Below are 53,195 nucleotides of genomic sequence, written 5' to 3'. Positions count from 1 at the left end.
CGCAATACTGTTCGGCTGTTCCCTGTTTTCGGCAGGCATGGCGCTGGCGCAGACCACGCCCGCCGCACCGCCTGCGCCGCCCCACATGGGCCGCCACGCCGCCACGCCCGAGGATCTCCGCGCGATCGAGCAAGTCGTCGCCGACTTCCAGGCGGCCCTGATCGCCAAGGATGTCAGGCTGCTGTCGTCGTTGATGCTGCACACGAATATCCTGTTCGCCTCGCCGGCCGACGATGCTTTCATCAAGAACATGCGCGACACGACGGACGTCCACTTCGACGGCGTCGGGGCGGGTGGCTACGCCGCTTTCGCCAACTTCATCAAGCGCGAACCGCAGCGCACGGAAGAAAAATTCTACAACGTCAAGATCATCCAGGACCGCCATGTGGCGTGGGTCAACTTCGACTACGAATTCCTCGTCGGCGGCAAATTGTCGAACTATGGCGCGGAAGCGTGGCAGATGGTCAAGCGCGACGGCGACTGGAAAATCCTCAGCGTCGTCTGGTCCATGCATCCCGCCGCCGAGGCAGGAAAATAGCCGCCCGCCATGCCGCGTCAGTCGCGCGGCAGCGCGCGGATTTCCACCGTGCCCCCTGCGTTCAGTACGGGGTTTCCGATCAACAATTTTTTTGCATCGTCTATACTTTCAGCTTGCACACGTAGATAGCCTGACAAGTGTGGCGTGACCGCTCTGGCCTGGCCTGAGCGGTGCACGCAGATGCCGGGCCCGATGGAGCTGCCACCGCAGAAGCGGCCACTGGCCCTGAGCATGGCGAAGTAGTCTTCCCAGGCGGACGTGGCGACGTCCATCGGTGTTTCCGTGTCGTCATGCATGAAGATGATGTAGTCATTCATCCTTTTTCTCCTGTGCCGCGTGATAAAAAGAGAGCTGAATTGAGTATCCTGAGCAATCGCGAGCGCATGGTTTTACCCTCACCGCGTCAGTCCGTAGAGACAAGCTGTCCGGCCATGTCATTTTTGGAGCGCACATCGTGCCGATAAAGTATGTTGATTTTTATGAGGTGAATTACACGGCAGAGCGCTTGCGGGGCTGCAAGTTATGGGGCGCGTACGTCGCCATCTATGCCCCTTCGCCCAACCCCATGCACCGGGTGAACCTGGTGAAAAAGCGCCGGGTGTCGGCCGACCATCAGTTTACAACGGAAGCCGATGCCATGGCGGAAGCGGGCGAGGCGGCCGTCAAACTGGTCGAGCGGCGCCAGCGCCGCTATGTCTTCCACCCCTGATGCCACTGCGCGGTATCCTGCAGCGCGCGCCAGGGCAGGATGTGCACGCGGCCCGAATGCACGGCTTCCAGTTCCACGTGCGTGGCCGGTTCATCCAGCGTGGCCGGGGCGCACAGCTTGATGACGAGAAAATGTTTTTCCTTGTTGACGGGCGTGACGGCGGTCCATTTGCTGTTGAGTAACTTGTTCGGACGCAAGTTATTGCGATTGACAAGGTGCATGGCGGTCTCCGGATTGGCGTGATGGCGATGTTGCCATTATCATGCAACTTCCTGCCACGCACGAGGACCGCCATGAAACGCCAGCTGCACTTGCTCGTCATTGACCCGCAAAACGATTTTTGCGACTTGCCTGCCACCTGGCTGCCGCCCGATGCGGCGCCTGCACTGGCCGTGCCCGGCGCCCACGCCGACATGCTGCGCGTGGCGCAGCTGATCCGCGAAGGGGGCGGCGGCTTGACGCAGATCAGCGTAACGCTTGACGCCCACCACCGCTACGACATCGCCCACCCCGCCTTCTGGCGCACGGGCGATGGCGGCGCCGTGCCGCCGTTTACGCAGATCAGCGCCCAGCAAGTGCGCGACCGCCTGTTCTTGCCCGCCGCCAGCGGCGCCTTGCCGCGCGCGCTGGCTTACCTCGATGCCTTGCAGCAGGCGGGACGCTACCAGCTGATGGTGTGGCCCGTGCACTGCGAGATCGGCAGCTGGGGCCAGAATATCCACGCGGCCGTGCGCGCCGCCTACAACGCCTGGGAAGTGGCCAACTTGCAAGTGGTGGCCAAGCTGAGCAAGGGTTCCAATCCGTGGACCGAGCATTACTCGGCCGTCATGGCGGAAGTGCCCGATGCGCAGGATGCAGCCACCCAGCTCAACCGTGCATTCCTCGACACCTTGCTGCCGGCGCAGCAACTCTACATCTGCGGCGAAGCGGGCAGCCATTGTGTCAAAGCCAGCACCGAGCACATCGCCGATTACCTGGAAGCGCAGCAAGGTAAGGGGGCCCTGTCGCGCCTGGTCTTGCTGACGGACTGCATGAGCCCCGTCACGGGCTTTGCCGCGCAGCAGCGCGACTTCCTTGCCGCCATGCATGAGCGCGGCGCGCGGCTGGCCACATCCACCGAGGTCGTGCCTGAATTGCTGGCCAACGCAGGCGATTGATGCTTTCCTGCAAGCGAACCCTGCTGAAATGCTTGCGGTGGCGTACTATTCTGGCTTCAGGAAGTTGGAGAAAACACACATGACCCCGATAGTGCGCAGTTTGCTGGAAACCGATCTGTATAAATTTACAATGTGGCAAGCCTTGCTGCACGGTCATCCGAATACCCATACCGAATACGAATTTGTCTGCCGCAACGCCACTGCCTTTCCCCTGGCCGAACTGAAGGGCGAGCTGGAAGAACAGCTCGACCACCTGTGTTCGATGTCGTTTGCCGACGACGAGCTGGCCTATTTGCGCACCTTGCGTTTCATGAAGAGCGATTTCGTCGATTTTTTGACGGTGTTCCGCTTCCAGAGAAAATTCATCGACGTCAGCACGGACGGCGACACCCTGATCGTGCATGCGGCCGGGCCGCAGGTGCACGTGATGGGTTTCGAGATTTTCGTGCTGTACATTATCAACGAACTGTATTTCCGCCGCTTCGACCTCGATGCGGCCATGCGCGAAGGGCGCCACCGCCTGGGCTTGAAAGTGGCGGCCGTCAAGGAATTCGGCAAGCTGCCGAGGCGCAAGCATCCGTTTGAATTTTCCGATTTCGGCGTGCGCCGGCGTTTTTCCGGTGCCTGGCATGACGAGGTGGTGCAACGGCTGGCGCGCGAAGTGCCCGAATACTTCAAGGGCACGTCGAATGTCTACCTGGCGAAAAAGCTGGGCATCGTGCCGATCGGCACCATGGCGCATGAATACATGCAGTCGTTCCAGTCCTTCGGCGTGCGCCTGCGCGACTTTCAAAAGGCGGCCTTGGAAGACTGGGTGCAGGAATACCGCGGCGACCTGGGCATCGCCCTGACGGACGTGGTCGGCATGGATGCCTTTTTGGCCGACTTCGACCTGTATTTCGCCAAGCTGTTCGACGGCTTGCGCCACGATTCGGGCGACCCCGTCGAGTGGGGCGAGAAGGCGTTGGCCCACTATGCGGCCCTGCGCATCGACGCCAACACCAAGCGCCTCGTGTTTTCCGACGGCCTGGACCTGGACAAGGCGTTTGCCCTGTACCAGCACTTCGCCGACCGCATCATGACGGGCTTTGGCATCGGTACCAATCTCACCAACGACGTCGGTTTGATGCCGCTCAACATCGTCATGAAACTGGTGCGCTGCAATGGCCAGTCCGTGGCGAAATTGTCGGATTCCCCGGGCAAGACCCTGTGCAAGGATGAAACCTTCCTCGCGTATCTGCGGCAGGTGTTCCATCATCCTGCCGTCTAAGCTGCGCCCAGGCGCCTATGCGTGGCGTAGGTCGGATTAGCGGGGCCGCCGAGGCGCGGCAAAGCCGCGCGTAATCGAACAATTGCGCGGACAACTGCGCGGACAACTTCGCGGCCAAGTCCGCCGGCAAACTCGCCGACAAGCTGGGCGGGCAGACGGCGTGCCGTGTGCAACCCCCGGCTTAAAACCCCGTCACCACCGTGTTCATGTGCTCGACCTGGGGCGGGGCGGCAAAGAATTCGCCCACCAGGCCGCGCCAGGCCTGGAAGTCGTCGCTGCCGCGGAAATGCACGGTATGGTCTTCCAGGGTCGTCCAGCCGACCACCAGGCGGTAGGCGTCGCCGTTTTCGATCGAGCGCTCCAGGCGCATCGATTCGCAGCCGCGCGCGCGCTGAAACAGGGGGACGGCTTTCGCTACAGCCGCTTCGAAGGCTTCATGCGTGGCCGATTTGATCTGGATGTGGGCAATTTCAAAAATCATGGCAATTTCCGCTGTGGAATGAAGGAACGGTGATCTTGCCATAATTTCGCCGTGCAGGGGAGGGCGTCAGCCCGCCAGCGCCGGTGTGCCTGCATCGGCGCGCCGGCTGCCCGCGTGGCTGGCCGTGCGCTGTTCGATGTCGCAACCATTGCATGCCTGCACGATGGCGTGCGCCCGTTCCTGCTCCTGCGGATCGCTGACGGCGACAATGAGGCGCACCATGCCGCGAAACGCCGTCTTGCCGTAGTTACGCCGGTACATATGGTTGTCGCCGCCGAACAGGGCGTTGATCGCGCGTTCCAGCCGGCTGGTCATGGTGTCGCGGTTACCGACCGTAAAATTGCCCTGCACGGGGCCGGCCTCGTCGTCGCCCGCGTCCAGTTGCACGGCGTGAGGAGGAAAGCCTTCGGCCAGCAAGCGGATGCGGGCGCGCTCCGCATCGGGGAAATGGTCGAAGATACGTATCAGCGTGCTGCCGCCGCTGTTTGTGCTGCTGTCCATGGCCCGGCCTTTCAAGGAGGTGTACCTGATTTGACCGGCGAGCCTGTAAAAAATTCTGCCTCAGCCTGTAAAATCCTCGATCAAGGCGCAAAAGTTTGATAAATATCCAGTATGGCTACCAAGTCGCGCTAAGATACGTCTTGCGGAATCAATCTTTCATAGGAGAACTAAATGGCAGCGAAGAAAATTCTGTTTTTGACCGGCGATTTTGCAGAAGATTATGAAACGATGGTGCCGTTCCAGGCCCTGCTGATGCTCGGCCATGCCGTGCACGCCGTCTGCCCCGGCAAGAAGAGCGGCGAGACGATCAAGACGGCCATCCACGATTTCGAGGGCGACCAGACCTACACGGAAAAGCCGGGCCACCTGTTCACCTTGAACGCCAGCTTCGACGAGATCGACCCGGCCGACTATGACGCCGTGATGATCGCCGGCGGCCGCGCGCCCGAATACCTGCGCCTGAACGACAAAGTCATCGCCGCCGTGCGCCATTTCGCCGAGGCGGGCAAGCCTGTCGCCGCCGTCTGCCACGGCGCGCAATTGCTGGCCGCCGCCGACGTCATCCGCGGCAAGCGCATTTCCGCCTATCCCGCCTGCGCGCCGGAAGTGACACTGGCGGGCGGCACGTATGCCGACATCGCCGTCACGGACGCCGTCACCGATGGCCAGTTCGTCACCGCGCCCGCCTGGCCCGCCCATCCGGCCTGGCTGGCGCAGTTCGTCAAGCTGCTCGGTACCGAGATCCGTTTGTAACCTTTACCTGCCCGGCAGGCCGCAGCGTTCGCCGGGCGCACCACTTTTCAGATTCGAGTTCTTCATGCATGCGCCGCGCAGTCAACCTTCCCGCAAACAACTTCCAGCGTCGCGCTGGCGCCAGCGCCGCCTGGCGCAAGCCGCATCGGGCCTGAGCGCCGCGCAGGAGCGCCAGCTGGCCACCCTGCATGACATTTCCACCTTGCTGGCGGGACAGCACGCCATCGATGCGCTGTGCCGCGGCTTCCTGCGCCACGTGATGCAGTTCGCGCAAGCCGAAGGCGGTACCGTGCGCATCCTCGATCCGCAGCACGATACCGTGCACATCATCGTGCACGAAGGCATTTCCGACGCGATGGTGGAAGAGGAACACTGTATCCGCAACAATGATTGCCTGTGCGGCGCGGCCGTGGCGCAGGGGGTGATCCAGATCCGCGATTTCCGCCAGGTCGAAGCGCTGCAGCGCTACCGTTGCCAGGACGAAGGCTTTATCGCCATCGCCGTCTTTCCCATCCTCGCGCGCGACCAGGTGGTGGGCAGCTTTTCGCTGCACTTTGCGCAGCCGCAAGCCGTGCAGGCGCAGCAGCAGGGCTGGCTGGAGACGCTGGGCCAGAGCCTGGGCATCGCCATCGAAAACCAGCGCCTGATCGCGCGCGAAAAGGAATTTGCCGTGGCGCGCGAACGCAGCCTGCTGGCAGAAGGCTTGCATGACAGCATCGCGCAAAGCCTGAACTTCATCAGCCTGCAAGTGCAGATGCTCGACGATTCCGTGCGCCGGGGCCAGCTCGACGAGGCGGCCGAAGTGCTGCCGCTGATGCGCATGGGCGTCGAGCAAAGCTACCAGGACGTGCGCGAATTGCTCGTCAATTTCCGCACGCGCTGGCATGGCAGCGACCTCGAAAGCAAACTCAGCGAAGTGCTGGCCAAGTTCGAGCTGCAGACGGGTGTCGCCGGCACCCTGGAGATGAGCGGCAATGGCGCGCCGCTGGCGCCAGAGCAGCAGTTGCAGATCCTGTTCATCGTGCAGGAAGCGCTGTCGAATATCCGCAAGCATGCGCAGGCGAGCAATGTGGCGCTGCGCGTGGAAAACGGGCGCGATTTTGCGCTGCAGGTGCGCGACGATGGCGAAGGCTTTGCCGCCAACCTGCGCGACAAGAAAACGGAATTGCAGATCGGCTTGCGTATCATGCAGGAGCGGGCCGAGCGGCTCGGTGCGCAATTTGCCATCGACAGCACGCCCGGCGGCGGCACGACGATCTCGCTGGCCTTGCCGGCGGCGCGGCGCCAGGCCGCGTAACAGATGATTCCGAATCTATTCCCGCTATTTATCAGGCTAAAGAAACAAACATAGTGAACGCACCAATCAAAATCCTGCTGGTCGACGACCACACCTTGCTGCGCAGCGGCGTCAAGCTGCTGCTGCAGCGCAATCCTCAATTCCAGGTGGTGGGCGAGGCATCGAACGGGCTCGACGGCGTGCGCCTGACGGCCGAACTGCAGCCCGACGTGGTGCTGATGGACTTGAACATGCCCGGCGTGACGGGCGTCGAGGCGCTGCAGCTGATCTTGCAGGACATGCCGCAGATGGTCGTGCTGATGCTGACCGTGTCGGAAAACGCGGCCGACCTGGGCGCGGCCCTGCGCGCGGGTGCACGTGGCTATTTGCTGAAAAATATAGAAGCCGAGCAGCTGGGGCAGGCCATCTGCCGCGCCGCCGCCGGCGAATCCGTGATTGCCGACGCCATGACGGCCAAGCTCGTGTCACAGTTCCGCGCGGGGCAGAACGCGCCCCAGGCCGACTACGACAAATTGACGCCGCGCGAACGCGAAGCCATGGCCTGCCTGGCGCAAGGGCTGAGCAACAAGGAAATCGCGCGCCAGCTGGACGTGGCCGAAAGCACGGTGAAAATCCACGTGCAAAACATCCTCAAAAAGCTTAAGCTCAGCAGCCGCGTGCAGATCGCCGTGTATGCGGTCGAGCGCGAACTCGGTAAATAAAGATCAAGCAAAGCGCAAATACCGTGCCAAAAAGCCACAAGGAATGCGCGATTGTTTGATCTGCATGGCGTTCCGGCCTAGACAACCCTAGTTCCTTTGACGTATGGCCTTGACCGTGCCTGCGCATTACACTCTTAGTCATTCGCTAATCTAATAAGAGAGTGTCATGCATAAGGTCAACGTCGATGGCTTGCTGTCGAGCCAGGCTCTGTTCCGCCATATTTCCCCTTCGCAATTAGAGCAATTGCGCCAGGATGTCGTGCGTGTCGAAGTGGAAAAAGGCAAAGTGTTGTTCCGCAAGGGCGAAGTGGCGGAAGGCGCCTACGTGGTGGTCTTCGGCCTCGTCAAGCTGAGCGTGTTTTCCATGGAAGGGACGGACAAGGTCCTGGAATTGATCCGCCCGGGCCAGAGCTTCGGCGAAGCCATGATTTTCCTCGATGAACCATACCCGTTCTGCGCCGAAGCGCTCGAACATTGTTTGCTGCTGCGCATCCCGCCGCACGCGCTGCTGCGCCTGCTGGACCAGTCGCCCCGCATCGCGCGCCAGATGATGAACAGCCTGTCGCACCACCTGATGGGTTTCATCCGCAACGTGGAGCGCTGCTCCGTGCAGAACGCCACCCAGCGCGTGGTCGAGTATCTGTTGCAGGCATCGGACCAGCAGCGTTCGAACGAAGTCAAGCTGGACCTGAAGAAAAGCTTATTGGCATCGTTTTTGAACCTGGCGCCCGCCACCCTGTCGCGCGTGCTGCACCAGCTGACGGACTTGCACCTGATTAAAGTCAGCGGTTCGCTGATCCAGATCCAGCCCGATGCATTGAAGACGTATCGCCATGGTTCCGCCACGGCCATGCTGAATTAGGCGCTCTCAGCTTTTTCAGCAGGCAAGGTCAGCCGCCAGAACAGCAGGGCGAGCAAGCTGACCGCCGCGCCCAGCGCGCATACCCCATGCCAGCCCGCCAGCGCATACACGCTGGTGGCGGCAATCGCCCCCACACCGCTTCCCACCGCATAAAACAGCATGTAGCACGCCACCAGGCGGCTGTGCGCGTCGCTGTCGTCCTTGAAGATCAGGCTCTGGTTCGTTACGTGGATGGCTTGGCCCGCCAGGTCCAGCGCGATGATGCCGATGACCAGGGGCCACAGGGCCGCGCCCGCAAAGCTGAGCGGCAGCCACGCGGCCAGCAGCAACAGCAGGGCCGCCCCCGTCGTCCACTGCGTGCGGCCCTGGTCCGCCATGGCGCCCGCACGCGCCGCGCCCAGCGCGCCGATCACGCCCACTAAGCCGAACGCGCCGATGGCCGCATGCGTATAGCCTTGCGCCGTCAGGGGCAGCACGAGGGCGCTCCAGAAAATATTGAAGACGGCAAACATCAGCAGGGCCAGCATGCCGCGCACGCGCAGGACCTTGTTGTGCAGCAGCATGTCTGCCATCGAGGTGAGCAGGGCGCCGTAGGCCAGCTTTTGATCGGATGGCTGCGCCGGCGGCAGCTTGCGCCATAGCAGCAGCAACAGGGCGCAGGCGATGGCGGCCGAGACAAAATACACGGCGCGCCAGTCGGCGACATCTGCCACCACGCCGGACAGGGTGCGCGCCAGCAGCAAGCCGATCACCACGCCGCCCTGCGCCATGCCGACGACCCTGCCTCGTTCGTGGCTGGCCGCCGCGCTGGCCGCGTAGGCGATCAAGCCCTGCGTCATGGCCGTGCCCAGCAATCCCACCAGTAGCATGCCGCCCAGCAAGGCGGCCGTGGAACGGGCGCAGCCCAGCGCCGCCAGGGAAATGGCCAGCAAGCCCAGCTGGAACAGGGTCAGCCGGCGCCGGTTCAGCATGTCGCCCAAGGGCACGAGCAGCAGCAGGGCCAGCGCGCAGCCGAGCTGCGTGGCCGTGATGACCATGCCGCTGGCCGCCTCTGTCATGCCGAACTCGTGCGCCAGGGTGGCGAGCAAGGGCTGGGCGTAATACACATTGGCCACGCTGAGGCCGGCCGCCGTGGCAAACAGCCAGACGAGAGTGGAAGGAAGTGCTGCCGTGATGGGGGTGGTCGTGTCGCGCATGGGCTAGTCCAATAGTGGTTTCAAATTAAAACCAGTTGGAGTCTACGCCGAGAAGTTTTAAAATGCAACCACTCAATCAAGGAGATATCCGTGGCCAAGCGCAAGAGCCTGAAAACCGACCCCTGTCCCGTGGCGCGGGCGCTCGACGCGATCGGCGAGCGCTGGTCGCTCTTGATCGTGCGCGACGCCTTCGACGGCATGCGCCGGTTCGGGGAATTCCAGAAAAGCCTGGGCGTGGCGAAGAACATCCTGGCCGACCGCCTGCATACCCTGGTGGAAGAGGGCATCTTTACGGTCGCGCCCGCCTCGGACGGCACGGCCTACCAGGAATATGTGCTGACGCCCAAGGGCCTGGCCCTGTTTCCCGTCGTCGTCGGCTTGCGCCAGTGGAGCGAGGCGCAATTGTTTGAACCAGGCGAGGCCCATTCCACCCTGCTGCAGCGCGGTTCAGGCTTGCCCGTGCGCCGCATCGACGTGCTGGCCGAGGATGGCCGCGTGCTGCAGGCGGGCGATACCGTCGTGCAAAAGGTAGGGTCGCCATGAGCCGCACGGTGGCCGTCATCGGCGGCGGCATCACGGGCGTCACCACGGCGTACGCGCTGGCGAAACGGGGCGTCGCTGTCACCCTGATCGAGCGCCACCGCTATGCCGCCATGGAAACGTCGTATGCGAATGGCGGGCAATTGTCGGCCTCGCACGCGGAAGTGTGGAACCACAAGGCGACGATATGGAAAGCGCTGAAATGGATGACGCGGCGCGATGCGCCGCTGCTGCTCAATCCGACTCCCGGCTGGCACAAGCTGAGCTGGTTTGCGGAATTTCTCGCCGCCATGCCGGATTACGAGCGCAACACCATCGCCACGGCGCGCATGGCGATTGCCGCGCGCGCACATCTGTTTGCCTGGGCGGAAGAAGAAAAGATAGCGTTCGATCACCGCCGCGCCGGCATCCTGCACGTGTATCGGGACCAGCGCGGCTTCGAGCGGGCGGCCGGCGTGTCGCGCCTGCTGGCGCAAGGGGGCTTGCAGCGGCGCGCCGTGAGCTTGCTGGAAATGCGCGCCATCGAACCGGCCCTGCACGGCGATTTTTACGGCGGTTACTACACGGACAGCGATTCCACGGGCGACATCCACAAATTCACCAGCGGCCTGGCCGACGCCTGCGCCCGCCTGGGCGTGGCCTGCCGTTATGGCCAGGAGATTACCGCGCTGGCGCGCGAGCACGGCAAGGTGCGTGTCTCCATGGGCGAAGACAGCGCCGTGTTCGACGCCGTCGTCATCTGCGCGGGCACGGCCAGCCGCGTCATGGCGGCAATGCTGGGCGACCACGTGAATGTGTATCCCGTGAAAGGCTATTCGATTACCGTGCAGCTCGATGACGGCGCCAGCCGCGCCGCGGCGCCGTGCGTCAGCTTGCTCGACGATGCGACCAAGCTGGTCAGCAGCCGCCTGGGCGAGGACCGGCTCAGAGTGGCGGGTACGGCGGAATTCAATGGCTTCAATGACGACATCCGCGCCGACCGCATCCGCCCGCTGCTGCAGTGGGTCGAACAGTGCTTTCCCGGTGTGAATACCCGCAAGGTCGTGCCGTGGGCGGGCTTGCGCCCCATGCTGCCGGCCATGCTGCCGAAAGTGGGGCCAGGCAAGGCACCGGGCGTGTATTACAACACGGGCCACGGCCACCTGGGCTGGACCCTGGCGGCCGCGACGGCGGAGATGGTGGCAGAGGCGGTCGCGCCTAGTTCTTCGGCAGCAGATCGCTGAGCGCAGCGCGGCCCTTGACGGTGAGGAAGGGGCCGACCTTGCTGTAGGGCATTAAAAAATCGTTTTCGCAGCCGCTGCCGTTCGAATCTTCCCAGAACGATACGCCTTCCGGCTTCAAGGACAGGTGGAAGCGGCCGTGGCCGTCGTAATCCGTGCCCTTGCATTCGGCGTCGATTGTCACACCCTTGAACAGGGCCTGGCGCAATCGGTCCGGCAGTTCGGCCTTGTCGTCGCCATCGCTGGCGCTGGCGCCAAACCAGTTCCACACGTCCGTTTCCTGGCCCGTCTTCACGTCCCAGGTGCGAAACTTGATGGAGATGCCATTGGCGCCATAGCCGGCCGCCCAGCGGTAGAATTTGATCGTCACCCAGCGCGGCGACCAGTAGGTGGGCTCGGCATACACTTCGTCTTCCGTCGTGAAGCCGCTGCGGCCCAGGTATTCGCGGCGCGTGGCATAAAAGTCTTCCAGGTCTTTCTTGTTCTTCGCCAGCACGGCGCGCAGCTGCGCATTGATTTTGGCGATGCCGTCGCCGGGCGCCATCAATTCCACGGTGATGGTGTCGCCCACTTGCAGGTTGCGGTATTGCTTGCCTTCGAAGGCGATGGGTTTGCTGACCTTGGTGTTGGGAAAGTCTTCCAGCGCCAGGTTGTAGGCGTCGCTGGCGCAGGATGGATGCTCGCGGTCGCCCGCCGCTTCCAGCAGGGTCAAGGCCAAGGGCAGGGTCTTGCCGCTTTTCGGATCGGTCCAGGTGCCGGCCAGTTTGCCGCCTTGCGGCGCACCCAGGCGCCACGTGCCCGTGGTGTCACCCTTGGCGTCGGACTCGCTCCAGTCGCTCTTGCCGTTCGCCATGGACAGCATGATCGGTGTCTTGTAGCGCGTGTAGTAGTAATTGCCGCTGCGGTCAGATCCTTGCGTGGGACTGGGCTGGTTGAAGCAGGCGACGATATTGGCCTTGCCCAAAGTACCCTGCCACACGCCTTGCACTGGCGCATCGCCAGCCATGGCGATATGGTAGGCGGGCAGGGTCAGACATATCAACAAAAAGCGGCGCATCGGATTTTCCTGTGATTGGCGATGGCCGATTCTACATGGCCACCGCCTGGAAATGCCGCACGCCAACTTTTACGCTTGTTTTTCCTGCGCCACCACGGCCATTGCCGCGCCCAGGTATTGCACCATGGCCCCGTCGACGAAGCTGCCTTCCATCAGACGCGGTTCCTGCTGGTGCGCCTGGCGGAATTTCAGCTGCGTGGCCGGGTTCGTGCCCGCATACGAACGGAACAGGTCCAGCCACTGCCGCGCCAGCTGCAGCACGGCCGGGTCGGTGGGCGGCGTGCGCGCATCGATGGCGGCGCGCACGGCGGCAATCAGGGCCGGCCACTCGCCCGAGCGCTTGCCGTAGTTGGCGAGTAAATACGCATATTCCTGCTCATCGAGGAAAGGCCGATACAGCGCGATGCGCGAAGCGTTGAAGGCGGCGATGATGAACTGCATCAGCTCAGCATCGATGCTGGTCGTGGCCTGCATCGATGGCTCCTGTGCATGCATGTCGTTCAGGCGCGCGAACAGACCAGGGTGGGCGCCCGTGTCGCGCACCAGCTTGACCATCCATTCCGTGGCCAGCGCTTGCGCCTGCGCATCGCCGGGGCCCGCGCCCGCGTCCCTGGCGGCGCGCACGCGCGTCACCAGTGCCTTCCATTCCTGTTCCACGGCGCTATCTGTCAGCAGCGGCATCCGTTGCAGTTCTTCCTCGGTAAAATATTTGTCGTACATGGTCATCAACTCCATTGTGGTGAGCCACTCGGCCAGTTCCGGCGCCTGTCCCTGCGCCAGTTGCGCCTGCAAGGTGCGCAGGCGTTCGCGCAGGGTGGAAGCCTGCGCGATCTGGCGCTCGAGCATGGCGATCTGCTGCGCCACGATGGCGCTCAAGGGCAGATCCGGGCCGGCGAGTGCGTTGGCGATATCGGCCAGCGACAGCCCGAACTTGCGCAGCGCCATGATCCGGTGCAGCCGGTCCATGTCGCCGTGCTGGTACAGGCGGTAGCCAGCTTGCGTGCGCGCCGAAGGCGAGAGCAGGCCGATGCTGTCGTAGTGGTGCAGGGTGCGGATGCTCAAGCCTGTCATCCTGGCCAGTTCACCGATTTTCAGCAGCATCGTCTTCTCCTTGTCTTCAGTGCGTGCTATCACGATGGCGCCTGACGTTACGTCAGGGTCAAGCAGGAATGTAGCAGAGGAGCCGAAAAAACCGGAAAAAGAATCCGTTGACCTTCATTTTTTTGTACGGTATATTTATAAAACCGAATGACGGTAGCAGCAAAACAAACAGGTTCGGGCCCGGCGGCATGACGGCATGATCGTTGTGCGGCGCAGCAAGACACGCCACTGGCAGGGCTGGAAAGACAATCCGCGCAGACGGATTTTTTTCACAGTTGGTTTGTACGTTAAATATAATATGCCGTCGGCAAGATCCGGACGGCGAGAGAGACGACCATGATGAAAAGTATCGTTTGCGATACGCCCGGCAGTTTGCGCATGGAGCAGCGTCCCGTGCCCGTGCCCGCCGAGGGCGAAGTGCTGCTGCGGATACGCCGCGTCGGCATCTGCGGCACCGACATGCACATCTTCCGCGGCACCCAGCCTTTCCTCAGCTATCCGCGCGTGATGGGCCATGAATTGTCCGGCTATATCCACAGCGCGCCGGCCGGCTCGCGTCTGGCCGTGGGCGACCAGGTCTACGTGATGCCCTATCTGTCTTGCGGTACTTGCGTTGCCTGCCGCCAGGGCAAGACCAACTGCTGCACCCGCATCGAAGTGCTGGGCGTGCACCGCGACGGCGGCATGACCGAATATCTGGCGCTGCCCGAGCGCTTCGTCTTCAAGACGGAAGGCATCTCGCTCGACGACGCAGCCATGATCGAATTTCTCGCCATCGGCGCGCATGCCGTCAAGCGCGGCGCGGTCGATGCGGCCAAGCGCGTGCTGGTGGTGGGCGCCGGCCCGATCGGCATGGCCGTGATGCTGTTCGCATCGTTGAAAGGCGCCGACGTGACGGTGCTTGACGGCCGCGCCGACCGCCTGCAGTTCTGCCGCGACGCGCTGGGCATCGCCCGCACGGTGCAGCTGGGCGACGGCGACAAGGAGCTGCTGTCGGACGCCACAGGCGGCGAATTCTTCGACGTGGTGTTTGACGCCACCGGCAATATCGCCGCCATGGAGCGGGGCCTGGACTTCGTCGCCCATGGCGGCTCCTATGTGCTGGTATCGATCGTGCGCGATCGCCTGTCGTTCTCCGACCCTGAATTCCACAAGCGCGAAACGACCTTGCTGGGCAGTCGCAATGCCACCGTCGACGATTTCGAGGACGTGGTGGCGGCCATGAAGGCGGGCAAAGTACCCACCGCGCTGCTCAATACCCACCGCACCACGCTCGATGAATTTACGGGCGTGCTCGATCGCTGGATGCAGCCCGAGGCGGGTGTCATCAAGGCCATCGTCGAGGTCTGAGATGAGCGATCTCAACCCCATACTTCAATTTGGCACCAGCCGCTTCCTGCAGGCGCACGCCGACCTGTTCGTCAGCGAAGCGGCCAGCATGGGCGAGGCGCTGGGCCAGATCACCATCGTGCAAACGACCGGCAGCGCGCAGGGCGCGGCGCGGGTGGCGGCGTTTCGCCGGCCCGGCGGCTATCCCGTGCGCATCCGCGGCTGGCAGGACGGCGCCCAAGTCGATGAAGAGCGCCGCGCCCACGCCGTCACGCAGGCGTGGCAAGCGGGCAGCGACTGGCGGCAGGTGCGCGATGCGGCCGTGGCCGCGCGCGTGATCTTGTCGAATACGGGCGACACGGGCTACCAGCTGGACGAATCCGATCACGCCGGCATGCTCGACGGCGATACCGTCCCCGCCAGCTTTCCCGCCAAGCTGCTGGTGCTGCTGCACGGGCGCTTCCTGGCCGGCGCCGCGCCCCTCTCGATTTTTCCGTGCGAACTAGTGGCCGACAACGGCACGGTACTGCGCCAGGTGATCGTGACATTGGCGCGGCAGTGGCGCTGCGATGCCGCGTTCATCGTCTACCTGGAAACGGGCTGCCTGTGGATCAATTCCCTCGTCGACCGCATCGTTTCGGAACCGATCGAACCGGTAGGCGCCGTGGCCGAGCCCTATGCGCTGTGGGCCATCGAGGCGCAGGAAGGCATGCTGCTGCCATGCCGCCACCGGCAGGTGGTAGTGACTAGCAGCCTGCGCGACTATGAACAGCGCAAGCTGTTCTTGCTGAACCTCGGTCACACCTATCTGGCGCAGCTGTGGATGGAGCGGGGCAGCCCGGCCGGCATGACGGTGCGCGAGGCGATGGACGATGGCGCCATGCGCGCCGCGCTGGAAGCCCTGTGGCAGGAGGAAGTGCTGCCCGTATTTGCCGCCATGGGGCCGCGGCACGGCGACGCCGCGCAGGCCTATGTGGCGCAGGTCAGGGAACGCTTTTGCAATCCCTTCCTCGCGCACCGCCTGGCCGACATCGCCCAGCACCACGCCGGCAAGATCGCGCGCCGCGTGGCGCCCGTGGCGGCGCTGGCGCGGCAGCTCTGTCCCGCGCTGGCGCAGCCGCGCCTGCGCGCCATGCTGGCGCCGGGAGCGCAGCCATGAAGGCTCCCGCCGCCGCAGTTGTTTCCTTTTCTGCATGCCGATCCAATCCGATATCGACTAAAATGGCCCACTCATCCACTTTCCCTTTCGCTGGCATAGCGCGTTCATTCATCCATGTCCAAACCCGCCACCGTCTTCAAGCGCAGTACCAATCTGCTGTTGCAATTTCTCGCCGAGAATGTCGCAGTGGGCGAGACGCTGCCGACGGAGCAGTTCCTGACCACGATTTGCCAGGGCAGCCGCACGGCGGTCCGCAGCGCGATCGCGTATCTGTCGACGCGGCGGCTGATCGCCAGCCCGGCGGACCGGCGCCTGCTGCGCAAACCCATACCGGGCGACTACTTCGATATCTCCGAATTGCAGTCGGGGGCCGAGCGCATCCAGCAAGTGCTGATGGAGCGCGTGTACCAGCGCGACATGCCGCCAGGCGCGGAATTTTCGGAAGCGGAGCTGGCGCGCGAGGCGGGCGCCAGTACCGTCAGTGTGCGCGAATTTTTGATCGGCTTTTCGCGCTTCGGCCTGATCGAAAAGAAGCCGCGCGGCGGCTGGCGCCTGTGCGCGTTCGACCGCTCGTTCGCCACCGAACTGGCGGACATGCGGCGCATGTTCGAGATGGCGGCCGTGGAGCAGTTTGCGCACCTGCCGCATGGCGACCCGGCGTATGCGGAACTGGCGCGGCTGATCAAACAGCACGAGAAGCTGGCGGCCAGGATAGACACGCGCCACAATGCCTTTCCGGCGCTGGACCGCGAGTTCCACACCTTTTTGATTGGCCTCTTGAACAACCGCTTCGCGCAGGGCTTCTACGATATCGTCTCGTTTGTCTTCCACTATCACTACCAGTGGGACAAGGGCGAGGAAAAGGGCCGCAACCAGTACGCGGTGCAGGAGCATCTGGCGATCCTGCATGCGCTGGCGGAGCACGACATACCGAAGGCGCTCGAGTGCATGCGTTCGCACCTCGATTCCTCGCGCCGCACCATGCTGTCCTCGATAGGCACGCGCGAAAAACTGAGCCAGCCAGGCGCCTAGCCGCCTTTGCCGGGGAGGGGGCGCCATGAGCCTCGCTTCCCGGCCTGCCAGCCTGCTCCTGATGTCGCCCGAAGATAACTGCCTGATCGCGAGGACGGCATTGGCCAGCGGCGACGTCGTCGCCATCGACGGCCTGCCCGTCACCCTGGCGCAAGACATCCAGATCGGCCACAAGGTGGCGCGCCGCGCGCTGGCCGTGGGCGACAAGGTGCTGCGCTACGGCGCCCTGATCGGCAGCATCACGGCTCCCGTCGCCATCGGCGAGCATATCCACACGCACAACCTGGCAAGCGACTACATCCCCACGTTTACCCTGGGCCAGGACGGCCACCATTTCCTGCACAAGGACGACCAAGCATGAACGCTCCCGTAACGACACCCGCCCTGTCGGGCTACCTGCGCGCCGATGGCCGCAAGGGCATCCGCAATATCGTGGTGGTGGCCTATATGGTCGAATGCGCGCACCACGTGGCGCGCCTGATGGTCAACGCCTTTCCCGGCCAGCCCGTACACCTGATCGGCTTTACGGGCTGCTTCCCCAACGAATACGCGGACCAGGTGATGCGCCGCCTGCTGACGCACCCGAACGTGGGCGCCGTGCTGCTGGTGTCGCTGGGCTGCGAAGGCTTCAACAAATATGGCCTCTCCAGCGCCGTGGCCGACAGCGACCGCCCCGTGCACACGATCACCATCCAGGAAAACAGCGGCACGCGCCCCAGCGTGAGCAGCGGCGTCGAATGGATAGGCTGGGCTCTCGATCACCTGGCGCGGCAGGAGCGCGTGCCGATGGGGATCGAGGAACTGGTCGTCGCCACCATCTGCGGCGGCTCCGACAGCACCAGCGGCATCAGCGCCAACCCGGCCGTCGGTGTCGCCTTCGACACGCTGATCGCGGCCGGCAGCCCCTGCATCTTCGAGGAGACGGGCGAACTGGTGGGCTGCGAATACCACATGCAGCGGCGCGCCGTCAGCCCGGACCTGGGCAACGCCATCGTCGACACCGTGGCCAAGGCCGCGCGCTACTACACCATCATGGGCCATGGCAGCTTCTCGCCGGGGAACGCCGATGGCGGCCTCACTACGCAGGAAGAAAAATCGCTGGGCGCCTACGCCAAGAGCGGTTCCTCGCCCATCGTCGGCATTCTGAAGCCAGGCGACCAGCCGGCCGGCGGCGGCCTGTACCTGCTCGACGTGGTGCCGGACGGCGAGCCGCGCTTCGGTTTCCCGAACGTGTCGGACAACGCGGAAATCGTCGAACTCATTTCCTGCGGCGCCCACATCACCTTGTTCACTACCGGACGCGGCTCCGTGGTGGGCTCGGCGATTTCGCCCGTCATCAAGGTGTGCGCCAATCCGCAAACCTTCGAGCGCCTGGCCGACGACATGGATATCAACGCCGGCAAGATCCTCACGGGCGCAGCCACCTTGGAAGAAGTGGGCGCCGAGATCGTCGCCGCCGTGCTGAACGTGGCCAACGGAGAACTGAGCCGCTCGGAAGACCTGGGCCACCAGGAGTTCGTGCTGACCTATAAACAATTCGACGCGGTGGGGCCAGGCTGCTTCCCCTTGCGCGCTGCTTGAGGACCGGGTTCATGGATGTCACACAATTGCGCAGCTTGCCGCGTGGCGGCCTCTCGCTGCCCTGCATCGGCATGGGCTGCGCGCCGCTCGGCGGTTTGTACCAGCCGGTCAGCGACGCGCAGGCGCGCGCCACCCTCGATGGCGCCTGGGACGCGGGCGTGCGCTTCTTCGACACGGCGCCGTTCTATGGCTATACCCAGTCAGAACACCGTCTCGGCGCGGCGCTGCGCGAGCGGCCCCGCAACGAGTTCGTGATCAGCACCAAGGTGGGACGGCTGATGCGGCCCGACCCCTGCGTGCGTCCCGGCGACGACGGCTTTGCCGCGCCGCTGCCGTTCCGCCCCCATTACGACTACACGTATGACGGCGTGCTGCGTTCGCACGACGACAGCCTGCAGCGATTGGGGCTCGAACGCATCGATATCCTGTTCGTGCACGATATCGGCACGGCCACGCATGGCGAACGCGAGCAGCAATACTGGCGCCAGCTGACCGAGGGTGGGGGCTTTCGCGCGCTGGACCAGCTGCGCGCCGGCGGCCAGGTGAAGGCCGTGGGCCTCGGCGTCAACGAATGCGAGATCGTGCTGCGGGCGATGGCGGAATTCGACCTCGACTGCACCCTGCTGGCCGGCCGCTACACCTTGCTGGAACAGGCTTCGCTGTCGCCATTGCTGGACCTGTGCGTGGAGCGCGGCAACGCCATCGTGATCGGCGGCCCGTTCAACTCGGGCGTGCTGGCCGGGAACGGCAAATTCAATTATGCCGATGCGCCGGCCGCGATACTCCAGCGCGTGGCGCAGCTCGACGCCATCTGCCGCGCATTCAACGTGCCGCTGCAGGCCGCCGCTCTGCAGTTTCCGCTCGCGCATCCGGCCGTCGCATCCTGCATCCCGGGCGGCCAGGACCTGGCGCAGCTGCGGCAAAACCTCGACTGGTTCGCCGCGCCCTTGCCGGACGCCTTGTGGACGGCCTTGCAGGAAGCTGGCCTGATCGATGCGCGCGCACCGGTGCCCAAGGGAGCCGCATGATGCGCATCGACGCCCACCAGCACTGCTGGCAACTGGCCGCGCGTGCCGGCAGCTGGCCGCCGCCATCCTTGGCCGCCATCCACCGCGATTTCGCGCCCGCCGACCTGGCGCCGCTGCTGGCCGAACATGGCATCGCTGGAACGGTGCTGGTGCAGTCGCTGCCGTCGTCCGCCGATACCGATTACCTGCTGGCGCTGGCGGAAAAGACCAGCTTTATCCGTGCCGTCGTGGGCTGGACCGACTTGTTGGCCAAAGACGCACCGGCGGCGATTGTCCGCCTGGCGTCGCACGGCAAGCTCAAAGGCCTGCGCCCGATGCTGCAGGACCTCGACGACGATCAGTGGATCGCCAACCCGGCGCTGCGGCCAGCGTTGACGGCCATGGCGGCACACGGCTTGCGCTTTGACGCGCTGGTGCTGCCGCGCCACTTGCCCGCGCTGCTGCAATGCGCGCGCGATTTTCCAGCGCTCCCCGTCGTGATCGACCATGCGGCCAAGCCGCCGATTGCCGACGCAGCCTTTGGCCACTGGCGCGAAGACATGGCGCAACTGGCGGCGCTGCCGAACGTGCACTGCAAGCTGTCCGGGCTGGTGACGGAAGCGCGGCCCGGCTGGCGCGTCGACGATTTGCAGCCGTATGTGGCGCATGTGCTGGACGTGTTCGGCCCCCGGCGCGTGATCTGGGGCAGCGACTGGCCGGTAGTCGACCTGGCCGGCGGCTATGCGGCCTGGCTGCTGGCGAGCGAAGCGCTGCTGTCGCACTTGGGGCAGCAGGACAGGGACGATATTTTCGGCCTCAATGCATGCCGCTTTTATGGGCTTAAATGAGGTGGCTGGCTTGTCGGTTTACGCCGTGCCGGCTAAGCCGACCTACGAAACACCGCGATGCCAACTGTAGGTTGGCTTAGCCGGTACGGCGTAAGCCAACAAAGAGGAGCTGAAATGCAAAGAATGGGCATGGTCATCGGCATTGCGCCGGACCGTATTGCGGAATACAAGACCCTGCACGCCGCCGTCTGGCCGCAGGTGCTGGCCAAGCTGTCGGCGGCGCATGTCGGCAATTATTCGATCTTTTTGCGCGAACCGGAAAACCTGTTGTTCGGTTACTGGGAATACCACGGCGAGGATTTTGAAGCCGACATGGCGGCCATCGCCGCCGACCCCGAAACGCAGCGCTGGTGGACCTTTTGCGCCCCCTGCCAGCTGCCCCTGGCCTCGCGCGCCGAGGGCGAGCACTGGGCGACGATGGAGCAGGTTTTTTACCTTGCTTAGCAAGAATCCGGGGTCAGACCCGCCGGGTCTGACCCCAGCACTTAAGGTGTTGGGTTAAAAAAATAAAAGGAGACAACATGACCGCCAGACTACAAGGAAAAATCGCCCTGCTCACCGCCGCCGGCCAGGGCATCGGCCGGGCCACGGCCGAAGCGTTCGTGCGCGAAGGCGCGACCGTGATCGCCACCGATATCAACCAGGCCCAGCTCGGCGCGCTGAAGGAAGCGACGGGCTGCGCCATCCGCCTGCTCGACGTGACCGATGGCGCGGCGATCACCGCGCTGGCCGGCGAGATCGGTCCCGTCGATATCCTCTTCAACTGCGCCGGCTTCGTCGATGGCGGCACCATCCTCGATTGCGACGATGCTGCCTGGGACCGTTCCTTCGACATCAACGCCCGCTCCATGTACCGGCTGATGCGCGCCGTGCTGCCCGGGATGCTGGCCAGGGGCGCCGGCTCCATCGTCAATATGTCGTCGGTGGCGTCGAGCGTGAAGGGCGCGCCAAACCGCTTTATCTATGGCACTTCGAAGGCGGCCGTGGTGGGCATGACCAAGTCGGTGGCCGCCGATTTCGTCACGCGCGGCATCCGCTGCAATGCGATCTGCCCCGGCACCATCGAGTCGCCCTCGCTGAAGGAACGCATTGCCGCCCAGGCGGCAGCGACGGGCGTGAGCGTCGATGAAGTGCAAGCCGCTTTCGTGGCCCGCCAGCCGATGGGACGAGTGGGCAGGGCAGAGGAAATCGCCGCCCTGGCCGTGTATCTGGCTTCCGACGAATCCGCCTTTACCACCGGCATGACTCACGTCATTGATGGCGGCTGGTCCAACTGATTACTACAACGAGAGAACCACATGAAACTGATGCGTTATGGCGCCAAGGGCGCTGAAAAACCTGCCTTGATCGATGCTGACGGCGCCGTGCGCGACCTGTCCGGCGTGCTGCCCGATATTACGGCCGCGACCCTGGGCAAGGATGGCCTGGCGACCCTGGCCGCCATCGACATCGCCAGCCTGCCGGTGGTGGCCAACCCCGGCCGCATCGCGCCGCCGTGGCAGGGCGTGGGCAAGTTTTTATGCGTGGGCCTGAACTATGCCGACCATGCGGCCGAATCGGGCATGGCCGTGCCGGCTGAGCCGGTGCTGTTCATGAAGGCCACCAGCGCCATCATCGGCGCCAACGATGCCGTGGTGATGCCGCAGGACTCGAAGAAAAGCGACTGGGAAGTGGAGCTGGGCGTGGTGATCGGCACCACCGCGCGCTATGTGAGCGAAGCGGAGGCGCTGTCGCACGTGGCCGGCTACTGCGTGGTGAACGATTTGTCCGAACGCGAATACCAGCTGGAGCGCGGCGGCCAGTGGGACAAGGGCAAGGGCTGCGATACCTTCGGCCCGATCGGCCCCTGGCTGGTGACCGCCGATGAAGTGGCGGACCCGCAAAACCTGGGCCTGTGGCTGGAAGTGAACGGCAAGCGCGTCCAGGACGGCAATACCCAAACGATGGTCTTCGGCGTGGCGAATCTGGTCAGCTATATCAGCCGCTTCATGACCTTGTACCCGGGCGACATCATCAGCACCGGCACGCCACCTGGCGTGGGCATGGGGCAGAAGCCATCGGCCGTGTATTTGAAACCGGGCGACACCATGCGCCTGGGGATCGATGGTCTCGGCGAACAGCGGCAGACCGTGCATGCGTGGAATCCGCAGCTGATCGACAGCTAAACGAGTAGCAGACCGGCGTGCCGTCAAGGTGCTCAGACATCGGCGCGCCGGCCTATGGCAGTGGAGTGGAGGAGACACACCATGAATCAATCCGAAGAGATACTGGCCTTGAACAAGGTCAGCAAGCGCTTTCCCGGCGTGCTGGCCCTGGACAACGTCAGTTTCAGCCTGCGCAAGGGCGAAGCTCACGCGCTGTGCGGCGAAAACGGCGCCGGCAAGTCCACCCTGATGAAGGTGATGAGCGGCGTGTACCAGGCCGACGAGGGGGAACTGGTCTACAAGGGCAAGGTGTGCAGCTTTGCCAGCAGCGTGGATGCGGAGGCGGCCGGCATCGCCATCATCCACCAGGAACTGAACCTGATCCCGCACCTGAGCGTGGCGGAGAATATTTTCCTCGCGCGCGAACCGGTGCGCGGCATTTTCATCGACCGCAAGAAGATGCGTGCCGATGCGCAGGCGCTGCTGGACCGTTTAAAACTGCGCATCGACCCGCGCCAGCTGGTGAAAAACCTGTCCTGCGCCCAGCAGCAGATGGTGGAAATCGCCAAGGCGCTGTCGCTCAATACGGAAGTGCTGATCATGGACGAGCCCACGTCCTCGCTGACGGAAAGCGAGACGGGCCAGCTGTTCGACATCATCAATGAACTCAAGCGCAACGGCGTGAGCGTCGTGTACATCTCGCACCGCCTGGAAGAAATGCAGCACATCATTGACAGAGTGACGGTGCTGCGCGACGGGAAATTCGTCTGCACCGACGATTTTGCCGCCACCACCCTGGACGCCATCGTGGCCAGGATGGTGGGCCGCACCCTCGATGAAAAATTTCCCGACCGCGTCTCGACGCCGACGGCTGAAGTGCTGCTGCGCGTGAGCGATTTGCACCGCAAGGATATCTTCGGCCCGCTCAGCTTTGACTTGCGGCGCGGCGAGATCCTCGGCTTTTCCGGCCTGATGGGCGCGGGCCGCACGGAAGTGGCGCGCGCCATCTTCGGCGCCGATCCGCTCACCGGCGGCGCCATCCACCTGGGCGACGTGGCGGTGACGATCGCCAGTCCCATCGACGCCATCGGGCACGGCATCGCCTACCTGTCGGAAGACCGCAAGAGCCACGGCCTGGCGGTGCGCATGTCGGTGGCGGCCAACCTGACCCTGACAAATGTATCAGCGCTGGCCAACCGATTCGGCTTCATCGATTTTGCCAGGGAAGAGGCGGTGGCGCAGCAGTACATCGCGGCGCTGGGCATCAAGACGCCGACCTCAAAACAGGTCGCGCGCAACCTCTCGGGCGGCAACCAGCAAAAAATCGTCATCAGCAAATGGCTGTACCGCGAATCGAAAATCATCTTCTTCGACGAACCCACGCGCGGCATCGACGTGGGGGCCAAGTTCGCCATCTACCAGCTGCTCGACAAGCTCGCGTCGGAAGGCATCGGCGTGGTGCTGATCACGTCCGAGCTGCCCGAGATCATGGGCATGACGGACCGCGTGGCCGTGTTCCATGAAGGGCGCATCAGCGGCATCGTCAATACGCGCGAGTCGTCGCAGGAAGAGATCATGCAGCTGGCGTCGGGGCGCGTCGTCGCTCCAATCCCTGGCCAGGCGGCAGTCCACTAAAAACAGAAAGCTTAAAAAAATGAACAAAGAACTGATCCAAAAATTCGCCGCGCTGGGCAGCCTGTCGCTGTTGCTGCTGGTGTTTTCCCTGACCAGCAACGCCTTTTTCTCCGTCAGCAACGGCATGAGCGTGGCCTTGCAAGTGACGTCGATCGCCTACCTGGGCATAGCCGCCACCTGCGTCATCATCACGGGCGGCATCGACCTCAGTTCCGGCTCCGTGCTGGCGCTGGCCGGCGTGGCCGCCGCGCTGCTGGTGAAAAGCGGCGTGCCCGTGCCGGTCGCCATGCTGGGCGGCGTCGTGGTGGGCGCCATGTGCGGCGCCGTCAACGGCTTTTGCATCACGCAGCTGAAACTGCCGCCCTTCATCGCCACGCTCGGCATGATGCTGATCGCACGGGGCCTGGCGCTGCAGGTGACGGGCGCGCGCGCCATTTCCGGTCTGGGCGAGTCGTTCGGCGAACTGGGCAATGGCGTGCTGTGGCGCATCGAGCGCGACACGGGCGGCACCTTTCCCGAAGTCGTCTTTCCCGGCATTCCGTATCCCGTGGTGCTGATGGTGGTGATCGCCGTGGCCGTGTCCATCATGCTCAGCCGCACCACCTTCGGCCGGCATATCTACGCCGTCGGCTCGAATGCGGAAGCGGCGCGCCTGTCGGGCGTGAAGGTGGGCCGCGTGACCCTGCTGGTGTACACCCTGTCCGGCGCCCTGTCGGGCCTGACGGGTTGCGTGCTGATGTCGCGCCTGGTGACGGCGCAGCCGAACGAGGGCGTGATGTATGAACTCGATGCGATCGCCAGCGCCGTGATCGGCGGCGCCTCGCTGATCGGCGGCATCGGCACCATTTCCGGCACCGTCATCGGTTCCTTCGTCATCGGCATCCTGCGCAACGGCTTGAACATGAACGGGGTATCGAGCTTTATTCAGCAAATCATTATCGGACTGGTCATCCTGCTGACCGTCTGGATCGATCAGAAGCGCAACCGCGCCTGAAGCAGCAAGCAGCACGCCATGAAGTCAATCCACCAAATCTATAATTAAATGAGGACGACAATGAACACCTTCAAAGCCTTCAACACCGTCTTGCTCGGTCTGTTGACCGCAGCCTCTGCCCTGAGCGCCAGCGCCGCCTTCGCCGCCCCGGGCGAGATCGCCGTGATCGTCAAGACGACCAATTCCAACTACTGGCAAAACGTCAGGAAGGGCGCGACGGCCAGCGCCGCCGATGCCAAGGGCTACAGCTTGACCTTCCAGGGACCGGCCTCGGAATCGGCCATCGCCGACCAGGTCAGCATGGTGGAAAACGCCGTCACGCGCAAGGTGGCCGGCATCGTGCTGGCCGCGTCGGACCCGGACGCGCTGGTGCCGGCCCTGAAGAAGGCGTGGGAAGCGAAGATTCCCGTGGTGCTGATCGATTCGCTTGTGGCCGACAGCGGCAAGCGCTATTACCAGTCCTTCCTGTCGACCGACAATGAAGCGGCCGGCGAGCAAAGCGCCAAGGCCCTCATTTCGCAGGTCGGCAAGACGGGCAAGATCGCCGTGATGTCGTACGTGGCGGGCGCCGGTTCCGAGACGGGCAGGGTGGGCGGCTTCAAGCGCTATATCGAAAAGAACTCGCAGCTGCAGATCGTCGGCACGTATTACTCGCAGTCGCAGATGGCCACGGCGCTGAACCAGACGACCGACGTGCTGGCCTCGAATCCGGACTTGAAGGGCATCTTCGGCGCCAACGAGCCGACGGCCGTGGGCATGGGCCGCGCCATCGCCCAGGCGGGCAAGGCCGGCAAGGTGATCGCCGTGGGCTTCGACGGCAATGAAGACCTGAAAAACTTCGTCAAGGACGGCACCCTGTATGCGACCGCCGTGCAGGGTTCGTATTCGATGGGCGCGCTGGGCGTGAAAACCCTGGTCAGCCTGATCGAGGGCAAGAAGGTCGCACCGTTCGTCAACACGGGCGTGGTGATCGTCACCAAGGCCAATGTCGATCTGCCGGAAGCGAAGAACGTTTTATATTGAGCCTCAGCCGATCTTCAGGCGCTGCTTCAATTCCTTGAGCAATCGTGGCATGGCGGGACCACGTCGGCTTGCTATTTGGTTCGTCGGCTTACGCCGTTCCGGCTAAGCCGACCTACCCGGCCTACCCGGCCTGCGCATGCATCGTGGCGTAGCGTAGGTCGGCTTAGCGCGCAAGCGCGTAAGCCGACATCGCGCCATGCGCCGCCAGGATCACGTGGGCTTGCTATTTGTTTTGTCGGCTTATGCCGTTCCGGCTAAGCCGACCTACCCGGCCCGCCCGGCCTGCGCATGCATCGTGGCGTAGAGTAGGTCGGCTTGGCGCGCAAGCGCGTAAGCCGACATCGCGCCATGCGCAGCCAGCACCATGTGGCTTGCTATTCGGCCTTGCGGCGCTCCTGCGCCCGCTGCCATTCGAGGCCCGGGCGGTCGACGCGGAATTGCAGCAAGCGGCCCTGCACCACTTCCGTGACGTAGGCCGTGCGGCCATCGGGGCCGCCGAAGGTGATGTTGCTGGGCTTGGCGCCGGGCACGCTGATCTCGCGCAGGATGCGCCCTTGCGGCGACAATTTCACCACCGTGCCCTTGCCGTAGCGCGTCACGTAAAGGTTGCCGTCGACGTCCACGCGCATGCCGTCCATGCCGAAATCGTCGAACTTGATCAGCAATCGCTTGCCGCTCAGGCTGCCGTCCGCGGCGATGTCGTACATCCAGATATTGCGCTGCACGCTTTCATTCACATACAAAATCTTGCCGTCGGGGCTCACTTCGATGCCGTTGGCCGTGCCCATCGTGTCGAGCGCCAGCGTGACCGTGCCGTCGGCCGCGATGCGCCATACGCGGCCCGTGTTTTCTTTCCAGTTCGGATCGCTCGCATACAGCACGTCGTCGGCCGTGATGGCGATATCGTTCGGCTGCGTCATGCGCGGCTCGCGCGCGTGGATGGTGAGCGCGCGTGTGGCCGGGTCGACCAGGTAAATCGTGTGTTCCATGTAGTCGGCCAAATACATCTGGCCGCGGCTGCCGAAGCGGATGCCGTTGGCGATGCTGGTGCCGGGCAGGGTCAGGTACACCTCGCCAATGCCGCCGGGGCTGACCTTGCCGATGGTTTGCTGGCGCGCAAAGTTGACGGCATAGATATTGCCATCCGCATCGACGGCCGGGCCTTCGATACCCTTGGTAAAGGAATGCGCGGGCGTGAAAGTGGTGGCGAGGAACAGTGCCTCGTGCGCGGGCTGGCTGGCGCAGGCGGACAGGCTGGCCAGCGCTGCGGCCAGCACGGCGGCGCGCAGCGACGGCAGGGCGGTTCGGAAATCGGGCATCATTGTTCTCTTGTAGCAAAGGTGGCGTATGTTACCCGACGCGCGCCAGGCGGGGCGCCAGTCTATGCCGCCACGACGACGAGGTCGGGGAAATTGTCCTGCCAGCCATCCCATGCATCCTGCAGGTGCGCGTGCATGCCGGCCCGGTCTTGCGCCTGATCAAAGGTGTCCGCGCTGGCCAGCAGAAAATGGGCAATGGCGCGCAAGGTGGCCGGGTCGGCCTGGATGGTCACGTCGGAACAGGGCAGTGGCCGTTCTGCGGCCTCGTCCTGCAGATAACAGTGCAGCGATAAATGTGTGCTCATGAGCTTCGGTGGCTGATGTAGGCGCCCAGCATGGCGTGTGCGTTCAGTGCGGCGCGGGCCGCTTCCAGTTCTCCGGGCTGCAGGTACCAGAAGATCCAGCCGGCATGGTCTTCGCAGCGGCCATGAGCTTGCATCGCAGCGCGCAGCGCTTGCCGGCGCCCGGGCGGCAGCGCATCCAGCCTGGCTGGCGTGAAACCGTTGATGGGATAGACATCGCGCAGGTGCGCATCTTGCAACCCGCGCCGCTTGATGGCGGCCCAGTTATTTGCGGGGCAAGGCGTGCCAAAGGTCATCGGGTGGGCCTCGTCGACCTGCCGGTAGCCGAGTGCGTAACCGGTGCCATAGCCCTGCGTTTCAGCGTAGCAGTACAGATACTCGCAATGGTCAAACAGGCCGGGTATGGCCCGCGCACCGTCGAACAGCGGCGCCAGCGCAAGCTTGCTGGCGCGGATGGACAGAACCAGCTCCGAGCCCGATGAATACATGGCTTGCGCGTCGCAGTTGACGGCCTCGTCAGCTTCGTCGGGCGGCACGATACGCGGCGAAAGCAGGCCGATGCCGTTGGTCTCTGGCGCGAACAGCATCTTCTCGTAATTGCGCTGTGAGTACTTGACGATCTTGCCGCGCTTGTTGCCGTAGCGCTCGACGGATTCGCCGATGTGCTCGAACCAGGCGAACAACTGCGCACTGGTCGTGGCGGGAATAAAGGGGCTATTTTTCTTGAATTCGCCTACGAGGAAGTGATATTGGTCCATATGTCGTTATTAGGAATGGGCAACGCGCATGATGCCATGCGCGGGCACATGGCGCTAGCGTGTACACCGTAGCGATGGCGCCGGACGGGCGGGAGAGAAAAAGATGCACGACAGGACGGCGCAATGGCTGGCTTGAGGCGTATGATGGAAATACGGATGTGGTTGCTGCAAGGCAGTGCGACGGGCATGGGGCGCACATCTTGCAGGTTTTTTTCGTGTTTTTGGCAGCAATGACAACGAGGAGACATCATGGACAAACCCGAATTCATCCTGGCCGCGAAAGCCATGGAAACGCTGGAGATGTATCAGACCTTCTACGGCCATTCGCAGGAATACCAGGCGCACCAGCAGGAAGTGCTGAAACTGCTGCGCCACAAGGGCGCATCGCTGCTGGTGTCGGAACATGGCCCGGCGAAGTTCCTGCTGGCCTTTGCCGATGCGCTGGAAGCGGCCAGCTTGCCGGGCGAGTATGTGCCGCTCAGCCGTAGGTGAGGCGGGCCTGTCCCGGTGGGATGCCGCTTTCTGCCGGGATAGTCCCTAGCCGCCGTTCCCTCTGTCATTCAGCGCCACCCTGGGCAGGCGCACGGTAAATACCGTGCCGGATTCCAGGCTCGACTCGGCGCCGATGGTGCCGCCGTGCGCGCTGGCGATTTCACGCGCGATAAACAGACCCAGTCCGATACTGGTGGCGTTGGGTGCCTTGTGATCGTCGGAAATGGCCAGCTGCACCAGGGGATCGAAAATGCTCTTCAGCGAGCTTTCCGGGATCTGGCGGCCGAAATTTTTCACCTGCACCACGGCCGTATCGGCATCGCCGCAGGCCGTGATGGTCACCGGCTGGTCGTCAGTGCGATATTGCGCGGCATTGTTGAGCAAATTCGAAAACAGCTGGGCCAGGCGGGCCGCATCGAAGTCGCCGATCATCTCGCCCGTGGTGCTCAGCTCGAATTTACACTGCGGGTGGGCGGCCGAGGCATCTTCGACGGCCGTCTTGCAGATTTCCCCCAGATCGCCCAAGGTGGGTGAAATGGGCATGCGTCCCCCCAGCTGTGTCCTGGCGAATTCCAGCAGATCGTTCACCATGGTTGTCATGGTCGCTGCGCTGCGGGCGACCCGCGCACCGATCTGTACCGTGGAAGAAGAGCTCGCGCTGGGCCTGCTCAGCAGCGCACCGGCCATCGTCATCGTGCTCAGCGGACTGCGCAGATCGTGGCTGAGGATGGCGAGAAAGGTATTGCGGGTCCGGTCGCTCTGCTGCGAATAGCGTATGGCCGATTCCTGCAGCGCCTGGTCTATCGCTTCATTGAAGCGCAAGATGTCTTGCGTCGCCGTTTTCGTCGTCACCGACACCTGTGCCATCCACAGGCGCAGGACGCTGGCCCGCATCGCGCGAAATTCCGCCGTCAGCTGCGGCAGCGTGAAGCCGATCTGCTGGCGCAGCGAGCCATGCGTGGCGGCTGCCGTCTCCTTGCCCGTGATTTCCGAAACGCCCGTGGTCGATTTCTTTTTTCGCTGCGCCGCGCTTTCGATGACATCCATGTCGCGCACGATGGTTTCCAGCATCTGCTTCGCATGATCGCGCAATTCGGCCTTCGAGATGGCGGTGCCCGGAATAGGAAGCGACCTGGCGAAAAGTTCCCACTCTTCCAGGATCGGCTCCAGATGGCCGGTAATAAAGCGCGATAGTTTCACTGTGGACCGATGCGTTGATGGAAGAGGAGCCAGTGTACGCTGTTGCGGTGAGGGATGGGGGATCGGGTTCTGCTCCGGGGGCATAGGCAGGCAGAGTCGCTCAGGCAGAAGCATCCGGCAGGCTGTGCGCCGGTAGAATGAGGCGGCCTCTGGTTTTAACGGTGCCGGACGGCGTCCAGGCTAGCAGATCGCTCCATACATCCCTTTTCCCGTACGTAAATCGAGTCCGAAATAGCATGCGTATCCCGCCTCTTTTGTATGAACGCAGCGAATGTCCCCCCTGCGCCGCTCCCGGTAGTGCGCCGAGGAGCTGCATGCCTGTTCCTGTTTCACATCGGGGCCGAGCTGGGCAAACAGTTCCCTTGCCAATTCCCCTTTGACCATGATTGCCACTTTCCGGTCGTTTCGCGTGGGCGGCAGCATTTCGGACAGCGTTCCGCCATAGATCTGATAGTCACCCCGCAAGGGGCGTGGTTCACCAGTCCATGCCGGCGGCTTGTCCGCAGCTTGGGAAGGTAAGAATACAGCGAGCGCCATGGCGCAGCATGCAAGCCGAGTATGCATCAGAGCTCTCCGATATAGCACTCACCGATGCCATGGCCGAGGGGAGACGTGGCCCAGCAAGTGTCATGGTGACTTTTTTTATATCATGTTTGTTACCAAGTGTGAGTATGTCGCTGCCTATTTCGTGCACACTTTGCCGGATATCAAACCGGGAGTGTATCCATGACCAGGTCACGCAGCTTGCCGCCACGATTGCTGGGAGCGGGCTTCCGGGGATTTTCCTTGCTGCCGCTGGCGATCTCATTTGTCGTGCTCGTGTGCCTGTCGCTCCTGGCGACCCAGTTATGGATGACCTTGCGTGCACGCGAGGTGCAATTGAATGAAGCGGGCCGTGAAAGCGCCAACCTGGCGCAATCTGTTGCCCAGCATGCCTATGACACCATCAAGGAGGCCGATACGGTGCTGGTCGGTCTGGTGGAGCGGCTGGAGGCGGACGGTGTCTCCGACCTTGAACTGGCCCGTCTCCATAAATTGCTGGTCACCCGCGTAGCCGAGCTGCGGCAGCTGCACGGCATCTTCGTCTATGCCAGGGATGGCAGCTGGCTCGTGAACTCTCAGAAAACCTTGTTGAGTAATCTGAATAATTCCGATCGAGATTATTTCAACTACCATCGAACGCATGATGATCGGGGGCCTTATGTCGGCCCGCCCGTGCGCAGCAAATCGACGGGGGACTGGATAGTCACGGTATCGCGGCGGATCAATTTGCCTGACGGCAGCTTTGGCGGCGTGGCGCTGGCGACCATCGAAATGCATTATTTCAGGCAGTTTTATGAACGTTTTTCAATAGGAGAAAAAGGCGCCATTTTCATCGCGAATGGAAAAGGCATTCTTTTATTGCGCAGGCCATTCGATGAGAGTTTGCTGGGGCGCGATCTTTCGCAGTTTCCCTTATTTCATGATTATTTACCGAAAAGTCCCGTAGGCACGGCCGTGATCAAGTCGCGGGTCGATGGCGTGACGCGCATCAACAGTTATCGAAGAGTCGAAGAATATCCGCTGGTGGTCTCTGCCGCATTGTCACAGGATGAAGTCCTCGCTGCATGGCGCCTCGATACCGTGATACAAAACGCCGTGGGCGGGGTGCTGGTATTGCTGATCGCGTTTATCGGATACCGCGTGGTGCGGCTGATCGATTTGCGGGTGAAAAGCGAGGCGGGACTGCTTGAAGCGCGCAACGAGCTGGAATTGATCAATGAAACCCTGGCCCGCCTTGCCAATCAGGATGGGTTGACGGGGCTGGCGAACCGGCGCCACTTCGACCAGTCGCTGCTTGCCGAGTTCAGCCGTGCGCAGCGTGAAAATAGCTCACTTGGACTGGTGTTGATCGATGTCGACTTCTTCAAGCAATACAACGATATCTATGGCCATGTGGCCGGCGACGAGTGCCTGAGAAAACTCGGCAAGGTGGTGGCTTACAGCATGCGCCGGCCGGGCGACCTTGCGGCGCGCTATGGCGGCGAGGAAATGGTCATTTTATTGCCGGGGACGGATCTGCCGGGCGCCTTGACGGTGGCGGAAGACGTCCGCCAGGCCGTGCAATCGCTGGGAATCGAGCATCGTGGCAATCCTCTTGGCGTGGTGACGGCCAGCGTCGGTGTGGCGGCGTTGATGCCGACGTACCTGAAAAACCAGGCGGTGGAGCTGGTTGAACTCGCGGATAAGGCACTGTACAAGGCCAAGGCAGCGGGGAGAAACCGGATCTGCCATGCGTCAGCTTGCGATCATGCCGATCAGGCTGCGACGGCTTTGGCGTTTCGATAGCCATTGTTGAAGGCTGATGGCGCTGCGTCGGGTTTGCCCTGCGCTGCGCGTGCGCCAGCCTTGTCCATGTACAATCGGCAACATCCGGATCGACGTATCCGCCTCTTCATTCTGGAGTACGCTTGCAGGGACTGGAAGTCGTGCAGGATTGGCTGGGCTAAGGCTCCGGTCACCCCACGCGATCTAGCAAATCGATCCAGCAATGCTTTTGCCACTGCGCAAGTTAAAGCCGAAGTGACACCTATAGCCGTCATGATCCCGGAGACAGGAAACATTTTCCTTGTCGCGCTGCCGATAGCCTTTCTCCAAACTGCAGCGCTCTTTCGAATCCGGAGCCATCGAGTCAAACATGTCCCTGGCAACGGCCCCCGTGACCATGAAAGAAATCTTGCTGTCATGCGGTGTGGGCGGCTGTTGCTCGCCCAAGGTATTCGAATAAATCAGATAAGCCCCTTTGAACTGTTTGTATTCGCCCCAGTCGCTGCTGCCGTCTGCATAGGCCAGCGAGAATACGGTGATGGCGCCGAAGGCCACAGCCCACAGTTTTTTCATATCATGCTCTCAGTTCCAGATGGAAATGATGGTCGTGATTTTTGAATGGTGTCACGAATGGAATGCCGGTATCGTTAAACAGCACCCTGCGCACACTGGCATGGGCCCGAAAAAGTGCGATGAGCTTTGCCGTCGCGGCTTGATCGTAGTCTTTGTCGTACCAATAAACAGGGAGTTGAAGGCCGCCCCTGCGCAGTGGACGAATGTCTACCTCCAGGCTGGATTTGTGCGTTGAGTGTTCCCCGTAGGCGGTGCCGTTAGCCAGACTGATGTTGCCAATCCCGAATTGCCGGTCATCGATTGCTTGCCATTCGCGTTCCACATACAGGAGCGCCATCATCATGTTTGGATGCGCGTACTGGCCTGCGCCCCTGCCCGGGGTGCCATAGACGTAATACCCTGCGTCTTCCGGAGCCTGGGGCAGGATGAAAAACCCGCGCTTATCCCTGGGCTGAACTTCAAGCATGCTCGACTCCGCTAGGTGCGACGATGGGGGGGAGTTTGCATTGTTTCGCATTCCTTTCCGCCTGGAATTGCGGGATCGCAAACAATGGCAAGCTGGCGCCGGGTTTGTCCCTTGCTCTCGGCGGCGCGTGCGCCAGCCTGGCCCATGTACAATCGGCAACATCCGGATCGACGTATCCGCCCCTTGATTGCGGAGTCTGCCCGAAGGTGACAAAAACATTGCAAACCTGGCTGCTGGCCTGGCGGGAAGCCTTCACGTGCGTGGGGCTGGGGCTGCGCGATGCCCGCCATGCGGGGCTGTGGTGGCGTTCCGCGCTGTGGTGCGTGGCGGTCATGGCGCTGTGGCTGGGACTGTATAGCAGCTTCGGCCGTTTTTTTGTCGAGCTGAGCGCCATGCTGGCGCTGGTGTCCGTTACCGGCTTGCTGGGCCTGGGCGTGATGAATGGCGTCGGGGCACTGGCCGACGGGCCGGCCACCGTCACGCAGATGGGCAATATCGCTGGCGGCCTGGGCAGCGCCGCCAAAGCTTTGCTGTCGATCGGTCAGATCGCCCTGGCGCTGCTGGCGCTGGCTGCATTTTTCTATGTGATGGTCTTTATCGTCGGCGCCATCGGCACGGCGCGCTTGCCGCTGCGCTGGCTGTTGCTGGAGCGCGCCAAGGCGGTGGCGGCGCGCCGCTATGCCGGCTGGCAAGCGCCGGCCGGCCTGGATGCGTCCGTCCCGCGCCCCGCCTGGCGGCGGCGCCTGTTGCTGCTGCTCTCCCTGCTGATCCCTGTGTGGGCCATGTGCGTGCTGATCGCGTACTTGCTGGCCTGGAACGTCCAGATGATCTACGGAGCGGCGGCCGCAGAGGTACTTGGCGCGGAACAGCAAGCGGCATTGCGCCGCGAACAGCGTCCGGCGATTGTTGCCCTGGGCCTGCTGTTATGCTTGCTGATGCTCGTGCCGGTTCTCAATTTATTGGTGCCAGCCTTGCTGTGCACCAGCGTGTGCCACTTGCAGCGCCGCGGCTGGCGCGCAAGGGACACATCAATCAACGTGGACTTAACAAGGAGTGAACATGCGTGAACATGCAGGTCGCGGCACCCTCGAGCGCGCCATAGAAATTGCCGCCGCCACCCATGCCGGCCAGACGGACAAGGGCGGCGCGCCGTACATTTTGCACCCCTTGCGCGTGATGCTGCGCGTCGCCCCCGGCGCCCAGCAGATCGTCGCCCCCGGCGCCCAGCAGATCGTCGCCGTGCTGCATGACGTGGTGGAAGACAGCGACGGCAAAGTCACCTTCGACGATCTGGCGCGCGAAGGATTTTCCCGGGACGTCATTGACGGCGTGCGCGCCGTGACCAAGATCGAGGGCGAGTTGTATGAAGATTTCATCGCCCGCGCGGCCCTGGACCCGGTCGGCAAGGCCGTCAAGCTGGCGGATCTGGCGGAGAATAGCGATCTGTCGCGGATAGGGGAGCCGACGCAGAAGGATCTGGAGAGGATAGAGAAATATCGGAGGGCGATCGGGTATTTACGGGGGGACGTTTTTTAGTTTCAAGGTGGCGCGGCGCACCTTTGCGCAGCATCAATATCTTGGCTTCAAGTAGCGGGAACACCCGAAAACGATGCCATCAGTGTATGGATGTTTGATTCTACGCAATGCCCAGAAAATGCATAACGGCAAAAATCGTCGCGTGCGCATGTTTTTTTGCGAGCGAAGGGGCGAGCTCTGCCAACTACATCGGCGCGTGACATGCTCCGTGAGATGTACGGGAGCATCACCTGGTGCCATTTGCGTTGAGCTGAGCGCTGAGGTTTTACATTCAGGAGTGCGCATGCTGGAATTGCAGCCCATGGATAGACGCGGCTACTTTAATCTTCCGCAAAGGCCGGAAGGCGCGGGTTACTACACCTATGGAACACCGCCCAATGGTGCCGGCCAGTATGCTCATCCCAAGTTGCTTTCGCTGCTATTCTTGGTTGAACATCAATGGCAGGGCATCGATAGCCGGAAAATTGGTTTCGGAAATATCAGCCTGGCTGATGGAACTCCCTACAGTGAACATAAAGGTCATCGAAGCGGAAAAGACGTCGACGTCCGATTGCTTCGCAAAGACAAAATGGAGAGCGCTGTAACAAGGTTTGACACGCACTACGACCGCGATGCAACGGCACAGCTGATCCGCATATTTTTTGAATTCAGCTTTGTCCAGGTTATCTTTTTTAATGACCCCACCATCCCCCGGATAAGACCACTGATACGCCACGACGACCATTTTCATGTCACGATCAAGTAGCGGGGCAGATGACATGAAACGTCTTCTCGCTGTTTTTCTTCTCTTTGTTTTGGCTACGGCCATGGCCCAATCCGCCCCCCAATGGCTATTTTCTTATCAGCCATTCAAAGGCCGCTATGCGATTTATGGCGGAAGCCTGAGCGATCCACAGCCGCCGACAAGGAAAGACAAGCGCATCGCGTTCTGGATCGACGGCAAGGCGGCGAAACAGCTATTTGATGCGATGGGCCCCGACTTGCGCAACGCGTGCGGCGTGGATGGCGAATATCGCCTGCGCCAGCGGGCGGAAGTGAGCTGCTCCTACCATCCCCGTGATGGTCATCACTGCGACTTCGGCTTTGATCTGCTGACCGGGCGCAGCATCGGCGGCTCCATATGCTGAAACGCGTCAGCCTGATACTTGCCACTATGCTGTGCTTGCTGCTGGCGCATCAGGTCCGGGCCGTCTGGCAGTTTGTACAGAAGGATTTTTCAGGTTCGTACGCGATCTATGGCGCATATCTCGACGATGCCGTGGCCCCGGTTGCGGGCGATACCAAAGTCGCGTTTCGCTTGACGGGCACCGCCGCAAAAGACCTCTTCGAAGCCATCGGTCCGGATATGCGCGATGGCTGCGCCGATCCGCAAATACGCATTCGTAATCGTGACATGCTGCTGTGCCGATATCGATCAAAGGATGGTTATCGCTGTGATTTTGGGTTTGATTTGTCGACGGGCTTGAGTATTGGGGGAACGGTGGGTGGGGCGGTGTGCGCGGAGTAGCGAGGGTCAGGCCCGGCATACGCGCACAGCCTGAACAGCTAAGGTTGTTGTTAGGAAAAACCGCCTGCGGCGCAAAAGCCAGTCAGACGAATCGGAGAGGGTTGCGCTTGCAAGCGCAACCCGGTTGTGCGGCGCCGGGCTGCGCTCGCCGAAGGCCCCGCACAACCCCCGCGCCCGTACCGGACGCGGATGCGCTGCCCGCGCTCTGCATGCATGGAATAAATAAAAAGGGCCTCCCCGCCAAAACGGGGAAGCCCTTTTATTTATTCAGTGGTGGAGACGGCGGGAATCGAACCAGCCGTAAAGTTAGGATACATCCGCATTTCTGAGGGGTGGTTGTCTTAATGCTGTCAATGTAGAGCGCTACGGGACTTGATATCCCAACCTTCGGACGTTAAACGCTCCCATGCATACTCCAGATGCTCACGCTTGAGCATCCTGCGTTTTCGGTCGTTCCATGCATGAACTGCATTGACGGTCGCTTCCGCTGATTCGCGAGCATTTGGGGCATGACACATAACCCAGTGTACAGAGCTCAGCAGTTCTAGGCCATATGGATCTTCAAATCCCTGTATCAATGTGGCTACACGATCAATACGCGCTACTGTGTCTGGGTCCGCATTGACAAGTGTTGCAGCTTCCTCGACTGCGCCTTCCATAAGATCAATCTTGGTTTTCGGATTGTCTGAGCCCGCGCCGTAGCCCTGAATGTAATGACCCTCTAGTTGAATTAATACTTGGCGCAAGTTTAGCGCGTACGGGCCAAAGGCACGTGGTTCATATCGGAGCCTGAGCGGTTGCCCTGCCTCCTGAAGAAAGTACATCAGCTTGTGAACCTCTAACAACTGGATGTCGGGGGCTAAATGGCCTTTTTTATATCGATCAAAAACTGAAATTAGTGCAGCACGCCCAGGTGTGATTTTTGGGCGGTCTGTTCCGATCTTCATATCAGAAGCAGATGGCGTGTTGCCCGGAGGATACATATGAACTTCCACATTAGGGAGGTCTGTGAATGCGGCGCGTATCAGCGGTTCTACGTCTGCCCAATCAAGCCCTCCGTATCCACAACCGAGTGGAGGCACAGCAATAGAGCGAATGCCGAGTGCTTGTACTTGGATCACTAAGTCGGCCAGCCCAGCCTCAATGTCGATTAAACGGCTTTTGGACTTCCAATGTCCTTTTGTTGGAAAATTGACAATCCACTGTGGGCCACCGACAAGGCCCCCAAGATCATACAGGTGAACTTTGCCAAGACGCACTTCCTTCGCTTTACAAGCAAGTTCATACGCCTTGAACATGGTGGGAAATGCTTGCTTGAATTGCAATGCAATGCCCTTTCCCATGACACCTTCGGTGTTGACGGTATTAACCAACGCCTCGACTGGAGCATCGAGTAAGTTGCCAGATGTTATCTTAAACATATATATCAATAGTACCAATGAGGAAGGACGTTTACTTCGATCTGGATTCCGTGTTGGAATAAAATCGCACGCGTCGTTGCCGCTGTCTGTTCGGTATTGCACCCAATACTCGTGAAAGAGGTGATGGGGTAAAAATCTGCGACTAGAAATTCTGTTTGCTTGGCATTCATTCGGGGGCCTGCCCACTGATTTGACTTAATAATTGCCCAGTTGACAGTGTCCAGTACTCCAGGTGCATTCGAGAACGTTGGATACGCTGACCCTGCGTTGCCATCGCTGACTGCCCACTGGCGACCTAGGCTCGAACCTCGTAATACATCGCTTACCAAGTGTAGAATTCCAGTTTGACACCCTACAGGGCGCCCTGTATTTCCGTTATTTACAGTGTAGAGCATTGGGGAGCGTGGGCAAAAGTAAAACGGAACAAATTCACCGACAAACCTATCCCCGCAACACTGAACTTTGTTTACGTGCATTCGACGCCACTTGATATTCGCGTGACCAATGTTTGTCGGCTCCACACGAGCCTGCGCTAAGGCAACGTCAGAGTGAAGACCGCCATTCTGAATAATGCTTTCTAGATTGGCAATGTCAGTAATATGGTATATGGGAGTCTTGCTTGGGTCGATCGCCATGTCCTACCCTGAGTTGCATAAGGACATCAATTATAGGTTGTAATTGTGAAATTTTAAAAATATAAATTTCACATATTGCATGTTTTTGCTCATGCGAACTCTTGCTCATCGGGCAGACCATCGCAGATGAAGTTTGAGTTAGCGCATGCCGAAGATTATTTCCGCCTTCGAGCCTGCACTTTGGTCCGCGTCAGGCATCCAACGTCCATACACTCGCGCAATCATTGTCCAGTCGGCATGCCCCATTTGCTTCGCCACCCACATCGGATGTTCCCCAGCCGATAGCATCATACTGGCATAGGTATGCCGCGTCTGGTAAGGGTTGCGATACCGCACCCCAGCGCTCGTCAATATCCCCGTCCATAGTGTTTTTCGGATCGGCTGGTCGCCCTCCCAGCGCCGTTCCAGGCGTGGATTTTGAAAGACTTCCTCGCCTTTCACCCAGGTGAACGCCTTTTGTTCCTGCAGCGCATGCATCGCACGCTCCAGCAGCTTGACTTCACGGCGGCCGGCGTTCGTCTTGGTGCTTTCTGCCGCCTTGGAGTGTTGGGTGAGGGCACGCGTCACCATCACGACGCCGCGCACGAAGTCGACGTCGGCCCAGTCCAGGGCCACCAGCTCGGACGTGCGCATGCCTGTCCAGAAGGCAAACTGCAGCAGGTTGCGCCCCTGGCCGGTTGCTTGCGCGAGAATCGCCGCCTGCTCCTCTTTCGTGAACGGGTCGATATCGTCCTTCGACTGCGGCGCCTCCACCTTGGAGTAGCACCATCGCGCCAGCGGGTTGACCTCGATCAGCTCGTCCTCTATCGCGTCGTCCAGCGCCTTGCGCAGCACGCTCTGGATGTTGGCCATGGTTTTGTTGGTCGCGGTCATGGGCTCCAGCTTCGCCCGCACGTCTTTCTTGCGCAGCGCCGACAGCATGATAGTGCCGAACCAAGGGATCAGCTGGCCAACGACGATCTTGCGATAGCCGTTGTACGTGCTGGCCTTGAGGTGCTTTTTCTGCCTGTCCAGCCACTTGTCCAGGAACGCCTCGATGGTCTGGACATCCCCCACTTGGTCAGCGAATTTGACGGCATTGGATGATTGCGGAAAGGTGGCCGTGTAGTCAAAGCTGTTGGTGGCGATAGCGTGCAGGATCGCCGCCCGGTGGTTCTCGGCCCGTTTCAGATTAGCGGAGGTGGGCTTGAGCGCGATCCTTTCCCTGCACCTGGTGCCGCGATACATGAAGGTGATTTCGATGCTGCTTTCCGATGCAGCTTTAACACCTCGCCCGTCTCTACCCATGATTCATACCCTTTTACGTCAATTAAAATTCGATTGTCTGGTGCCTTGATCCAGACGGCGTCTTTCGGCCAGATCCCGTCCCGGATCTTTGTTCTGATCGCGTCGGGCGTGTAACCCGACTCGGTAGAGAACTTCGGTATGGTCATGTAGCGAAGCATTTCTTTTTCCTATTCTCGGAATCGGTTTGTACCGCCAAAGCAAACGCTTCGGCCTCCGTGTATTGCGGCACCTCAGCGCCTGGCTTGCGGTAATCGCGCAGTCGACAAAACTCCTTGTAATCCGCTTCCTCTGCGGGGGATGCCGTCGTCATGCTGGGCACCCGATAGGCGCGGTTGCCTTCTTGACCGCCTCGATGGCGCCCAGCGGCACCGCCCGGAACATGCCCGGCCACTGGTGATCCAGCTCCACCCAGGCGTGCAGCTCGCCATTGCCCACGTCGCGGCGCAGGTCGTTGACGGTGCCGGCCTGGTAGCCTTCGTCGGTATCGAATGTCACGCGGTCGCCCAAGGCGATTTGCCGCGGCGAATTGGTCAGGGTGTTCAGCATTGCGGTGCTCCTTTCAGTTTGGCGGTAACGCCGCACACGCCGTAGCGGTCGATGGCGGCGTCGATCACGTCGCCGCTGGACGCGGCGTCATCAAAAAATTCAAAGCGTTCGGTTTGGGTGCGAACGATCACGGCAAAGGTTTTCATGTGGTAGCTCCTTCATGCGATGGGTTGTCGTGAACGATCAGCCGGGGGTACGGGCAGGCGTTGACGGCCGCCCAAGCGGCAATGACCGCTGTTTTTGCCTCGTCGGACAGGTCAGGCGCGGGCGTCGCCGGCGGCGTGGCCGGGGCAGGGCGGTCGGGGTGCGTACAGTTATTTACACGAGTCCGAGGAACTGCAACCCCAACAGCCACCGCGCGAGCGCCTGTGGCCTGTACGGGCGTCCACGTATGGCGTACGGACTTGAAGACCACGCCAATCAGATCGCTGCAGCGCACGCCGTAGGGCGTGGTGCGCAGCGTTTCACCGTAGCGGCCGATGACGGTTTTTTCGTCCTTGGCCAAGGTGACGACCAGTTCCTTGCGCGGCACCAGGGCGCCGCCCTGGGCGCGCAGGTATTCGGCCCAGCAGGCGCGCTTTTCGCCGTCGATCTTTTGCACGGCGTCCCAGGCGCGGCGCATGGCGGCCGGGGCTTCGTTGAGCATGCTTTCCTCGATGCGGCGCAATTCGCGCCACACGGTAACGGGCGCGCCGCCCCATTGCTGGAATTGACGGATGCCCCAGCACGCGGCCCAGGACTCGACGCGCGCCGATGGCGTCAGCTCGACATCGCCTTCGGTATCGGCCGTGACGACATAGCCTTCTTTGGTCTTGTGCTCGGCCACGCCGTCGATGTTCTTGGCCACGTACTTGGCGATGTAGCCGGCGGCGCTGCCCTTGGCCCAGTCGATGCGCTTGACGTCCAGGCGGCGCGCGAAGGCGCCCGGTTCGCCACGATCCACGCGCCAGGCGTAGCGCTTCATGATGCGGATGGCGCGGCCGGCCACGTCCTGCAGATGGGCCGTCTTGTATTTCGCGGTCGGGCGCACGAACAGCAGCAAATGCCAGTGCGGGCAGCCGTCGTGGTGCGGCTCGGCGATACGAAAGCCGTACAGGCCGATGCCACGGCGCGCCAGCGCGGAGCGGCACAGCGATGTCATCTTGCCCAGGTACGCATTTGCCTCGCGTGGTGTGGAGCCGTCGAACTTGTCGTTTGGCTTGCCGCTGTGCTGCATGGCATGAAAGCGCGATGGGCACGTCCAGGTGATGAAAATGCCCTGGTCGCCGCACTCGCGGGCGATCTGTTCAAAGCCATTGATGCGCAACATCAGCTCGCCGCGCCGGATGGCTTTATTCGCAGTCGTTTTCTCGGCCAGCTCGGCGATGCTGAATTGCTGGCCATTCTCGTTTTGCACCAGGGTGGCGGCCAGCGCTGCCGCGTTGCGGCGGTTTTGCGCCAGGCGCGACAGCACGGCGTCGTTGCTGGCGTAGGGTTCGCCGCGATAGTTCACATAGCCCAGGCGGATATTGCCGGCTTCAAAGGCGCGCTTGACGCGCTTGCGCAACTGGCGGCGCCACCAACGGGCGTCCACCAGGCGGGCAATGGTGTCGGTCATCGTGTCGAACTCGGGCAGCTCGATGCCATACGAGGCGCATTCGTCGGCCATGATCTGCAGGGCGTGCGTGTCGGACACGGCCATCCACAGCATTCTTGTGACGCCCGAAGCAGCGCGCTCGGCGGTGGCCACGATGTCGGCATCGCTTTGCGACAGGTCGACGCCGGCCGGCACGTATTGCTCAGCGAACTCGCGCACAAAGCTGGTGGCGACGGACTCATAGACTTTGTACCAAGACGACCAGGCCATCTTGGCCATGGCGGCCGTGATGACGCGGTTGCGCCATTTGTAAGGGATACGCGCCAGCTCGGGCGCGAACTGTGCGGATCGTAAAAAGGCTTCGTGACGCTGCGGGGCAGGCAGCAGGATTTGTTTAGATTGCATTCAACAGTCTTTCGTACACACGGATAGCGGCAGAGGTGGCGGCGCGCAGCTCGATGCGCTCTTCCTCGGTAAATGAATGGATGGGCGATTCCCAGCGGTCGGCGTCCATGCCGGCGGCGATCAGCACGGAACGGCGCGCGCCACGCGGCGACAATCCCCAAGCCTGGGCCATGAAGGGCGCCAGGTTGCGCGGCTTGATGCTGCGTAGCTGGGCCTTGGCTTCGGCAATGGCAGCCAGCGCATGCCCGGCGCCCGGTGGCGTCGGCATGTCCTTGTCGCGCGCGGCCAGAATTTCGGCGGCAGGCTGGAAGGACAGGTGATTGTCGATAAGGGACGCCGGCATGGTTCAGTCCTTGATGAAGCCAATGGCCCGCAGCACGCCGGGGGCAATGACAATCAGGAGCGTCAGCAGCCAGATGCCGCAGGTTTTGGCCAGGCGCAGCATCAGCGTGCCCCTGGCTTGAGAAATTGCTCTGCCCAGTACGGGAGCGTGTGCGATGCGCCGCAGCAGTGGCGGGAACCTGCTTCGTTGGCGAAAATGTAGTTCACCTCAATAGGCAGCTTGCCGACCAGGGCGCGCTGCTTGGCTGGCGCGAAAAAGCCGTCACGCTCCAGTGCCTGCGCATCGCTGACGATGAAGGTTATATTGGCAGCGCCGTAGGCGTGATAGGTCTTGGCAATCTCGCGGATATAAGCGGACAGTGCTTCGATGTCGGCGCCAGTGTGGGCTTGCAGCAGGAAGCAGGTCGGCGCCACCGGCACGAGGCACTTTTGCATGGCTGGGCGGGGCGCGCCCGGCGCCGTGGAATAGTCGGCCTGACTGGCGGCGTACATCGTGGTTTCCATCGGTTTTCCTTATTTCAGGTTGAACGAATCCCGCACGCTCAAAAGGGAGCGCTGCAGGGCACAGCAAAAGAGGGGAGTTACAGCGGCCGGGCTACGGCGGTGCGAGGATCGGGATAGTCATCAGTAGCCCGCCGTCAGGTCCAGGGCCAGCTGGCTGGTGGCTGCCGCGCGCGCATGCTGGGACAGCGGGATGCGGATATCGGCCTTGGGCATGGCGGACAGCGAGAGGGTGCGCAGTACTTCCAGGCCTGCCACGAAGGAGTGCCCGCATTCGGGGTTCTGGCACATGTAGGTGATTTCCTTGAACATGGCAGACATCGTGCGGCTTTTGACGGCGCGGACGGTGTTTTCGCAATGCGGGCAGGGCAGGCCGATAACTCTCATTTCAGCTTTCTTTCCACTTGGTATAAGGCGCGACCGCGACCTGTCATGTTTTTTGCCTGCTTGCGTAAGCGCGACTTGACGAGCCATTCAGCCGCCTGATCGATACTTGCCAGCCCCTGGCGTTGGCGCACGATTTCTAGCAGCGCGCGCTCGTCGTCATTGAGATTAATTTGGTGATCTGGCATGTGGGTAGCTTTGCAGTTGCTTAAAAGTTACTATTCAGTGTCTCGGATTAAGCACTGCGAAGCTGTACGCTGTCGATGTTGGCTTCGTCACCTGCAATAACTGCTAAGGCTTCGCGCATGACGATCTGACGCACCAGCACCGCAAGCGCTTCGCCCTGGTAATCGGCGAGCGAGGAAACAAGCTGGTGTTCGTAATCGTCCAGGCGCAACATGACGCGGTGGTTTCGGATACGTTTTGCATCTGGGTACATGGCGTCGTCCTTAGTGGGTGATTTGGGAAGCGATTTCGCGCTTGTAGTCGGCGAGGCCGCGCAAGATCAGGAAGCGCAATAACCAGGCACGGGATCGTTCTTGCTCGGCGGCAATGGCTTCGACTTCCAGCACTTCATCAGGCGACAAGCGGACGCCCAAAGGCTGCGAAGTGACGCCCTTGGCAGTGCGCCCGATTTTGGATACGTTTTTCATAATGTTATGATGTGTAATCGCTACAGGATGGCGTAACTATAGTGGACGAATGTCCACATGTCAAATAAAAAAGTGGTCATATGTCGTATTTCAAAGATCGTCTTCGCGCCGAACGAAAGCGTTTGGGCTTGAGCCAAGAGAAGTTTGCGGCCCTGGCTGGCGTAACAAAAGACACGCAATTAAATTATGAGAGTGGCTCTAGGAAGCCGGATTCTGACTACCTGATAGCTGTTTGCGGTGCCGGAGTGGATTCCCACTTTTTATTGCATGGCACGCCATCTTCGGACGAGCTACCGGCAGAGGAAAGCGAGTTGCTGCTAGCCTTTCGGAAGTTAGACCTTCGAGGAAAGTTGCGTCTGCTCGGCCTGGTTGAGGGAATGACAGAAGGAACTGCGTCAACTCCAGTTGCTGCGGCAGCTTCGCAGACTCAGCGCAAGCAAAAAATCACTATCAAAGGCGCAGTCGGACACCAGGTTAATGGTGATGTTGCCGGCCCCTTGACGGTCAATGTTGCCAATAAAAAGATCATTAAATGAAGAAAAAAATATTGCTGGTAGTTGCTTTAGGCTTTGGAGTGTCAAGTGTTTTTGCTGGCCCATCAAAATTTAAGGCGGAGGATGTTGTGGAACCCATAGCACCTACTATCGCTTGCATATCTGCTGAAGATTTGATTACCGGGTTTAAATTCGCGAGCGCTGGGGAGCAGACTCGATTGCAGGCACTGTTTGATTCAAAGCGGTGCTTACTAACAGGCCCTGGTGATAGGCTGAAAGTGATCACTGTTGAAAACTCTCCTCTTATTGAGGCGGTTCCTGTTTCGGTTAAAGGTGCGGTCAATGGGATTCATATTGCTGAGCCAAACTATAGAAAAGTAAAAAAATAGGCCAGCAGCATCGTAAGGCGTCGCGAGAAATAAAGTTGGATTGGAAAAATGGCAGAGAAAGTAGAATTTAAGCGGGATGTTAGCAATGCCGTGATGGGCGACTTGAATGAGGCGCCGCGCCAAAGCAACGTAGTAAATCTCACGATAGGCTCAAAAACTGAATTTCAGCCGCTGACAAAGCTACAGCGGCAAGACGTAACGGCCAAGGTCAAGGCATTGGTCGCGCTGGAAGGAGGGTCTCCACTGAATGTCTATCGAGTGTTGCTGAATAGTTTCGGCGCTGCCAACATGGACGCATTCCCTGGGGATAAGTACATGGCGGCCATGGAATTGCTCGATGCCCGTATTGTTGCGCAGCAAAGTGCTCCTGTGTCCGCTGTAGCGCCTATTACTCCTCCGCGCGCGGAGGTGGAACCAGCGATAACGTGCCATGCCTGCACTCGTCACCAAGCCGAAATCAAGCGAGTACGGGCAATTGTCGTGGCGCAATGGACCTTGCTGGTGGGAGCGATCCTGTTTTGCGGCTGGCTGTGGTTGCCTTCCGCTGTCGCCACTGCGCCCAAATCGTCCTTAGAGACAAGTTGCCTGGTCGATGGAAAGGGATACTCGATGGGAAGCTCTATCAAGATGCCGAACGGATCAATACGTGAGTGCATGAACAACGGGCCAGCAGGAAGTCCACGCTGGTCCCTTAGCGAAAAAAAATAGGATTTATTGTTTTTCTCCGTTTCAGGTGCACGGGTAACTGCACAGTCCGCAGCATTTGCAGCGCTGAACTTCCCTATAGTTGAAATGTGTGAGCTGTGTGCTAAGGGCGGTAGCAATGGACTCAGGACTGGCATCCGCCAGAATCTTACGCCAGATTTCTTTGGAATGAACTTGATCCGATATTCCAAGTATCTGGCGGTGGATGTGATTACGAATCTCATTTTCTTCGCGCTCTGTCTCGTCCGTGTCTATTGTGTTTTGATTGTTCTCATTCATACTTCTCTCCGTGTAATTGAATTCATACTGCTTCCGCGATGTGGTTGGACGGTTCCTTACCTGGCACCCAAGGTTGCTCGCTGTTTTCCATGATGATGTCGCGTACTTCCAGAATGCGATTCCATGCCTTTTTGACGGCGCTTTCTGCATTCTGTTTGGTCGTATATAGATGCTCCAACGTTTTGAGATTACCCACTGATCCCGCCATTTCCTGGCCTGTCTGTTTCTTTTTCCTCGCCACGTCCTTCCACTTCGCCACCACGCCCGTGACGCCTTCGTCCGGGTCTTTCTCGTCCTCGCGCTCGGCCTCGACCGCTTCCGTATTCGTTTCAAACTCCACGCGCGTAGTAAAGCCGTTGCCACCCAGGTTGTGCGTGACCTTGACCGATAGCCATTCGGTGGCGTCGATCTCGGGCTTGAAGCCTTGTACGGTCACGGGCGATTGCGGGAACACGGCCGGGTTGCCCAGGGCCAGGCTCATTTCGAAGGTGGCCAGGCCGCGCAGGATACGCTGCCATTCGGCGACGGCCGCCGCGCGTGCGTCGGCTTCATTGGCGAAGGTGGTGCGCAGGCGCTTGCTGTTGCCCGGTACGCCGGCCACAACGCTGCGGCGGCGCGCGTAGCGCTCGTCATGCCAGAAGGCGCGCACGCCCGTGTAGGCGTCGCTTTCGGCGCTGTGGTAGCGGTGGCCGTCGCCCAGGGCGCGCGTGATGGGAATGACGGGCAGCACCTTGCCGCTGGCCGTGCGGCTCTGGTTGATTGGGATGAAGAGCAGGGTGTCGTTCTTGACGGTGGCCACCGCGTCGTATTTCCTGCCCAGCCGGCGCAGGAAGGCCGCATCGCTTTCGTGGGTCTGGTCGATGTGCTCGACGGCGGTGTCGCGCAGGCGCGCCGACACGCCCGACGCCAGCTCGTTGCGGAAGGCGATGGCCTCGATGATGGCACCCAGGGTGGTCTTGTGAAAGCTGTGCTCCTGCTGCTGTTTGAAGGTATCGATCAGGTTTGCCGATCTGGCGCGCAGGGTGATGGTATCGGGCGCGCCGCTGTGCTCCACCTCGTCCACGGTGAACTTGCCCATATCCACCAGTCCGGTGGCTTGCCAGCCCAGTGCCAGGGCGATCTGAGCGCCGCGCGGCGGCAGGGCCAGCTTGCCGTCGCTGTCATCCAGGGAAATGTCGAGCTGGTCGCTCTCGTCGCCACGGCACAAGGTCAACGTCAAATTGATCAGCCGCGGCGAGACGATGGCCGTCAAATCCTTGTCCTCGATGCTGACCTTGAAGGCGGGGATATGCTCGCTCATTTGAACTTGTCCGCCGCGCTGCCGATGGCGCTGCTGATGCTGCCGCCGATCTTGTCTTTCATCTCGCTGACGACGCCCCCGTATTTCGAGGTGATGCCTCCGACCACATTGCCCACCACGCTGCCCACGGCGTTCTTTGCCGCGCCCGCAATGCTGCTGGTCATGCCGTCGATGCTGAGCATGTTTTTCAGGTCGCCGATGTCGCCCAGGCCCACCATGGCCAGCACGCCGTCGTCGTCACGCTTGAGCGCAATCGAGAACTCGACGCGGCGCGCGCCGCCGCTGCCGTCGAGGATACTGCGCCCCTCGGTCATGCTGGTGATGCGGTAGGAGCCGAGAATGCGGCCCGTGCCCTGGATCAAAATCCACGATTTACCGGTATCGGCCATCATGCGCAGCGCATCGAGCGAGTACAGGGAGCCGGTCAGTTCCGGCGCCACCCAGCCCGACAGGGTAATGGTGTCGTCGCCAGGCCCCACGTACTGGTGCGCGTCGCGCAGGCCCACGCGGGCCGTGCTGGCGTGCTTCCATTCCGTTTGCCGCTGCAGCTCGTGATAGGCCAGGGTCGGCAGGCTGAACACGAACATTCCTAAAATCATCATCATGGTGTGCTGTTCTTTCTTAATCGTGGTCGCGCAGGGACGAGCGGATGCGTGCCGCCTTTTCGCGGTCGCGCTGTTCCATGGCCGCATATACGGCGCGGGCGATGGCCTGGGGATCGGAACCGGCTTGCGCCTGGATGGTGATTTCGATCTTGTCGCCCTGGATGGTCATGCCGGCGGCAAACCCGCCCTGGGACAGCGGCGCGCGCGTGTCGAAGGCGCTGGCGGGTAGCGCCGTGGCCGTGCCGATGGCGATGCCGGCGCCCAATTGCGCCATGCGCTGCGCCAGGCCGGACACCTTGGCAATCGGCGCGCCTTCGCTGCGGTCCAGGCCCACGGCCAGGCCCTGCATGGTGTAGTCGCCGAGCTGGGCAAAGACGCGGCTCGGGCTGTGGATGCCCAGCTTTTCCTTGAACCAGGCAATGGTGCTGGAACCGGCATTGCTGATGGCGTCCTTGACGGCGCCCATGGAACCTGTGATGCCGTTGATCAGGCCGCGCAGGATGTTGGCGCCGAACTCGGTGAACTGGGCCGGCAGCTTGATTCCGAACCAGCTCATGACGCCCGCGAAGGCCTGGTAAAACACACCGACCGGCGACCAGTTGATAATCAGGGCCGTGATGTTGCCCATGCCGCCGGCACAGACCGTGCGCAGGCGCGACCAGATATCGCTAAAGAAGGCGGCGATAGGTGTCCAGGACGCGGTGATGCGCTGCAGGATGCTGGCGCCGAAGTCGGTGAACGTGGCCGGCAGCGCAATGCCGAACCAGCCCAGCACGCCCGCGAACGCGCGATAGAACAGGCCCAGCGGCGACCAGTTGGCAATCAGGCTGCTGACGCCGCCTATACCGCCGGCAAACGCCGTTTTGACGTGCGACCAGATGCCGGTAAAGAAGGCCTTGATCGGCTCCCAATATTTATAGATCAGGTAGGCGGCGCCGGCGATGACCGTGATGGCCAGGCCAATCGGATTGAGCATCAGGGCGCGGCCCAGCCACAGCACGGCGCGGCCCGCCCACATGAAGGCGCCGCCCAGGCCGCGCAGAATCGGCGTGAGCACGCCACCCGTGACGCCCATCTTGGCAAACATGACGTGCAGCATGGCATACGGGCCGATCATGGCGGCGATACCCAGCATCACCGGGCCGAGCACCAGCAGCAGGCCGGCCAGCACGGCAAAAGCGGTAATCATGATCTTGGCCACGGTCGGGTTGCGCTCCATGAAACCATTCAGGCGCTGCACGGCGCTGATGGCCATTTCCAGTCCCTGCGCGTACAGCGGCAGGATTTTCTCGCCCATGGTGAGCTTGAGGTTGGCCAGCTTGGCTTGCGCTTCCAGTTCCTTGCCAGCGGCAGAGTCGCGCCCCAGCTTGTCCAGTTGGGCGATATTGGCGGCGCCCCGGTTGAGCTTTTCGTTCTTGTGAATCTGCACGCGCTGCAAGTACATCTGCGAATGCAGGTTCGACGCGGTGCGGTTGGAAAAAATGCTGCCGATGGCGTCGAGCACCTGTTTCTTTTCGGTGATGCCCTTCTTTGCCAGTTGCGGCAACAGCACCTTTTCCAGCCATTCGAACTGGTTTTCGCGGAACAGCTCTGAACCCAGCAGCGCGCCGGGATCGAGGAAGGAAATTTGCCCCGCTTTGTCGTGCTTGACCTTGCTCTTGTCGCCGATCAGGCCGAACTCTTCCAGCTTTTTGGCTGAGCGCTTCGTCGTGCGGCCCTGGTACAAGTTCTGGTAGGCGCTCATCAGGGACGTACCGACGCGGTTGCCGCCCATTTCCTGCACCAGCGGTTCCATCTGGTAGTAAAAGGCATCGTCTTGCAGGCCTTTGGCGGCGAGGCCGCCGGTTTTAATCATGTTCAGCCATTCATTCGGGCCGACGCGCCCGCCCGTGGCAGTGATGACTTGCTGCACGATATTGGCCTGGGCCTCGAACTTTTCCTTGCTCTCCAGGCCGCCGCGCAGCTCGATGACCTTGAGCATGTCCATGAACTTGCGTTCGTTGTCGGCGCCTTCGGCCTCGCCAAAGAAGGCGTGATTGGCAAACTTCATCTTGGCCAGGGTAGGGGCGACCATTTCCGCGTGGTGCACGTCGGCAAAGGCGCTCATGCCGTCGCGCATGAGCTGCAGGTTGTCGAGCTGGCTGGTGCCGTAGGTCTTCATGTTGCGCGCGAAGGCGACGGCTTCGGCTGACACCTTGTCGCCCAGGCCCAGCGCGTTGACCCTGCCCACTTCCGTTTGATAGTGCTTGGCCTCGTTCAGTCCCTTGACGACGGGCGCACCGATGACGGCGCCCGTGGCGGTGGCGCCTGCGCCGGCCATGGCCAAGTTGCCCGCCTTGTTGCGCAGCTTGTCGGCGTGCTGGGTGGCATTGGTGACGCGCTGCTGCTTGGCGGCCGCATTGGCCAGCTTCTGCTGCTGCAGCGTCATGGTTTTGTTGGTGGCCTCGATCTCGCGGCGCAAGGTGCGCTCGTGGTTGGCCAGGTCTTTGGTGCCGATGCCGGCGGCGCCCAGGCGCTCGCGCATGACTTGCAATTGCTGGGCCTGCTGCTGGCCGGCCGTCTTCAAGGCGCCGGCCGCTTTGACGGCGGCGTTAAATTCACGCGTCATGGCGCGTGTGGGCGCTTCCGTCTGCTTCATCTTGGTGGCCAGGCTGGCCACCTTCTGCTGGGCCGCTTCCAGCTTGGTGCGGGTGGCGTCCAGGCCGCCGTGCAGCTCGCGGAATTTGCTGATGTTCTTTTGCTGTGCGTTCAGCTCGCGCAAGCGGTCACTGGTGGCCTTCAAGGCCTTGGCCGTCTCTCCGGAGCCGCCCATGATCTTTTTCAGCGGGCCGGTGATCTTGTCCAGTGCCGCAAACACTACCTGTAACTTCAAATCCCGACCAGCCATCTATTCCGCTCCGCTTCGCTGCCGGGCGCGTTCGCGCCAGGCCATCAGTTCATCAATCGTAAAGCCGTCCATCGCCGCCGGCGTCCAGTGGAAGACGCCGGCAATGTCGGCCATGGCGTCTTCTACTTCGCCGGGGATACCGAAAGGCGATCGGCTTTGCTCGCCAAAAAACCGGCGACCTCGGCGCCCACGGCCAGCAGGTCGGCCGGGTCCATGTTGGCGATGTCGTGCGCGGTTAAGGTCGGCTCGGTGATGCGCGGCAGCACGATCTGCAAGGCCGACACGTTCAGGTTGGCCAGCTCGATCAGGGAAATACCTCGCAGGGCGCCCGCCTTGGGCTTGCGCACGGTCAGCGCGGTGATGAAGGTGTCGCCGCGCTTGATCGGCTCGTCCAGTTCGATGATGGCTTGATTGTTGTTTTCGGTGTTCATGGTGTTGTCCTTGTGGTGTGGTGATAAGTAAAAAAGGGGATTACAGGCCGATGGCCTTGCGGATGGCCGCGTTGGTGTCGCCGCCGCCGAAGTTCTCGGTGCCGCTCATGAAGTCCAGTTCGATGACGGTGGCGCCGTCGATCATCAGCTTGTAATAGCTGCAGGGCATCGTGTATTTGTGCGTGGTGTCGTCGCCCATCTTGGCGCCGCCCATGTCGATTTCCTTGTAACGGCCGCGCACGACGACCTCGACGGCGGCGACCGTGCCCTCGTCGTCTTCCTGGTAGGCGCCGGCAAAGCGCAGTTGTACGGCGCCGTGCGTGGGCGCGCCGTACTGTTTCAGGGCTTCGGCGATCAATCCGCCGGCGCTCCATTCCAGCGACAATGCCTCGTTGCCGAAGTCCACGGACACGGGACCGCTCATGCCGCCGGCGCGGTACTCTTCCATCTTGCGACTCAGTTTCGGCAAGGTGACTTCCGGCACCATGCCCAGGAAGGACACGCCGTTCTGGAACAGGTTGAAGTTTTTCAGTTTGCGGGGCAGGCCCATAGTGTTCTCCGTTGTTCAGTTGCGCCCGCGCGGCGCGGGCAGGGTGGTGCTGATGATGCTTAGGCGGCGATACGCGAGGCGAAGTCGGCCAGGTAGCGGTCGGTGATGCGCTGCTGGAAGCGCAGGTTTTCCAGCGGCGGCACGGGCGTGTAGTCGTAGTCGATGGCCAGCTTGCCCGCCTTGAGCGTGTCCTTGTCGTTGAACTGTTCGTCATACCAGGCGTGGCCGTCGATGATGTAGCCCTGCAATTTCAGGTCGCGGAACTTGGCGTTGATGCTCTCCAGCAGGTCGCGCACCAGCGACGGATGCAAGGGCAGGTCGACAAAGGCGAAATGCGCTTCGGCGATGGTGTCGGCCAGCACCTGGGCCGTGCGCGTGTAGCTTTCGAAATAGAAGAAGCCACCCGGCGCCTCGCAGGTGCGCGAACCCCAAAAGCGGTAACCGCCCATGTTAATCAGGGTCGTCACTTCCTTGGCGTTGAGCACGCCGGCGTCGGTGGCCGGATCTTGCAGATCAAAAAACACGTCCTTGCTGATGCCGGTCGGACCATTCACGACCACGTTGGACAAGGTCTTGTGCCAGCCCGTTTCCTCGTCGATCTTGGCGCGCAGGCCCATGGCGTAGGCCACGGCGGAAATGCTGGCCTCTTCGTCGATGGTCTTGTCCCAGTTGACGAAGTCCGGCCAGATAATCATGACCTCGCGCTGGCCGAACTGGCCGCGATAGGTGGTGGCGGCCACCACGTTGCTGCAGCCATACGCGGAGGCGTACACGAAGCTGCGCAGTTGCTGCGCCACGCTGGCCAGGGCGTTGGTGACGGCCTTGGTATCCAACCCCGGCGCGCCCAGGATGCGCGGTTTCACGCCCAGCTTGCTTTGCGCGGCCAGCAAGGCTTTCACGCCCAGGTACTTGCCGTCCGGCGAGACACCGCCCACCACATTGGTGGTGGTTTCCGCTTCTGTCTCGCCTTCGGCCACGCGCACGACGATGGTCAGGGGCTTGGTCTGCGCGGCAATGGCTTCCAGCGCGCGATACAAGGTGCCCGTCTTGCCGGCCTTGCCCATGGCGGCCAGCACGTTGGTAACGAGCACGGGTGTGTCGAGCGGGAAGGCCGCCGGGTCAGCATCGTCGGCCGTGGCGATCAGGCCTAGCACTGCCGTGGAGACGGTGCGGATCGGGCGCGAACCCTCGTTGATTTCAATGACGCGCA

General features: G+C 61.7%; 65 protein-coding genes (1 of these 65 running past the window's edge). 33 read left to right on the top strand and 32 right to left on the bottom strand.

Features of this window, described 5'->3' with window-relative positions:
• Positions 1 to 538 carry the 3' portion of a nuclear transport factor 2 family protein gene (locus JAB8_RS25600; protein ID WP_070292114.1) on the top strand. The gene continues 17 nt to the left of window position 1, outside the view, so the window shows 538 of its 555 coding nt (coding positions 18-555); its start codon lies beyond the left edge, outside the window; it ends in the stop codon at positions 536 to 538.
• Between the two features lie 17 nt (positions 539 to 555).
• Here the strand turns inward: JAB8_RS25600 and JAB8_RS25595 are convergent, their stop codons facing one another.
• Positions 556 to 855, bottom strand: coding sequence for a hypothetical protein (locus JAB8_RS25595; protein ID WP_070221809.1), 300 nt, complete (start codon positions 853 to 855; stop codon positions 556 to 558).
• A 137-nt stretch (positions 856 to 992) separates the two neighbouring features.
• Here JAB8_RS25595 and JAB8_RS25590 point away from each other — a divergent pair, with 137 nt between their 5' ends.
• Entirely contained in the window at positions 993 to 1,247 is a 255-nt protein-coding gene (locus JAB8_RS25590) for a hypothetical protein (protein ID WP_070221808.1), read from the top strand.
• On the opposite strand, the gene JAB8_RS25585 is transcribed toward JAB8_RS25590, so the two are convergent.
• Positions 1,229 to 1,468, bottom strand: coding sequence for a TIGR02450 family Trp-rich protein (locus JAB8_RS25585; protein ID WP_070292112.1), 240 nt, complete (start codon positions 1,466 to 1,468; stop codon positions 1,229 to 1,231). The genes JAB8_RS25590 and JAB8_RS25585 overlap by 19 nt on opposite strands.
• Positions 1,469 to 1,540: 72 nt before the next feature.
• Between JAB8_RS25585 and JAB8_RS25580 the strand changes: the two genes are divergently transcribed.
• Together JAB8_RS25580 and pncB are read left to right on the top strand one after the other, a co-directional pair.
• On the top strand, positions 1,541 to 2,404 hold the full coding sequence (locus JAB8_RS25580; protein ID WP_070292110.1) for a cysteine hydrolase: 864 nt from the start codon (positions 1,541 to 1,543) through the stop codon (positions 2,402 to 2,404).
• A 79-nt stretch (positions 2,405 to 2,483) separates the two neighbouring features.
• Positions 2,484 to 3,674, top strand: coding sequence for a nicotinate phosphoribosyltransferase (pncB, locus tag JAB8_RS25575; RefSeq protein ID WP_070292108.1), 1,191 nt, complete (start codon positions 2,484 to 2,486; stop codon positions 3,672 to 3,674).
• A 181-nt stretch (positions 3,675 to 3,855) separates the two neighbouring features.
• On the opposite strand, the gene JAB8_RS25570 is transcribed toward pncB, so the two are convergent.
• Entirely contained in the window at positions 3,856 to 4,155 is a 300-nt protein-coding gene (locus JAB8_RS25570) for an antibiotic biosynthesis monooxygenase family protein (protein ID WP_070221804.1), read from the bottom strand.
• Between the two features lie 66 nt (positions 4,156 to 4,221).
• Complete coding sequence (locus JAB8_RS25565) at positions 4,222 to 4,656, bottom strand: hypothetical protein (RefSeq protein WP_070292106.1); 435 nt, start codon at positions 4,654 to 4,656, stop codon at positions 4,222 to 4,224.
• A gap of 171 nt (positions 4,657 to 4,827) precedes the next feature.
• On the opposite strand from JAB8_RS25565, the gene JAB8_RS25560 reads away from it, so the two are divergent.
• From JAB8_RS25560 to JAB8_RS25545, 4 genes are all read left to right on the top strand, one after another.
• Entirely contained in the window at positions 4,828 to 5,409 is a 582-nt protein-coding gene (locus JAB8_RS25560) for a DJ-1/PfpI family protein (protein ID WP_070292103.1), read from the top strand.
• A 64-nt stretch (positions 5,410 to 5,473) separates the two neighbouring features.
• Positions 5,474 to 6,706, top strand: a complete 1,233-nt coding sequence (locus JAB8_RS25555; RefSeq protein ID WP_070221801.1) for a GAF domain-containing protein — start codon at positions 5,474 to 5,476, stop codon at positions 6,704 to 6,706.
• A 53-nt stretch (positions 6,707 to 6,759) separates the two neighbouring features.
• The gene (locus JAB8_RS25550; protein WP_175445255.1) at positions 6,760 to 7,407 is read left to right on the top strand and encodes a response regulator; all 648 of its coding nucleotides are present in this window, start codon (positions 6,760 to 6,762) and stop codon (positions 7,405 to 7,407) included.
• A 166-nt stretch (positions 7,408 to 7,573) separates the two neighbouring features.
• Positions 7,574 to 8,269 (top strand): Crp/Fnr family transcriptional regulator, encoded by a 696-nt coding sequence (locus JAB8_RS25545; protein ID WP_034759676.1) that lies wholly within the window; start codon positions 7,574 to 7,576, stop codon positions 8,267 to 8,269.
• Here JAB8_RS25545 and JAB8_RS25540 read toward each other — a convergent pair.
• Positions 8,266 to 9,465: an MFS transporter gene (locus JAB8_RS25540; protein ID WP_070292099.1), complete on the bottom strand. Its 1,200-nt coding sequence runs from the start codon at positions 9,463 to 9,465 to the stop codon at positions 8,266 to 8,268. The genes JAB8_RS25545 and JAB8_RS25540 overlap by 4 nt on opposite strands.
• Positions 9,466 to 9,555: 90 nt before the next feature.
• Between JAB8_RS25540 and JAB8_RS25535 the strand changes: the two genes are divergently transcribed.
• Positions 9,556 to 10,008 (top strand): helix-turn-helix domain-containing protein, encoded by a 453-nt coding sequence (locus JAB8_RS25535; RefSeq protein ID WP_070221798.1) that lies wholly within the window; start codon positions 9,556 to 9,558, stop codon positions 10,006 to 10,008.
• Positions 10,005 to 11,228 (top strand): D-amino acid dehydrogenase, encoded by a 1,224-nt coding sequence (locus JAB8_RS25530; RefSeq protein WP_070292097.1) that lies wholly within the window; start codon positions 10,005 to 10,007, stop codon positions 11,226 to 11,228. Before JAB8_RS25535 ends, JAB8_RS25530 begins: the two co-directional genes overlap by 4 nt.
• Here JAB8_RS25530 and JAB8_RS25525 read toward each other — a convergent pair.
• Complete coding sequence (locus tag JAB8_RS25525; protein WP_083287930.1) at positions 11,203 to 12,282, bottom strand: hypothetical protein; 1,080 nt, start codon at positions 12,280 to 12,282, stop codon at positions 11,203 to 11,205. The two genes, JAB8_RS25530 and JAB8_RS25525, sit on opposite strands and share 26 nt — an antisense overlap.
• A 69-nt stretch (positions 12,283 to 12,351) precedes the next feature.
• Positions 12,352 to 13,383 carry a MerR family transcriptional regulator gene (locus JAB8_RS25520; RefSeq protein WP_070292095.1) on the bottom strand — a complete coding sequence of 344 codons (1,032 nt, stop codon included), beginning with the start codon at positions 13,381 to 13,383 and terminating at the stop codon, positions 12,352 to 12,354.
• Between the two features lie 339 nt (positions 13,384 to 13,722).
• Between JAB8_RS25520 and JAB8_RS25515 the strand changes: the two genes are divergently transcribed.
• The 13 genes from JAB8_RS25515 to JAB8_RS25455 all read left to right on the top strand — a co-directional run bounded on the left by JAB8_RS25515 (position 13,723) and on the right by JAB8_RS25455 (position 26,135).
• On the top strand, positions 13,723 to 14,733 hold the full coding sequence (locus JAB8_RS25515) for a zinc-binding alcohol dehydrogenase family protein (RefSeq protein WP_070292193.1): 1,011 nt from the start codon (positions 13,723 to 13,725) through the stop codon (positions 14,731 to 14,733).
• Between the two features lies 1 nt (position 14,734).
• A complete protein-coding gene (locus JAB8_RS25510; RefSeq protein WP_070292093.1) occupies positions 14,735 to 15,871 on the top strand; it encodes a D-mannonate oxidoreductase in 1,137 nt (378 codons plus the stop codon).
• 114 nt (positions 15,872 to 15,985) lie between these two features.
• On the top strand, positions 15,986 to 16,903 hold the full coding sequence (locus tag JAB8_RS25505) for a GntR family transcriptional regulator (protein WP_070292091.1): 918 nt from the start codon (positions 15,986 to 15,988) through the stop codon (positions 16,901 to 16,903).
• Positions 16,904 to 16,928: 25 nt separating this feature from the next.
• On the top strand, positions 16,929 to 17,264 hold the full coding sequence (locus tag JAB8_RS25500; protein ID WP_070221792.1) for a UxaA family hydrolase: 336 nt from the start codon (positions 16,929 to 16,931) through the stop codon (positions 17,262 to 17,264).
• Positions 17,261 to 18,484 carry a UxaA family hydrolase gene (locus tag JAB8_RS25495; protein ID WP_070292089.1) on the top strand — a complete coding sequence of 408 codons (1,224 nt, stop codon included), beginning with the start codon at positions 17,261 to 17,263 and terminating at the stop codon, positions 18,482 to 18,484. The genes JAB8_RS25500 and JAB8_RS25495 overlap by 4 nt, the downstream gene beginning before the upstream one ends.
• A gap of 11 nt (positions 18,485 to 18,495) precedes the next feature.
• Positions 18,496 to 19,512: an aldo/keto reductase gene (locus JAB8_RS25490; protein ID WP_070292087.1), complete on the top strand. Its 1,017-nt coding sequence runs from the start codon at positions 18,496 to 18,498 to the stop codon at positions 19,510 to 19,512.
• Positions 19,509 to 20,339, top strand: coding sequence for an amidohydrolase family protein (locus JAB8_RS25485; protein WP_217494249.1), 831 nt, complete (start codon positions 19,509 to 19,511; stop codon positions 20,337 to 20,339). The genes JAB8_RS25490 and JAB8_RS25485 overlap by 4 nt, the downstream gene beginning before the upstream one ends.
• A 114-nt stretch (positions 20,340 to 20,453) precedes the next feature.
• Entirely contained in the window at positions 20,454 to 20,783 is a 330-nt protein-coding gene (locus JAB8_RS25480) for an L-rhamnose mutarotase (protein WP_070292085.1), read from the top strand.
• A gap of 77 nt (positions 20,784 to 20,860) precedes the next feature.
• Positions 20,861 to 21,616 carry an SDR family oxidoreductase gene (locus JAB8_RS25475; RefSeq protein ID WP_070292083.1) on the top strand — a complete coding sequence of 252 codons (756 nt, stop codon included), beginning with the start codon at positions 20,861 to 20,863 and terminating at the stop codon, positions 21,614 to 21,616.
• 21 nt (positions 21,617 to 21,637) lie between these two features.
• Positions 21,638 to 22,504, top strand: coding sequence for a fumarylacetoacetate hydrolase family protein (locus JAB8_RS25470; RefSeq protein WP_070292081.1), 867 nt, complete (start codon positions 21,638 to 21,640; stop codon positions 22,502 to 22,504).
• Between the two features lie 81 nt (positions 22,505 to 22,585).
• Positions 22,586 to 24,118, top strand: a complete 1,533-nt coding sequence (locus tag JAB8_RS25465; RefSeq protein ID WP_254679597.1) for a sugar ABC transporter ATP-binding protein — start codon at positions 22,586 to 22,588, stop codon at positions 24,116 to 24,118.
• A gap of 19 nt (positions 24,119 to 24,137) precedes the next feature.
• Positions 24,138 to 25,112: an ABC transporter permease gene (locus tag JAB8_RS25460; RefSeq protein WP_034759656.1), complete on the top strand. Its 975-nt coding sequence runs from the start codon at positions 24,138 to 24,140 to the stop codon at positions 25,110 to 25,112.
• 60 nt (positions 25,113 to 25,172) lie between these two features.
• Positions 25,173 to 26,135, top strand: a complete 963-nt coding sequence (locus tag JAB8_RS25455) for an ABC transporter substrate-binding protein (protein WP_070292077.1) — start codon at positions 25,173 to 25,175, stop codon at positions 26,133 to 26,135.
• 374 nt (positions 26,136 to 26,509) lie between these two features.
• Here the strand turns inward: JAB8_RS25455 and JAB8_RS25450 are convergent, their stop codons facing one another.
• The 3 genes from JAB8_RS25450 to JAB8_RS25440 are packed head-to-tail and all read right to left on the bottom strand — an operon-like array spanning position 26,510 to position 28,514.
• The gene (locus tag JAB8_RS25450) at positions 26,510 to 27,457 is read right to left on the bottom strand and encodes an SMP-30/gluconolactonase/LRE family protein (RefSeq protein ID WP_254679596.1); all 948 of its coding nucleotides are present in this window, start codon (positions 27,455 to 27,457) and stop codon (positions 26,510 to 26,512) included.
• Positions 27,458 to 27,516: 59 nt separating this feature from the next.
• Positions 27,517 to 27,759 (bottom strand): hypothetical protein, encoded by a 243-nt coding sequence (locus JAB8_RS25445; RefSeq protein ID WP_070292076.1) that lies wholly within the window; start codon positions 27,757 to 27,759, stop codon positions 27,517 to 27,519.
• A complete protein-coding gene (locus JAB8_RS25440) occupies positions 27,756 to 28,514 on the bottom strand; it encodes a hypothetical protein (protein WP_070292074.1) in 759 nt (252 codons plus the stop codon). The genes JAB8_RS25445 and JAB8_RS25440 overlap by 4 nt, the downstream gene beginning before the upstream one ends.
• Positions 28,515 to 28,763: 249 nt before the next feature.
• On the opposite strand from JAB8_RS25440, the gene JAB8_RS25435 reads away from it, so the two are divergent.
• On the top strand, positions 28,764 to 29,006 hold the full coding sequence (locus JAB8_RS25435) for a hypothetical protein (protein ID WP_070221783.1): 243 nt from the start codon (positions 28,764 to 28,766) through the stop codon (positions 29,004 to 29,006).
• A gap of 45 nt (positions 29,007 to 29,051) precedes the next feature.
• Here JAB8_RS25435 and JAB8_RS25430 read toward each other — a convergent pair whose 3' ends face one another.
• Positions 29,052 to 30,206 (bottom strand): HAMP domain-containing sensor histidine kinase, encoded by a 1,155-nt coding sequence (locus tag JAB8_RS25430; protein WP_070292072.1) that lies wholly within the window; start codon positions 30,204 to 30,206, stop codon positions 29,052 to 29,054.
• A gap of 180 nt (positions 30,207 to 30,386) precedes the next feature.
• Positions 30,387 to 30,743, bottom strand: a complete 357-nt coding sequence (locus JAB8_RS25425; RefSeq protein WP_070292068.1) for a hypothetical protein — start codon at positions 30,741 to 30,743, stop codon at positions 30,387 to 30,389.
• Positions 30,744 to 30,932: 189 nt separating this feature from the next.
• Here JAB8_RS25425 and JAB8_RS25420 point away from each other — a divergent pair, with 189 nt between their 5' ends.
• Entirely contained in the window at positions 30,933 to 32,534 is a 1,602-nt protein-coding gene (locus tag JAB8_RS25420; protein ID WP_070292066.1) for a sensor domain-containing diguanylate cyclase, read from the top strand.
• 183 nt (positions 32,535 to 32,717) lie between these two features.
• On the opposite strand, the gene JAB8_RS25415 is transcribed toward JAB8_RS25420, so the two are convergent.
• Together JAB8_RS25415 and JAB8_RS25410 are read right to left on the bottom strand one after the other, a co-directional pair.
• The gene (locus JAB8_RS25415) at positions 32,718 to 33,086 is read right to left on the bottom strand and encodes a hypothetical protein (RefSeq protein WP_070292063.1); all 369 of its coding nucleotides are present in this window, start codon (positions 33,084 to 33,086) and stop codon (positions 32,718 to 32,720) included.
• 1 nt (position 33,087) lies between these two features.
• The gene (locus tag JAB8_RS25410) at positions 33,088 to 33,552 is read right to left on the bottom strand and encodes a hypothetical protein (protein WP_070292060.1); all 465 of its coding nucleotides are present in this window, start codon (positions 33,550 to 33,552) and stop codon (positions 33,088 to 33,090) included.
• Between the two features lie 206 nt (positions 33,553 to 33,758).
• Between JAB8_RS25410 and JAB8_RS25405 the strand changes: the two genes are divergently transcribed.
• The 5 genes from JAB8_RS25405 to JAB8_RS25385 all read left to right on the top strand — a co-directional run bounded on the left by JAB8_RS25405 (position 33,759) and on the right by JAB8_RS25385 (position 36,595).
• Complete coding sequence (locus JAB8_RS25405; RefSeq protein WP_139143187.1) at positions 33,759 to 34,619, top strand: hypothetical protein; 861 nt, start codon at positions 33,759 to 33,761, stop codon at positions 34,617 to 34,619.
• Positions 34,612 to 35,088, top strand: a complete 477-nt coding sequence (locus tag JAB8_RS25400) for an HD domain-containing protein (RefSeq protein WP_070292058.1) — start codon at positions 34,612 to 34,614, stop codon at positions 35,086 to 35,088. Before JAB8_RS25405 ends, JAB8_RS25400 begins: the two co-directional genes overlap by 8 nt.
• Positions 35,089 to 35,371: 283 nt before the next feature.
• Positions 35,372 to 35,833 (top strand): penicillin-insensitive murein endopeptidase, encoded by a 462-nt coding sequence (locus JAB8_RS29310; protein ID WP_139143186.1) that lies wholly within the window; start codon positions 35,372 to 35,374, stop codon positions 35,831 to 35,833.
• Between the two features lie 13 nt (positions 35,834 to 35,846).
• Complete coding sequence (locus JAB8_RS25390) at positions 35,847 to 36,215, top strand: hypothetical protein (protein ID WP_070292055.1); 369 nt, start codon at positions 35,847 to 35,849, stop codon at positions 36,213 to 36,215.
• Positions 36,209 to 36,595 (top strand): hypothetical protein, encoded by a 387-nt coding sequence (locus JAB8_RS25385; RefSeq protein ID WP_083287928.1) that lies wholly within the window; start codon positions 36,209 to 36,211, stop codon positions 36,593 to 36,595. The genes JAB8_RS25390 and JAB8_RS25385 overlap by 7 nt, the downstream gene beginning before the upstream one ends.
• A gap of 350 nt (positions 36,596 to 36,945) precedes the next feature.
• Here JAB8_RS25385 and JAB8_RS28375 read toward each other — a convergent pair whose 3' ends face one another.
• From JAB8_RS28375 to JAB8_RS25335, 11 genes are all read right to left on the bottom strand, one after another.
• Positions 36,946 to 38,016 carry a macro domain-containing protein gene (locus tag JAB8_RS28375; RefSeq protein WP_071654463.1) on the bottom strand — a complete coding sequence of 357 codons (1,071 nt, stop codon included), beginning with the start codon at positions 38,014 to 38,016 and terminating at the stop codon, positions 36,946 to 36,948.
• A 773-nt stretch (positions 38,017 to 38,789) separates the two neighbouring features.
• The gene (locus tag JAB8_RS25375; RefSeq protein WP_070292052.1) at positions 38,790 to 39,938 is read right to left on the bottom strand and encodes a DUF3596 domain-containing protein; all 1,149 of its coding nucleotides are present in this window, start codon (positions 39,936 to 39,938) and stop codon (positions 38,790 to 38,792) included.
• Positions 39,939 to 40,244: 306 nt separating this feature from the next.
• Positions 40,245 to 40,484: a hypothetical protein gene (locus JAB8_RS25370; RefSeq protein ID WP_070292051.1), complete on the bottom strand. Its 240-nt coding sequence runs from the start codon at positions 40,482 to 40,484 to the stop codon at positions 40,245 to 40,247.
• Positions 40,478 to 40,630, bottom strand: coding sequence for a hypothetical protein (locus tag JAB8_RS29640; protein WP_175445254.1), 153 nt, complete (start codon positions 40,628 to 40,630; stop codon positions 40,478 to 40,480). Before JAB8_RS29640 ends, JAB8_RS25370 begins: the two co-directional genes overlap by 7 nt.
• Positions 40,627 to 42,465: a replication endonuclease gene (locus JAB8_RS25365; RefSeq protein WP_083287927.1), complete on the bottom strand. Its 1,839-nt coding sequence runs from the start codon at positions 42,463 to 42,465 to the stop codon at positions 40,627 to 40,629. The genes JAB8_RS29640 and JAB8_RS25365 overlap by 4 nt, the downstream gene beginning before the upstream one ends.
• The gene (locus tag JAB8_RS30070) at positions 42,455 to 42,808 is read right to left on the bottom strand and encodes a hypothetical protein (protein WP_034745810.1); all 354 of its coding nucleotides are present in this window, start codon (positions 42,806 to 42,808) and stop codon (positions 42,455 to 42,457) included. Before JAB8_RS30070 ends, JAB8_RS25365 begins: the two co-directional genes overlap by 11 nt.
• Before the next feature lie 101 nt (positions 42,809 to 42,909).
• Positions 42,910 to 43,311 (bottom strand): hypothetical protein, encoded by a 402-nt coding sequence (locus JAB8_RS25355; RefSeq protein WP_070292049.1) that lies wholly within the window; start codon positions 43,309 to 43,311, stop codon positions 42,910 to 42,912.
• A 120-nt stretch (positions 43,312 to 43,431) separates the two neighbouring features.
• Entirely contained in the window at positions 43,432 to 43,695 is a 264-nt protein-coding gene (locus JAB8_RS25350; protein ID WP_070292048.1) for an ogr/Delta-like zinc finger family protein, read from the bottom strand.
• On the bottom strand, positions 43,692 to 43,880 hold the full coding sequence (locus JAB8_RS25345; RefSeq protein WP_070292047.1) for a hypothetical protein: 189 nt from the start codon (positions 43,878 to 43,880) through the stop codon (positions 43,692 to 43,694). The genes JAB8_RS25350 and JAB8_RS25345 overlap by 4 nt, the downstream gene beginning before the upstream one ends.
• 47 nt (positions 43,881 to 43,927) lie before the next feature.
• On the bottom strand, positions 43,928 to 44,131 hold the full coding sequence (locus tag JAB8_RS25340) for a hypothetical protein (protein ID WP_070292043.1): 204 nt from the start codon (positions 44,129 to 44,131) through the stop codon (positions 43,928 to 43,930).
• A gap of 10 nt (positions 44,132 to 44,141) precedes the next feature.
• A complete protein-coding gene (locus JAB8_RS25335) occupies positions 44,142 to 44,345 on the bottom strand; it encodes a ribbon-helix-helix protein, CopG family (RefSeq protein WP_070292041.1) in 204 nt (67 codons plus the stop codon).
• 80 nt (positions 44,346 to 44,425) lie between these two features.
• Here JAB8_RS25335 and JAB8_RS28365 point away from each other — a divergent pair, with 80 nt between their 5' ends.
• From JAB8_RS28365 to JAB8_RS25330, 3 genes are read left to right on the top strand one after another with little or no spacing between them, the layout of a single operon-like run.
• Positions 44,426 to 44,881 (top strand): helix-turn-helix domain-containing protein, encoded by a 456-nt coding sequence (locus JAB8_RS28365; protein ID WP_071654461.1) that lies wholly within the window; start codon positions 44,426 to 44,428, stop codon positions 44,879 to 44,881.
• On the top strand, positions 44,878 to 45,228 hold the full coding sequence (locus tag JAB8_RS29300; protein ID WP_139143185.1) for a hypothetical protein: 351 nt from the start codon (positions 44,878 to 44,880) through the stop codon (positions 45,226 to 45,228). Before JAB8_RS28365 ends, JAB8_RS29300 begins: the two co-directional genes overlap by 4 nt.
• A 48-nt stretch (positions 45,229 to 45,276) precedes the next feature.
• Positions 45,277 to 45,936 carry a hypothetical protein gene (locus tag JAB8_RS25330; RefSeq protein WP_070292039.1) on the top strand — a complete coding sequence of 220 codons (660 nt, stop codon included), beginning with the start codon at positions 45,277 to 45,279 and terminating at the stop codon, positions 45,934 to 45,936.
• Positions 45,937 to 46,234: 298 nt separating this feature from the next.
• Here the strand turns inward: JAB8_RS25330 and JAB8_RS25325 are convergent, their stop codons facing one another.
• The 7 genes from JAB8_RS25325 to JAB8_RS25300 all read right to left on the bottom strand — a co-directional run.
• Positions 46,235 to 47,512, bottom strand: coding sequence for a phage late control D family protein (locus tag JAB8_RS25325; protein ID WP_070292037.1), 1,278 nt, complete (start codon positions 47,510 to 47,512; stop codon positions 46,235 to 46,237).
• Positions 47,509 to 48,117 (bottom strand): phage tail protein, encoded by a 609-nt coding sequence (locus tag JAB8_RS25320; protein WP_070292035.1) that lies wholly within the window; start codon positions 48,115 to 48,117, stop codon positions 47,509 to 47,511. The genes JAB8_RS25325 and JAB8_RS25320 overlap by 4 nt, the downstream gene beginning before the upstream one ends.
• Positions 48,118 to 48,133: 16 nt before the next feature.
• Positions 48,134 to 50,974 carry a phage tail protein gene (locus tag JAB8_RS25315; protein ID WP_083287926.1) on the bottom strand — a complete coding sequence of 947 codons (2,841 nt, stop codon included), beginning with the start codon at positions 50,972 to 50,974 and terminating at the stop codon, positions 48,134 to 48,136.
• Positions 50,975 to 51,004: 30 nt separating this feature from the next.
• Positions 51,005 to 51,118 carry a GpE family phage tail protein gene (locus JAB8_RS28360; RefSeq protein ID WP_071650284.1) on the bottom strand — a complete coding sequence of 38 codons (114 nt, stop codon included), beginning with the start codon at positions 51,116 to 51,118 and terminating at the stop codon, positions 51,005 to 51,007.
• A gap of 8 nt (positions 51,119 to 51,126) precedes the next feature.
• The gene (locus tag JAB8_RS25310) at positions 51,127 to 51,435 is read right to left on the bottom strand and encodes a phage tail assembly protein (RefSeq protein ID WP_070292031.1); all 309 of its coding nucleotides are present in this window, start codon (positions 51,433 to 51,435) and stop codon (positions 51,127 to 51,129) included.
• A gap of 40 nt (positions 51,436 to 51,475) precedes the next feature.
• On the bottom strand, positions 51,476 to 51,985 hold the full coding sequence (locus tag JAB8_RS25305; RefSeq protein ID WP_070292029.1) for a phage major tail tube protein: 510 nt from the start codon (positions 51,983 to 51,985) through the stop codon (positions 51,476 to 51,478).
• A gap of 59 nt (positions 51,986 to 52,044) precedes the next feature.
• Positions 52,045 to 53,195 (bottom strand): phage tail sheath protein (locus JAB8_RS25300; RefSeq protein WP_070292028.1); only part of this gene is annotated, 1,151 nt, incomplete at its 5' end.

Source organism: Janthinobacterium sp. HH106 (genome assembly GCF_001758725.1).
In the GTDB taxonomy this organism is placed as follows: domain Bacteria; phylum Pseudomonadota; class Gammaproteobacteria; order Burkholderiales; family Burkholderiaceae_D; genus Janthinobacterium.
This window is presented reverse-complemented; position numbering and strand designations above follow the sequence as displayed.

Excerpts from the sequence above, each read along its gene's own strand:
- JAB8_RS25595 (WP_070221809.1), bottom strand. The coding sequence starts at position 855 with ATGAATGACTACATCATCTTCATGCATGACGACACGGAAACACCGATG.
- JAB8_RS25585 (WP_070292112.1), bottom strand. The coding sequence starts at position 1,468 with ATGCACCTTGTCAATCGCAATAACTTGCGTCCGAACAAGTTACTCAAC.
- JAB8_RS25580 (WP_070292110.1), top strand. The coding sequence starts at position 1,541 with ATGAAACGCCAGCTGCACTTGCTCGTCATTGACCCGCAAAACGATTTT.
- pncB (WP_070292108.1), top strand. The coding sequence starts at position 2,484 with ATGACCCCGATAGTGCGCAGTTTGCTGGAAACCGATCTGTATAAATTT.
- JAB8_RS25570 (WP_070221804.1), bottom strand. The coding sequence starts at position 4,155 with ATGATTTTTGAAATTGCCCACATCCAGATCAAATCGGCCACGCATGAA.
- JAB8_RS25565 (WP_070292106.1), bottom strand. The coding sequence starts at position 4,656 with ATGGACAGCAGCACAAACAGCGGCGGCAGCACGCTGATACGTATCTTC.
- JAB8_RS25560 (WP_070292103.1), top strand. The coding sequence starts at position 4,828 with ATGGCAGCGAAGAAAATTCTGTTTTTGACCGGCGATTTTGCAGAAGAT.
- JAB8_RS25555 (WP_070221801.1), top strand. The coding sequence starts at position 5,474 with ATGCATGCGCCGCGCAGTCAACCTTCCCGCAAACAACTTCCAGCGTCG.
- JAB8_RS25545 (WP_034759676.1), top strand. The coding sequence starts at position 7,574 with ATGCATAAGGTCAACGTCGATGGCTTGCTGTCGAGCCAGGCTCTGTTC.
- JAB8_RS25540 (WP_070292099.1), bottom strand. The coding sequence starts at position 9,465 with ATGCGCGACACGACCACCCCCATCACGGCAGCACTTCCTTCCACTCTC.
- JAB8_RS25530 (WP_070292097.1), top strand. The coding sequence starts at position 10,005 with ATGAGCCGCACGGTGGCCGTCATCGGCGGCGGCATCACGGGCGTCACC.
- JAB8_RS25525 (WP_083287930.1), bottom strand. The coding sequence starts at position 12,282 with ATGCGCCGCTTTTTGTTGATATGTCTGACCCTGCCCGCCTACCATATC.
- JAB8_RS25520 (WP_070292095.1), bottom strand. The coding sequence starts at position 13,383 with ATGCTGCTGAAAATCGGTGAACTGGCCAGGATGACAGGCTTGAGCATC.
- JAB8_RS25515 (WP_070292193.1), top strand. The coding sequence starts at position 13,723 with ATGAAAAGTATCGTTTGCGATACGCCCGGCAGTTTGCGCATGGAGCAG.
- JAB8_RS25510 (WP_070292093.1), top strand. The coding sequence starts at position 14,735 with ATGAGCGATCTCAACCCCATACTTCAATTTGGCACCAGCCGCTTCCTG.
- JAB8_RS25505 (WP_070292091.1), top strand. The coding sequence starts at position 15,986 with ATGTCCAAACCCGCCACCGTCTTCAAGCGCAGTACCAATCTGCTGTTG.
- JAB8_RS25500 (WP_070221792.1), top strand. The coding sequence starts at position 16,929 with ATGAGCCTCGCTTCCCGGCCTGCCAGCCTGCTCCTGATGTCGCCCGAA.
- JAB8_RS25495 (WP_070292089.1), top strand. The coding sequence starts at position 17,261 with ATGAACGCTCCCGTAACGACACCCGCCCTGTCGGGCTACCTGCGCGCC.
- JAB8_RS25490 (WP_070292087.1), top strand. The coding sequence starts at position 18,496 with ATGGATGTCACACAATTGCGCAGCTTGCCGCGTGGCGGCCTCTCGCTG.
- JAB8_RS25485 (WP_217494249.1), top strand. The coding sequence starts at position 19,509 with ATGATGCGCATCGACGCCCACCAGCACTGCTGGCAACTGGCCGCGCGT.
- JAB8_RS25480 (WP_070292085.1), top strand. The coding sequence starts at position 20,454 with ATGCAAAGAATGGGCATGGTCATCGGCATTGCGCCGGACCGTATTGCG.
- JAB8_RS25475 (WP_070292083.1), top strand. The coding sequence starts at position 20,861 with ATGACCGCCAGACTACAAGGAAAAATCGCCCTGCTCACCGCCGCCGGC.
- JAB8_RS25470 (WP_070292081.1), top strand. The coding sequence starts at position 21,638 with ATGAAACTGATGCGTTATGGCGCCAAGGGCGCTGAAAAACCTGCCTTG.
- JAB8_RS25465 (WP_254679597.1), top strand. The coding sequence starts at position 22,586 with ATGAATCAATCCGAAGAGATACTGGCCTTGAACAAGGTCAGCAAGCGC.
- JAB8_RS25460 (WP_034759656.1), top strand. The coding sequence starts at position 24,138 with ATGAACAAAGAACTGATCCAAAAATTCGCCGCGCTGGGCAGCCTGTCG.
- JAB8_RS25455 (WP_070292077.1), top strand. The coding sequence starts at position 25,173 with ATGAACACCTTCAAAGCCTTCAACACCGTCTTGCTCGGTCTGTTGACC.
- JAB8_RS25450 (WP_254679596.1), bottom strand. The coding sequence starts at position 27,457 with ATGATGCCCGATTTCCGAACCGCCCTGCCGTCGCTGCGCGCCGCCGTG.
- JAB8_RS25445 (WP_070292076.1), bottom strand. The coding sequence starts at position 27,759 with ATGAGCACACATTTATCGCTGCACTGTTATCTGCAGGACGAGGCCGCA.
- JAB8_RS25440 (WP_070292074.1), bottom strand. The coding sequence starts at position 28,514 with ATGGACCAATATCACTTCCTCGTAGGCGAATTCAAGAAAAATAGCCCC.
- JAB8_RS25435 (WP_070221783.1), top strand. The coding sequence starts at position 28,764 with ATGGACAAACCCGAATTCATCCTGGCCGCGAAAGCCATGGAAACGCTG.
- JAB8_RS25425 (WP_070292068.1), bottom strand. The coding sequence starts at position 30,743 with ATGGCGCTCGCTGTATTCTTACCTTCCCAAGCTGCGGACAAGCCGCCG.
- JAB8_RS25420 (WP_070292066.1), top strand. The coding sequence starts at position 30,933 with ATGACCAGGTCACGCAGCTTGCCGCCACGATTGCTGGGAGCGGGCTTC.
- JAB8_RS25415 (WP_070292063.1), bottom strand. The coding sequence starts at position 33,086 with ATGAAAAAACTGTGGGCTGTGGCCTTCGGCGCCATCACCGTATTCTCG.
- JAB8_RS25410 (WP_070292060.1), bottom strand. The coding sequence starts at position 33,552 with ATGCTTGAAGTTCAGCCCAGGGATAAGCGCGGGTTTTTCATCCTGCCC.
- JAB8_RS25400 (WP_070292058.1), top strand. The coding sequence starts at position 34,612 with ATGCGTGAACATGCAGGTCGCGGCACCCTCGAGCGCGCCATAGAAATT.
- JAB8_RS29310 (WP_139143186.1), top strand. The coding sequence starts at position 35,372 with ATGCTGGAATTGCAGCCCATGGATAGACGCGGCTACTTTAATCTTCCG.
- JAB8_RS25390 (WP_070292055.1), top strand. The coding sequence starts at position 35,847 with ATGAAACGTCTTCTCGCTGTTTTTCTTCTCTTTGTTTTGGCTACGGCC.
- JAB8_RS25385 (WP_083287928.1), top strand. The coding sequence starts at position 36,209 with ATGCTGAAACGCGTCAGCCTGATACTTGCCACTATGCTGTGCTTGCTG.
- JAB8_RS28375 (WP_071654463.1), bottom strand. The coding sequence starts at position 38,016 with ATGTTTAAGATAACATCTGGCAACTTACTCGATGCTCCAGTCGAGGCG.
- JAB8_RS25375 (WP_070292052.1), bottom strand. The coding sequence starts at position 39,938 with ATGGGTAGAGACGGGCGAGGTGTTAAAGCTGCATCGGAAAGCAGCATC.
- JAB8_RS25370 (WP_070292051.1), bottom strand. The coding sequence starts at position 40,484 with ATGCTGAACACCCTGACCAATTCGCCGCGGCAAATCGCCTTGGGCGAC.
- JAB8_RS29640 (WP_175445254.1), bottom strand. The coding sequence starts at position 40,630 with ATGAAAACCTTTGCCGTGATCGTTCGCACCCAAACCGAACGCTTTGAA.
- JAB8_RS25365 (WP_083287927.1), bottom strand. The coding sequence starts at position 42,465 with ATGCAATCTAAACAAATCCTGCTGCCTGCCCCGCAGCGTCACGAAGCC.
- JAB8_RS30070 (WP_034745810.1), bottom strand. The coding sequence starts at position 42,808 with ATGCCGGCGTCCCTTATCGACAATCACCTGTCCTTCCAGCCTGCCGCC.
- JAB8_RS25355 (WP_070292049.1), bottom strand. The coding sequence starts at position 43,311 with ATGGAAACCACGATGTACGCCGCCAGTCAGGCCGACTATTCCACGGCG.
- JAB8_RS25350 (WP_070292048.1), bottom strand. The coding sequence starts at position 43,695 with ATGAGAGTTATCGGCCTGCCCTGCCCGCATTGCGAAAACACCGTCCGC.
- JAB8_RS25345 (WP_070292047.1), bottom strand. The coding sequence starts at position 43,880 with ATGCCAGATCACCAAATTAATCTCAATGACGACGAGCGCGCGCTGCTA.
- JAB8_RS25340 (WP_070292043.1), bottom strand. The coding sequence starts at position 44,131 with ATGTACCCAGATGCAAAACGTATCCGAAACCACCGCGTCATGTTGCGC.
- JAB8_RS25335 (WP_070292041.1), bottom strand. The coding sequence starts at position 44,345 with ATGAAAAACGTATCCAAAATCGGGCGCACTGCCAAGGGCGTCACTTCG.
- JAB8_RS28365 (WP_071654461.1), top strand. The coding sequence starts at position 44,426 with ATGTCGTATTTCAAAGATCGTCTTCGCGCCGAACGAAAGCGTTTGGGC.
- JAB8_RS29300 (WP_139143185.1), top strand. The coding sequence starts at position 44,878 with ATGAAGAAAAAAATATTGCTGGTAGTTGCTTTAGGCTTTGGAGTGTCA.
- JAB8_RS25330 (WP_070292039.1), top strand. The coding sequence starts at position 45,277 with ATGGCAGAGAAAGTAGAATTTAAGCGGGATGTTAGCAATGCCGTGATG.
- JAB8_RS25325 (WP_070292037.1), bottom strand. The coding sequence starts at position 47,512 with ATGAGCGAGCATATCCCCGCCTTCAAGGTCAGCATCGAGGACAAGGAT.
- JAB8_RS25320 (WP_070292035.1), bottom strand. The coding sequence starts at position 48,117 with ATGATGATGATTTTAGGAATGTTCGTGTTCAGCCTGCCGACCCTGGCC.
- JAB8_RS28360 (WP_071650284.1), bottom strand. The coding sequence starts at position 51,118 with ATGGCCGACATTGCCGGCGTCTTCCACTGGACGCCGGCGGCGATGGAC.
- JAB8_RS25310 (WP_070292031.1), bottom strand. The coding sequence starts at position 51,435 with ATGAACACCGAAAACAACAATCAAGCCATCATCGAACTGGACGAGCCG.
- JAB8_RS25305 (WP_070292029.1), bottom strand. The coding sequence starts at position 51,985 with ATGGGCCTGCCCCGCAAACTGAAAAACTTCAACCTGTTCCAGAACGGC.